This is a genomic window from Kushneria phyllosphaerae (genome assembly GCF_900312995.1).
GTDB classification, from domain to species: domain Bacteria; phylum Pseudomonadota; class Gammaproteobacteria; order Pseudomonadales; family Halomonadaceae; genus Kushneria; species Kushneria phyllosphaerae.
In genome coordinates this window covers 113,163-170,833 of sequence record NZ_ONZI01000001.1, presented here as the reverse complement: position 1 = coordinate 170,833, position 57,671 = coordinate 113,163, and the positions used below count along the sequence as shown (strand labels likewise).

Here is a 57,671-nt window from a genome sequence, read left to right as displayed (position 1 = left end):
CCCCAGTCGATAGTTCAGGCTGACATAGAGCACGCCATCACGGGCAAAGCTCTGGCCGTCATAGGCCGGTGAGGACGCGCCACCGTTGACGTAGGCGCCACCATAGAGCCAGACCACCACCGGACGACCGGTGCCATCGGTTGCGGCCGCCTGTCCATCGGTGGCGTCCTCTCGCGCACTGTCCGACGCGTCGCGCCGCGCGCCATCGGGTTGCCAGACATTGAGATAGAGACAGTCCTCATCGGGGCGCTCATCACCGGGTGAGGCGCTGCTGGACATTGGCTTTTGCATGCAGTCGCGGCCAAATCGCGTGGCTTCGCGGACACCCTGCCAGGGTTTGACGGGCTGTGGCGGGCGCCAGCGGTTCTCTCCTACCGGAGGTGCGGCAAAGGGGATGCCGCGATAGACCGAAAAACCCTGATCATGCTCGCCGCGCAGTAGGCCGCTGTCCGTGCGAACGATCGGTGCATCATTCGCCGCTGCCAGGGCGGCGGCCATCTCAACGGCCATCGCCTCATCGATCGCGACAGGCGCCGGAGAGCTCTCGGCCATGGCGAGGCCGGCCGACAGGCTCAGCACTGTCCACGTCATCAGGATGACGCCCTTTCTTCCTGCCCCTGCCCGCATGCCCTCTCCCTGTCCGCCGATCCTCTGAATGAGACTAAAGATGGACACGGTCGTTCACTCGGGCAAGGCGTATTGTGATCAGATCAGAAACATGGCAATGCCCAGCACGACACCGGTCACCAGCATGACCACCGAGGTATAGCCCATGATGTCGCGAATCTGCAGACCGGCAATGGCCAGAAGGGGCAGTGTCCAGAAGGGCTGCACCATGTTGGTCCAGGCATCGCCCCAGGCCACTGCCATGGCCACGTTGGCCGTGTTGGCATTGAGTTGCTGGGCGGCGTCGATCACGATCGGCCCCTGCATGATCCACTGGCCGCCGCCGGCCGGGATAAAAAAGTTGATGAGCCCGGCGCTTAAAAACGAATAAAACGGCAGCGTTTCGCTGCTGGCAATCGAGACCAGCGCACTGCCAATATCGGTGGCCATGCCGGTGCCGCCGATCACGCCCATCATGGCGGCGTAGAAGGGAAACTGCATGATGATGCCGTAGGCCGTGCGCGACCCGTCGGTACAAAAGGCGATGTATTCGCGGGCGTGGCGGGAAAACAAAAGCCCCAGAGCGAAAAAGCCCAGGATGACGGTATTGATGTTGACCCCGCCACCGGTAACAAAGTGATCCAGCAGCCAGAGCAGCGCAATCACGCCAAGTGTCAGCGGAATCAGTCGTGAGTATTCAAGGCGCTGGGCCGGCGTCATGTGTGAGCGAGTGGGCTCTGGCATGGCGTTCATATCATCACTTTGTTCGCTGTCCGGCAGGCTGGTCCGGGGTTCTTTGCCGCGCGGGCGCATCGATACCAGCACGGCCGGTACCACCAGCACCATGGCCGCCAGAATAGCCAGATTGCCGATCGAAAAGACCGTCTGCGATACCGGAATGATGCCCATCTCGGCTTCCAGAAAGTGCCCCGGGTTGGCAATCACGGTGGGGATCGAGCCGCCGTAGCCGCCGTGCCAGACAATAAAGCCCGAATAGGCCGCTGCCACGACCAGCGGATAGTGCACCCGGCCGCGGTGGACAATGCCCATCTCTCGGGCCACCAGCCCGCCGGCCACCAGCCCGAAGCCCCAGGAAATCCAGCTGCACAGCATTGCCACCAGTGTGGTGGCAATGATGACCTGCACCTCGGTACGCGGCAGACGGGTAAAGGCGATCAGGGCACGGCGCACCACGCGGGTATGGGCCAGGGCATAGCCACTGACCAGTACCAGAATGATCTGACAGGTGAATTCATAAATGCTGAAAAAACCGTTGCCCCAGTAATCCAGCACCTGGCGCGGCGCATGGCCGTCGCCCCACACGATGCCGAGCCCCAGCACCACAAGCGTGAGGAAAAACAGGAAAACAAAGGCATCCGGCAGATAACGCTCGGCGATGTGAGTAAACAGACGGCCAATGACACGCATGAAAGATCAGGCTCCCGAGGGTGGTCATGAATTGTTGTAATGGCTGGCGTTCATTGCAGGTTGTCATGCGTAAAGCGACAGGCGCCGTCGCGTATCGACAAGGCCCGGGTTGCTGCGAACGGTAGACGCACAGGGGCCGTCACTGACCTGGCAGAAGTGCTCATGGGCGGTGTGATACGGGGAACTTCAGCTTGAGGCGGGTTTGATGAATCCTTTGGCACGCCCAGGGATGGGATGGCTGTCAGGGGCGCATCAAAAGGGTGTTCAGGATCAGGCGCGGTGCCCCAGGCCGTTACCAGTGACCCGGGGAAATTCACTCATTAATGCGTGACGTCTGATGCAACAGGGCGCGTTCTACTCACGCGCCTGTTGGCGGGCGGCCGGCTGATAGCCCTCGACCTGTTCGATACGTGTTTGCACGCTCTCATCAATGAGGGCATCGCAGGGATAGTGACGCCTTCTGGTGCCCAAAAGCCGCCACAGCCCTGATGCCTTCTGATGCAACATGCCCGCCGGATCCCCTTGAATACGGGACAGATCGTCCTGTTCCAGCAGCAGTCCGTGTTCGGTCGCGCGCTCCAGCATCCAGCGCAGGGTAATGTCGGAGAGCCCGCGCTCACGGTACATGCCGCCCACATCACCATGGCTGCCGGCAAACCAGCGCTGCTCGATGTGTTGCCCGTCCCGGGCCTTGCTTTCATCCCACGGGGTCGGCGAAAAGGGTCGGCGCTTTTCGTCCAGCGCCAGGGCGTGATAGGCGAAGCGCACGCCCGGGCTCAGGCGTCGGTTGTGGAACTTGCGCATTGAGATCAGACAGCCCAGCGCGCCGACGGTATCCCACACACCGACCAGCCAGGGCTTGCAGGAACGGGCAAAGGTGTCGCGAAAGGTCCGCAGGCTGGTGGCGTCATCGCCTCGCAAATACCGGCGGGTGATTTCCTGCACCATGTTGTCGTGGTGCGGATAAAGAATGCCGCAGCGGTCGATCATCGATGCCAGCGAGCGCGCGGTGAAAGCGCCACGGCTGAAGCCGAACAGGAACACGCGGTCGCCAGGCTCGTATTCGTTCATCAGGAAGCGGTAGGCATCTTCCATGTTCTGCTGGATGCCGTAACCGAAGGCGGTGCCCAGCGCGCGTCCCAGCGCCCGCCCGACATCAATGCCGAAAAAGGGCGCGGCAAAGGTGCCGACGCCCGGGCTATAGAAGGCCTTTTGCTGATCGCCGTGACGTTTGATCAAGCGAAACAGGTGCACCACATTGGTGTTGACGCGACTGAACTGCTGATTGGTGCCATCACAGCACACCACAAGATTCTTGCCCATCGATGCCGCTCCGCCCTGATGCCGAAATAATGTCGGGTCTTTTAGCGTAGCGGCTGGCCGTATCGGCGCCAGTCACGGCGCAGGTCCTCAGCTCGGCGGTCGGTAGAATCTGAACTCGCGCGTCTGCGCCGTCAGTACAAAGCTTGATGCCCAGCTTGGCGTCATGCCGCGGTGATGGAAAAACAGCGCCCCGTGGGTACGATCCAACAGGCTGCCGTTAAGGGCGAGCCGGGCGATTTCGCGAGCGGCGGCGTACTCCTTCAGCTCATTGGCCTCGTCCGGCCGGCCGTCGCACCACCAGGAGAACTGACAGCTGCCGGTTTCCGAGCCTTCCTGCACTACGCCGCACAGGGTGGCAGGAAAGCGACCGCTGTGGAGGCGATTCATGATCACATTGGCCACGGCCTCCATCTCCCGCTGATTGGTGCCCTTGGCCTCCCAGTAGATGGAACGGGCCATGCAGGTCACGGCGTCATCCAGCGGCGCCTGGCCGCGCGGGTCGATCGCGCGCGCCCCTTCACGGGTCAGGCGAACGTTGGGCGGTGGCGGCTGCACGCCGCCCTCATTGGAGGCGCGCTGTTCCAGTACCTGTGCCTTTTGCTGCGCCACGGCGCGCTGGGTGGTCTCGGAAGCCTGAGCACAGGAAAGGCTCAGACCGGCAACAAGGCTTGCAATCACGATCAGGGGATAACGCATGGCCGCTCTCGTAGCGAAGGAAGCCCCTATCCTACGCATTCCCCCCACCTTCGGAAAACGCTCCCTGAGTCCAGGGCAATTGCGGCACAGCCTGTAGTACAACCTGTAGTACAACCGATAAAGCCCGTGAGGGTGCGGCCCCGAAAGCTCAATCCCCGGCGAACCATTCGGCGCCGGTCAGCTCACAGGAGACCTGCCAGAGGCGCTCGCCCTGAGCCTGGTCGCGTGCCGTGCTGGAGAGCCGGGCGCGTTTGGGCGCCCCGCGCGTTTCCCCCGGGCCATCGGGGCCAAAGTAATCGCCCGGACGAATATCGCTGGCGGTCGCGGCGTGAATCGTGGGGCGCGCGCCCTCGGTGGCGTTCTGGCTCAAAAGCGGCATGGCCAGCCGAAACAGCGTGCCCACCAGCGGGCGGCTTTTCACGCCGTGATTGAACAGTGCCGTGCGTGATAAACCCGGATGCGCCGCCAGACTGTCGAGCCCCCAAAGCTCCTGGTTGCTGTGGCGCTGCAGGGTCTGGCTGAACATCAGCATGGCCAGCTTTGACTGGCGGTAGGCCCGCCACGGGTCATAGTCACGTGCGCCCTGCAGGTCATCAAAGTCGATGTGCCCGCCCCGGTGGGCAAGGCTTGAAAGCTGCACTACCCGTGGGGCCGCCGCGTGCATCAGCTGCGGCAGCAAAAGGCTGGTCAGCAGAAAATGGCTCAGATAATTGACGCCGAACTGACGCTCGAAACCTTCCTCGGTGAGTTCGCGTCGGGGCAGGGCCATGACGCCGGCATTGTTGATCAAAAGATCCAGCGACGGTTCGCGTGCCTGCACGCGGGCGGCAAATTCCCGCACTGACGTCAGCCGGTTGAGATCAAGCAGTTCAAGGCACACGTCGGCCTTGGGGGACTCATCCCGCAGCGCCTCGACAGCCGCCTGCCCCTTCGTTTCATCACGCGCGGCCACGATGACCCGGTAGTGCTGATGCATCAGGGCGCGGGCGGTTTCAAACCCCAGTCCCGTATTGGCACCGGTCACCACGGCCAGTGGCCGTCGATCGGTGTGATCACTCATGACAATGCTCCGCAGTGGACAGGCAGGCCATCACGCCATCAGGCGTGATTCGCCTCGCTGATGGTCTGGATGACCTCAAAGCCTTCAAACTTCGGCGGCCCCAGATAGAGCCCTTCGCGACGGCTCTGGCCGGCATTGGCATGCGCGGCGCGAAAGGCCTCGGAGTGGGTCCATGCATCGAAATCCTCGCGCGAGCGCCAGATCGTGTGGGAGGCGTACAGCACGTGATCCTCTTCCTGCGGGCCGCGCAACATATGAAACTCGACAAACCCGGGCAGCCCCTGCAGATGGGTTTCACGCTCCAGCCAGAGCTTTTCGAACTCTTCAACGCGTTCGGGATTGACCCGAAAACGGTTCATGGCAATAAACACCGTGCACGCTCCTGTCATTTTTACTCGGGCGCCTTGCGCGCTCGGTCCTGTCATGACGATGGCACCTTGCTGGCGTTCGGGCAAGACTATCAGGCAAGCCAGGGCACACCGGGCTACTGCACTTTGGGAGGGTATCTGTCATGACACCAGTCATCAGTCTGTCACGGTTGGTCAAAAATCCCTGGCAACAGGGAGATGTTTACGAAGGCTCGGAAGCCGGTTTGGGGGCGCTGCTTGGCTTGAAGGCCCTGGGGATTACGTACAATGAAGTGCCTCCGGGCAAATCGGGCTGCCCCTTTCATAACCATCACGTAGAGGATGAGATTTTTGTGATTCTGGAAGGGGACGGCGAATATCGCCTTGGACAGCACCACCATGTGGTCACGGCAGGGGATGTGCTGGGTGCCCCCGCCGGTGGCGTGGACACCGCGCATCAGTTGATCAATACCGGCGATCAGTCGCTTCAGTATCTGGTGATTTCCAGCAGGGCAGCGGTCGATATCATCGAGTATCCCGACTCGGGCAAGTTCATGGCGCGTAGCGGGCCTCCCGATCAGCCTCGCGTTCGGCTGTTGGGCCGACACGATGACGCGCCTTCCTATTGGGAAGGTGAACCGGGCGCATAAGCTCACCTGCAGGGCGCATCGCCACAGGGTTCACGGCGTTTTGGGGTCGCGTCCTGTGCCCTCCGATCCGCGCAGGTCGTCGCAGGTCTGTCCTGCCTGAATGGTCCGGGTGCCCTGATGGGTCAACAGCCAGGCGTCCCGGTTACCGAGCAGTTCGAAGTGCTCGCCTTCCCGGCGCAGGGCCGTGCCTTCCGGCAGGGCCACTACCTGTATGCCCGAATTGAGCGCCAGATACTCTGTCAGGCGCTCTTCCCGGCTCTCGCCGTGGTGACCGGCGCTCTTGCCGGCAATGAAGTGCGGGTTGATCTGAAAGGGCACCAGGTCCAGCGTTTGAAAGCTCGGCGGCTCGACAATCGGCATGTCGTTGGTGGTGCACAGGGTCGGGCCTGCGAGGTTGGCACCGGCGCTCCAGCCGATATAGGCCATGCCCTCCAACACACGCTCGCGAATGACGCCCATCAGGCTCAGATCGTAAAGCCTTTTGACCAGCGCGAAGGTATTGCCACCGCCGACAATCAGCGCCTCGGCACTGCGGATCGCCGATTCGGGGTCGTCGCTGTCATGCAGGCTTTCCAGCGTGACATCGCCGAGATCAAGCGCTGTGCGGACATGATTCAGGTAGGTATCAAAGCCTTTGCTGACCCCGGCGTGGGGGATAAACAGCACGCGTGTGACCGGCGTGGAATGCGCGTTCAGGAAATCCCTGATCAGGGGGCGGGTCCAGACCAGATAGCCGCTATCACCGGCCATGGCACTGCTCAGCAGTAAAAGTCGTGACATGGGACTGTCCTGTTCGGGGCCTCATCTAAAAGGCCTTCTGTGATTGAGGCTCCAACGCTTTGAGGCGTCGAGTCAAGCCATTGCAATACTGCCAATGGCGGACATAAGCGACATTTTCTTATTTGAGAATGATTATTGTTGACTTTAACGGGGCGGCTTTTCAGAATCTCTTCGCTTTTTAATACCAATAACGGGTGCGTTAAACGCACCGGCAAGGGACATCATGAAAACATCATCGCCCGTGTTCGATGCCGGTTCTCGGCGGCGTCTGCTCGGTGCTGTCGTGGCCGCCGCCGGCGTGTATGCCACTGCCGCCCCGGTTCAGGCACAGCAGAATACTGAAGCATCGCTGGACACCATGACCGTCGAGGCGGCTGCCATACCCGACAGCGCTGCCGGCCCGGACAGCTCCATTGTGGCGCGTCGCACCATGACCGGCTCAAAAACCGATACCGAGGTGCTCGATCTTTCCAATAGCGTCTCGACCGTCACCGAAGAAGAGATGCGCACGCGCAACGTGCAGAGCCTTGAGCAGGCGATCGGCTACACGGCCGGTGTGGCGGTGGATCAATATGGCAGTGATGATCGCTATGACTACTTCATGATTCGCGGTTTTGACGGCACCTCGGCCGGTACCTATCGCGATGGCCTTTCGCGCCGCACGGTCAACTTTACCGGCGGCAAGCTTGAGCCTTACGGCCTGCAGCGCATCGATATCCTCAAGGGGTCGACCTCGACGCTCTTTGGCCTCAACGCGCCGGGGGGCATGGTCAATGCGATCACCAAACGCCCGCTCGATTACGATTTTGGCGAGGTCTACACCACGCTGGGCGATGACCACACCGAAACCGGTGCCGATTTCGGTGGCCCGATCGATCAGGCCGGCGAGTGGACCTATCGCATTACGACCAAATGGCAGGACGCCGAGCTCAGCGCCGATGAAACCCGGGATGATCGCTTCTATTTCGCCCCGGCCCTGACCTGGAAGCCCAATGATGCAACGTCACTGACATTGCTTGCCGACTACAACAAGCGTCGCGGCAATACCTCACATGCTATCCCGATAGGGTCGAACATTGATCCGGAGACCTTTCTTGGCGAGCCCGATTACAACGATCTGGACCGCTTCGAGCGCAACATCGGCTATCTGTTCGAGCATGATTTTCAAAACGGCCTGACCTTTCGCCAGAACGCCCGCTATACCCATCTGGACATGGATTACCGTCATGTCTATCTAAGCCAGCCCGACCCGCGCGAGGGACGCGACGCCTATGTGGTGGCCGGCGAGCGGGATCAGTACGTCATCGACAACCAGCTTCAATATGACCATGTCTTCAAGGGCGTCAAAAGCCGCACGCTGGCAGGTTTTGACTATAACCATGACGAGGTCGACGAGCGCTCGCGCTTTGGCAGCGCCGGTGGGATCGACATCAACAATCCGATTTACTGCGGTGCCTCGTGTGTTGATCTGACTCGACAGCCTGACTTTCATCAGAAGCAGATCGCGCGTGGCACCTATCTGCAGGAGGAGCTGACCTTCAATGATCGCTGGATCGTGACGCTGGGCGGTCGCTTTGATGAGATCAAAACGGACACGGCTGATGAGGCCTTCAGTGATAACGCCTTTACCAAACGGGCCGGACTGACCTGGAAGGCGCTGGAGAACCTGTCGCTTTACACCAACTATTCGGAATCGTTTGAGCCACCGTCACAGCGAAGCCTGATCGAGGGCAGCGCCGAGCCACAGGAGGGCAAACAGTACGAGGTTGGCCTGAAGTATCGCCCGGCCACCAATGCGCTGATCACGCTGGCAGCCTTTGATCTGACGCAGGAAAACGTCATCAAACAGGTCAGTCAGAACCTCTATCGCCAGGTGGGCGAAATCAACGTTCGGGGGCTTGAGCTGGAAGGCAAGCTGGCCCTCAACGATCGACTCAACATGACCGCGGCATATTCATACTGGGACCCCGAGATCAAGGAAGATGGCCTGACTGGCAACGAAGGCAATCGCCCGATGCTGGTGCCGCGCAACATCGCCTCGGTCTGGGCCGACTACACGATCCCCGGCGACAGCGCCCGCGGTGACCTGACCCTGGGGCTCGGCACCCGCTTTGTCGGCGACACCTGGATTGACGATGCCAACAGTGACAAAACCGCTTCCTATACGCTGGTCGATGCCATGGCCCGTTATGGCATCACCGACAACGTGGATCTGGCCGTCAACGTGACCAACCTGTTTGATCGGGACTACCTGACCTACGTCGACAACGTCAGCAATAGCGGCTTTCATGGCGATGGCCGATCCATCCTGACCACGCTGCGCTATCACTGGTAGGAGCGGCCACTGACAAGCGCAACGCCGATCAGATCTCCACGCGCAGGCCGAGCTCGATGACCCGCTGTGGCGGCACCTTGTAATACGACGTGGGCTGAATGGCGTTGCGCGACATGAAGGCAAAGAGCTTCTCGCGCCAGAGCATCATGCCCTCCACCTCGTCGGTGGGAATGATCGTTGCCCGGCCGACGTAAAAGGTGGCCTGCTCCATGTCCACCTCGATGCCGAAGTGTTCGGCGAAACGCACGGCCACCGGCACGTTGGGGGTCTGCATGAAGCCGTAGCGTACGATGACCCGATAGACCTCCTGGCCGAGATTCTCGATCTCGAGCCGCTCGGCCGCCGGAATGCGGGGGGAATCCTCGGTGCGCACGGTCAGCAGCAGCACGCGTTCATGCAGCACATGATTGAGCTGCAGATGATGCTGGAGCATCGGCAGGGTGCCGGCATCGCTGCTGGTCAGGAAAATGGCAGTGCCCTTGACGCGAATCGTGTCGCTTTTGGCCAGTTCGGCCACAAAGTCCTTGAGCGGGTCCTGTTCTTCATCCTGCTCCCTTTCATCGTGGGCGAGCCGTTTGCGCAGCAGTTCGCCGCCGCGTCGCCAGGTACCCATCAGCGTGAACATGACCACTGCGGTCAGCACCGGGAACCAGCCGCCGTGCGGCACCTTGAGCAGATTGGCGCCGAAAAACGGCAGGTCGACCATCAGGAAGGCTACGGTGATCGGCCCGGCCACCCACATTGACCACTTCCAGCGCTCACGCATGATGAAAAAGGCGAGAATCGTGGTGATCGTCATCGCAAAGGAGATGCCCACGCCGTACGCCCAGGCCAGGTTTGTCGAGGTGCGAAATCCCAGCACAAGACCAATGGTCGCCAGCATGAGCAGCCAGTTCAGCGTGGGCACATAGATCTGGCCGTACTCCTCGGATGAGGTCTGAAACAGCCGCATCGGTGGCAGCTGGCCGAGCTGAACGGCCTGGCGGGTCAGCGAAAAGGCCCCTGAAATAACCGCCTGCGAGGCGATCACGGTGGCCACCGTGGACAGTACCACCAGCGGATAAAGCGCCCAGTCCGGGGCAAGGTTATAAAACGGCTGGGCGGCGGACTGCCCCTGCGAATGGATCAGCATCGCGCCCTGGCCGTAATAGTTGAGCAGCAGCGCCGGCAGCACGAGCCCGAACCAGGCCAGCTGAATCGGGCGCCGGCCGAAATGCCCCATGTCGGCATACATCGCCTCGCCGCCGGTCACCACCAGAAAGACCGCCCCCAGCACCACAAAGCCCGTCCAGCGGTTAAGGGTGAAAAATTCCACCGCGCGCAGCGGATTGATCGCCTTGAGCACGCTCGGCTCCTGGACAATGCCGTAGACGCCAAGCAGCGCGAGGGTCACAAACCACACGATCATCACCGGGCCGAAGAAACGCCCGACCGTCTCGGTGCCGCGCGACTGGATCGCAAACAGCATGACAAGAATCGCGATGGTGATCGGGATCACATAGGGCTCGAAGATGGTAGTGGCCACGTTCAGGCCCTCGACCGCGCTGGAAACCGAGATCGCCGGGGTGAGCATGAAACTGCCATAGAGGAGTGCGGTGCCGAATACGCCGAGCTGAAGCAGCCATTTCGAATGCCGACCGGCATTCTTGCGCCACGGATTGAGCAGGGCAACCAGCGCGAGCATGCCGCCCTCGCCGTTATTGTTGGCCCGCGTGACAAACAGCATGTATTTGGTCGAGACCACCAGAATCAGCGCCCAGAAGATCAGCGACAAAATGCCCATCACGTTGGCATCGCTGGGCAACAGATTGCTTGAGCCGCGAAAACACTCGCGCAGGGCGTAGAGAGGGCTTGTGCCGATATCACCGTAGGAGACGCCCAATGCAGCCAGTCCTAGCACGAACAGACGTTTGGTGCTGAGGCTGCGTTCCTCGGCCTCGCTGCTTTCAGCCTGCTCCTCATGCGAATAGGGCTGGGCAATCTGCTCCTGTTCGCTTCTGCTCGAGGCGCGTTCCAGCGCTTCTTCCTTCTCTTCGGCATTCCGGTCTGCGTCGCGCGCTGTCTTTTTGTCAGACATCTGTCTACCACCGATGGTGTGACGTGATCGTCTTTTTTGTTATGCCGCCCTGGAAAGCCTCGACCAGCGATCACCATCGCCTATGAGCTGACGCTTGCCTGCGGCCGCTGTCTTGATCTCCACTATTTCGATAGTAGTGAGCCCGGGTTCGACTGTCGAACCCGGGCGATGCCATGCCGACCAATGGCGCAATGAACGAAGAACCGGAGAAAGACAGGTCCTTGAAGCGCCTGTGATCATGCCCTTGAGTGCCGCGTTATCGGCGAGTTGTCAGCACTACTGCCCGGTGGCGACTTCCAGCCCTTCGCGAGTCACCTCGCCGAGAAAGTCGATCTCCTCCGGGGTAATCACATAGGGCGGCATCCAGTAGATGACGTTGCCCAGCGGGCGCAGCATCGCCCCGCGGGACATGGCGTGCTGAAAGACCCTGAGCCCGCGGCGTTCACGAAAGTCATAGGGTTCGAGCGTTGCCTTGTCCTTCACCATTTCGATGGCGACCACCATGCCGGTCTGGCGGACATCGCCGACGTGTGGGTGCTCGCGCAGTGGCGCCGTCACCTGCTCGATGCGAGCCGATTTGTCGCGATTGGTGGCGATCACGTCGTCGTCTTCGAGAATGTCGAGCGTGGCCAGCGCTGCGGCACAGGCCAGCGGATTGCCGGTGTAGCTGTGCGAGTGCAAAAAGGCCCGCAGCGTCGAATAGTCGTCGTAGAAGGCTGCATAGATATCGTCGGTGGTCATGACCACCGACAGCGGCAGATACCCTCCGGTGATCGCCTTCGACAGGCACAGATAGTCCGGGCGCACGCCGGCCTGTTCGCAGGCGAACATCGTGCCGGTGCGGCCGAAGCCGACGGCGATTTCATCGAAAATCAGCTGCACGTTGTGGCGGTCGCACGCTTCGCGCAGCCAGTTCAGATACTCCGGCGGGTACATGCGCATGCCGCCGGCACACTGGATCAATGGCTCAACGATCACGGCGGCCAGTTCATCGCCATGACGTTCGAGCGCGGCCTCCATGTGGGCAAAGGCTGCCCGGGCCTGGTCGATCCACTGGTCACGCGGCAGACCGAATCCGTCCGGCGCCGGCACCTTGATCACATCCAGCAGCAGCGAGCGATAGGTGTCGGTGAAAATCGCCACATCGCCGACGGAGAGCGCGCCCAGTGTCTCGCCGTGATAGCCGTTGGTGATGGTCAGAAAGCGGCGCTTCTCCGGTCGACCCTGGTTATGCCAGTAGTGATAACTCATCTTCAGGGCCACCTCGATCGCCGAGGAGCCGTTGTCGGCATAAAAGCAGTGCCCCAGCCCTTCCGGTGCCAGTCGTCCCAGCCGTTCGGAGAGTTCGATCACCGGCTGGTGGGTAAAGCCCGACAATATGACGTGCTCAAGCGTGTCGAGCTGGGTCTTGATGCGCGCATTAATACGCTCATTGGCGTGGCCGAGGATATTGACCCACCAGGAGCTGATCGCATCCAGGTAGCGATGACCTTCGAAATCCTCAAGCCACACCCCCTTGCCCGAGCGGATGGGGGTGACCGGCAGGGTTTCGTGATCCTTCATCTGGGTGCAGGGGTGCCAGAGGCTGGCCAGGTCGCGCTGCATCCATGTGGCGTTATCGTTCATGAGATTCCAGTAGCACATTGAGATCAAGACAGGCGCCGACTCGCTCGGGCGTCGGCGCCACAAGGTAAGGCACCAGGCCCAGACAGGGGATGCCGCCACGCCGGCTCAACCACTCTTCGAGCGTGGCCAGATTGGCGGCCAGACGCGACATGTCGGCATCCACCACGTTGGCGACCCAGCCGGCGACCTTCAGGCCGTCGCGCTCGATGGCCTCCAGCGTCAGTCGGGCATGATTAATGGCGCCCAGCCGCACCCCCACCACCAGAATGACCGGCAGGTTCAGCGCCACGGCCAGGTCGGAGAGGCAGGCGTCATCACGCAGAGGGACGCGCCAGCCACCGGCGCCTTCGATCAGGGTCAGGTCGGCGTTGGCGGCCAGCAGGGTCTGCATGGGGGCCAGAAGCGAGGCCACCGACAGCTCGCGCCCGGCTTCGCTGGCCGCAATATGTGGGGCGATGGCCGGTTCAAACGCCACTGGATTGACCGCGTCATAGGGCAGGGCCGGTGTGCACTGGGCCTGAAGGGCCAGTGCATCGGCGTTGCGCAGACCGTGTGATGTGCGCTCACTGCCGGAGGCGACGGGCTTGCCGGCAGCCGTTGTCAGTCCTCGGGCACGGGCGGCGTACAGCAGGCCTGAGGTCATCAGGGTCTTGCCAGCGTCGGTATCGGTACCGGTGACGAAAAAGGCCGCAGGAGGGCGGTCAGAGGGGGAGTCGGTCATGGGATAACTCGTCGGGTTTTTGCATGAGGACCTGGGCGACCCGGTAGGTGGTGGGCAGGCCTTTCGAGGTGCGAAAGCGTTCCAGTGACTGCGCGACGCCTGCCCAGTGCCGGCGGCTCATCAGGCCATGGCGGACCGTTTTGTCCGGTGTGGCGGCACCCACCGCCTTCAGCGCCCGCAGGCTTGCCGCAGCACTGTCATGAAAGACTCGGTGATCGCTGACACTGAGCGAGTGCGTGGTGAGACGACCGGGATTGAGGTACTGATTCAGTGCCTCGAAAGTGAGAAACGTGTTGCCCTGGGGGCCGAACTCAAGCGATTTAAAGGCGGTTTTCAGCTCGTCCAGAGTGCCCTCAAGCAGGGTGGTAAAGGCGAGCCATCCGCCCGGGCGCAGCGTGCGCTCGGCTTCCCTGAGAAAACCTTCTGGTGTGGCACACCACTGAATGGCCAGGCTGGACACCACCATGTCCAGACACTCGTCTGCAAAAGGCAGCTGCTCGGCCTCGCCCGACTGCCAATACAACCGACCATGGCCGTGACGGCGGGCTGCTTCCTCAAGCATGCCGGGGGCCGGGTCAATGCCGGTGATGGTGGCTTCGGGATAGCGCGCGCGCAGCCCGCGGGTGACGTAGCCGGTGCCGCAGCCGACATCTGCCAGACGCTGAGGCATGGCCCTTGTCGGCAGGGCGCGAAGCAGATCATCGGCCACCTCGCGCTGAAGACCGGCGTGGTGGTCATAGTGAGGTGCTGCCCTTGAGAAGCTCGTCGCGATGCGGTGCTTGAGGGCCAGGGTCGCCTCAGTGCTCATGGGCATCTCCTGTCCCGCTTTGCTTGATAAAGGCCACCATGTGTCGGGCGCAGGTTTCTGGGTGTTCCAGCGGGAAGGCGTGACCGGTATCCATCAGCGTGTGAACGGCACTGTTGGCCGGCAACCGCTTCGCCACCTCGTCGCAGGCATCCACGGGCACCAAAGCATCAAGTTCGGCAAAAAGATGCAGCCTCGGGCAATGCTCAAGGGCGAGCAGCGCCTGCAGGTCGATATGGGCCAGCAGCGATAGCCCGGCCAGTGCCTGCCGGGCGGTGAGGGTTGCTGCATGCTGCTCAAGCTGGCGGATCATCCTGGAGCGCTGTGCACTGCCGCGGGCGATGAGCGCCATAAAACGCGACAGGGTCTTCTCGGGGGCGCTTGTCCAGCGGGCTCGAAAGCCGGCCAGCGTGGCCGGGAGCAGGGCACATTGCCAGTCCCTGCAAGCGATGAAACTGGCGTTACTGCCCAGCGTCATGACGCCGGGGCAGCGGGCCCCACGTCGGGCGGACAGGGCCATGGCGAGCATGCCGCCCAGTGACCAGCCGGCCAGCCAGGCATGCTCGGGCAGCCGGTCATCAAGATCATCGAGCCAGACCTTTAGGGTGTCATCGCTGGTGGCCGGCAGTGGTGGGCAGTCAATAACCCAGCCGGGCAGCTGCGCCTTGAGTTCAGCGGCCAGTGCCATCAGCGAGGAGGGTGCCATGGCCCATCCGGGCAGCAGGATCAGGGTTGGAGCGGCGGGCATCATGAGGTCACTGTCCGGCAGCAGCGCTCGAGAGTTTCGAGCAGTCGATCCAGATCGGCCTCCGTGTGGGCCGCCGACAGGGTTACGCGCAGCCGTGACTGCCCCGGGGGGACCGTGGGCGGGCGAATGGCCGTGCATAAAATGCCTTCTTCATACAGCCGCTCGGACAGTGCCATTGCTGCCTGCTCGTCGCCGACCAGCAGGGGCTGAATGGGCGTTTCGGAAGGCATCAGCGCGATATCGGGCAGCGCCAGCGTGAGCAGTTCCCGTCGAAAGCGCTGGATCAGGTGATGCAGATGGGCACGCCGTTCCGGTTCGGTCTGAACGATATCCAGGGCAGCCAGCGTGGCCGCGGCCAGCGCCGGCGAGAGGCTGGTGGTGTAGACGAAGGGCCGGGCGAATTGGATCAGCGATTCGATCAGCGCGTGGCTGCCGGCCACAAAGGCGCCCTGGGTGCCGAGTGCCTTGCCCAGCGTGCCCACCAGAATGGGCACCTGATCAAGGGCCACGTTCTGCGCCTCCAGCGTGCCGGCGCCTTTTGCGCCCAGCACGCCAAGGCCGTGGGCATCATCGATCATCAGCGGAATATCGTGACGCTCGGCCAGTCGGGCCAGTGCGTTCACATCAGCGCAGTCGCCATCCATGCTGAAGACGCCGTCACTGACCAGCAGTCGATCGGCGTCCGGCGATAGCCCGGCCAGTGCCTGAGCTGCACCGGCCAGATCACCGTGCGCGAAGCGATGAAGCCGGGCACCGGAAAGCCGGGTGCCATCCAGCAGTGAGGCGTGGTTGAGTCGGTCATGAACAACATGCCCGCCGCGCGACATCAGCGCCGAGATCACCCCCAGGTTGGCCTGGTAGCCGCTGCCAAATAACAGCGCTCGCTCACGACCGGTCCACTGGGCCAGGCGCGTCTCCAGCCGGTCATGGATCTCCTGATGGCCGTTGACCAGGTGTGAGGCGCCGCCGCCGGCCCCGTATTGGCGCGCGCCGTCACACAGGGCCTCCACCACGCGCGGGTGTGTGGCCAGTCCCAGATAGTCGTTGCTGCAAAAGGTCAGCATGGCCCGGCCATTGATCCGGGTATGCACGCCGGCATCACGCTGGCTGCGACGCTTGCGGTATCGGCCGGCGGTCTTTTGCTGCTCGAGGCGGTGCTGGAGAGCAGTCTCGAAGGGATTCATCTTGTCGGCGCCCATCTCAATGGGCGGCGGCATCGGTGGTCATGGCCTCGACCCGTGCCCGGTACATCTGTTCATCGAGGACTGCCTCGTGGGTGGCGTCATCAACATCGTGTCGCTGCTCCGGATAGAGCCCCAGACGCTCGAACAGGCGTTGGTCGTGATTGGCCTGAGGGTTCTGCGCGGTCAACAGCCGCTCGCCGTAGAAGATCGAATTGGCACCGGCGAAAAAGGCCAGCGCCTGGGTCTCATCGCTCATCAGCTCGCGGCCGGCCGCCATGCGCACGTGAGAGGCGGGCATCAGAATGCGGGCAGTGGCGATCGTTCGAATGAAGTCGATCGGGTCGAGATCCTCGACGTGCTCAAGCGGCGTGCCCTGAATGCGGATCAGCATATTGATCGGCACACTCTCCGGATGGGTGGGCAGGTTGGCCAGCTGCTGCAAGAGGCCTGCACGGTCGTTGATGCTCTCGCCCATGCCCAGAATGCCGCCGGAGCAGATCTTCATGCCGGACTGGCGGACGTGATCAAGCGTTTCAAGACGGTCAGCGTAGGTGCGGGTGGTGATGATCTCGCCGTAGTACTCCGGGGAGGTGTCCAAGTTGTGGTTGTAGTAATCAAGGCCGGCATCTTCGAGCGCTTCGGCCTGATCACGGGTCAGCATGCCCAGCGTCATGCAGGTCTCAAGGCCCATGGCGCGTACGCCGCGCACCATTTCCAGCACATACGGCATGTCTTTCGCCCGCGGGTTTTTCCAGGCCGCACCCATGCAGAAACGACTTGCCCCCACCTCTTTCGCCCGGCGCGCTTCTTCCAGCACGGCCTCGACCTGCATCAGTTTTTCGCGCTCCAGCCCGGTGTTGTAGTGGCCGGACTGCGGGCAGTACTTGCAGTCTTCCGGGCAGGCACCGGTCTTGATCGACAGCAGCGTTGAAATCTGCACGGCGTTGGGATCGAAGTGCTGGCGATGCACGCTCTGCGCCTGAAACAGCAGATCGTTGAAGGGCAGGGTGAGCAACGCCTCGATTTCGTGGCGCTGCCAGTCGTGACGATATTGCTCAGGGCGGGGAGAGCCGTGATCAGAGGTGGGCATGGCGTTGTTAACCTGAAAATTTTAGAAAGATGACGGCTACCTTGCCAGTCTCAGTGGTTAACTTCAATTTCCTTCCAGGTTGACAGTGGTGCCCTGTTATCAGCCGCTCACGGCAGTAAACGTCGTGAATGAGAAGTTTTTACGATTGAAAATAAGAATAGTTGTTATCAGCGTTGACTTTACAACGGCTGTTTCATCAAAATCGCCGGGCCATAACACCGATAAAACGGCGCGTTAGATGCGCCAGCAAGGGACACCATGAAAACACCATTCTGCGGTCGGCGCCCACGGCGTACCGGTCTTGCCGGTCGTCACGTTCTGACCCTTGTGACCACTGGCGCCTATTTGATGACGCCTGCGATCGCTCAGGCCGATGATGCCGCCATTAATACCCTGACCGTCACGGCCACCAATCTTTACGACAACGTTGGCTATACCAGGCGCCAGACCAGTGCGGGCACACGGATGAACCTGGCCCCGAAGGAGATTCCGCAGACGGTCAGCATCATGACCGAGCAGCGTATGAAGGATCAGAACCTCGAAACGATCGAGGATGTACTGTCCAATACCACCGGTGTCTCGGCTCGCCACATTGATAGTGACCGGGTCCGCTTTTCTGCCCGGGGCTTTGATATCAACAGCTATCAGTACGATGGCATCCCGACACTGAATACCGACAGCCGCTGGTACTTCGGCGAAGGGGCACAGAACACAGCGATCTATGACCGTGTCGAGGTGGTTAAAGGCGCCAATGGCCTGATGACCGGTGCCGGTAACCCGGGCGCCTCGGTCAACTTTGTACGCAAACACGCCGACAGCCGCGAGTTGACCGGCTCCGTCTCCGGCACGCTGGGCAGCTGGGACAAGCAGCGTGGCGTGGTGGATGTCACCACTCCGCTGACCGAGTCCGGCGACGTGCGTGCGCGCTTTATCGGCGGCTATGAAGACGGCGACAGCCCTCTGGACCGTTACTCCAAACGCAAAAAGTTTGGCTACGGCATCATCGATGCCGATGTCACCGAGAGCACCACCGTTTCGGTGGGCTATGACTATCAGAACACGCACACCAGCTCGCCCACCTGGGGCGGTTTTCCGCTGTGGTACAGCGACGGCGGGCGTACGAACTACACCCGCTCGTTCAGCGTGGCGCCGGACTGGTCCTATTACGACTTCGAGTCGGAAAAGGTCTTTGCCATGCTCGAGCATCGATTTGGCAATGACTGGCAGCTGCACGGCACCGCCACCCATGAAAAAACCGAGGCAGACAGCAAGCTGGCCGCACCCTATTACGAGCCTTTTTTCTCCTCTCCTGATCGCGCGACCGGGCAGGGCAGCACCTTTTATACCGGCTGGAACCGCGGTGAGCGTAAAGTCGATTCGGTCGATGTCTACGCCAACGGGCCGTTTGAGCTGATGGGGCGCCAGCATGAGCTGGTCGTCGGCGGCAGCTATGCGGACCAAAGCAATGACTACAACAACAGCTTCATTCCGGGCGCTGGCTTTGATGTGGGGGATCTCGATAACTGGAACGGCTCGGCGCCCAATACAGGCTGGAGCAGCTTTTCCCCGCTTGAGCGCGCCAGTGTTCAGCAGAAATCCGTTTACACTGCGGCCCGCTTTTCCCTGACCGACCCGCTGACCCTGATTGTGGGCGCGCGCTATACCGACTGGCGTGGCAGAACCTGGTCCACCGGGGTGGGCAATAACTCGCAGAGTGAGAGCGATGTCACGCCCTACGGCGGCCTGATTTACGACATCAACGATGTCTGGTCGGCTTATGCCAGCTACACCGAGATCTTCCAGCCGCAGAGCTACCGTCTGGAAGGTGGCAATGGCTATCTTGATCCGCTCACGGGCAAGAACTACGAGACCGGCGTCAAGGCGGCCTGGTTTGATGGCCTGGTCAACGCCTCCTTCTCGGTATTTCGACTCGAGCAGGACAACGTGGCCGATCTGGTCAGCATCCCCGGCTCCCCCATCACTACTGCAACGCCGGTGAGCGATGTGGTCAGTGAAGGTTTCGAGGCTGAAGTGACCGGTGCGGTGACGGAGAATCTCGACATGACCGCCGGCTTTACCCACTACACCGCGACCTCGGCGCAGGGTGATTTCAACCCTGACCGGCCGCGCACCCAGGCGAATCTATTCGCCAGCTACCGCGTCCCGCAGCTTGAGCCGCTGACCGTGGGTGGCGGATTCAACTGGCAGAGTCACACTTTCGAGCGTGATGTGGCCGGGCCGCAGGGCGATGAAAAGGTCGAGCAGGGCAGCTACACGCTGGTCAACCTGTTCGGGCGCTACGCTTTTACCCAGGACCTCTCGCTGCAGGTCAACGTGCGTAACCTCTTTGACAAGAAGTACTACAGCTACCTCGACGGCTACGGTGTCTACGGCGAGCCGATGAACATCACCTCTACGCTGACGTACTCGTTCTAACCCTTTAATACAACGAATACGGCCGACAGTCCTGTCGGCCGCTTTATTCGAATCGATTCATGTTGTCGTGCGACACTCAGGGCCACCGTCATATTCGTGGAGCCCTGTGATGGCCACCGGCTCGCTCGCCACCCTCGTTCGCTTTACTTATCCCTTTGAGGCCCATTTGTTCAAGGGTCTGCTTGAATCGCGTGGCCTTGCGGCCTTCATGGCCGATGAGCACCTGATCACGATGCAGTGGATGTGGGAGATCGCACTCGATGGGGTGAAGGTGCAGGTCATGGCGCATGAATTCGACGAGGCGCAGGAAGTGCTGACGGACTATCGCCAGCATCGACTGGCCATGTCTTCGTTCGATTTTGAGGCTTCGCCCCCGCGAAGCAGGGTGCACTTCTACGGCTGGCGGGCGCTGGTCATTACCTGCTGGGCGACGACCGGCGTGGTGTTTCCACTGCCGTCATCCAAGGGCAGAACATGACGGCGCTCGCATCTCCTGTAGCGTGAAGCCGATAATTTATGGCTTATATACCTCGAAAATCGACACGGGAGATAATTGGACATGACAGGCGAGACCCACGACATCACCGTTGCCCTGGCGCAGGCACCGGTCATCAGGGGCGCCGTGGCGGATAATCTCTCTGCCCACCTGCGCTACATCGAGCAGGCCGCTCGACACGGCGCCGACGTGGTGATGTTCCCCGAGTTGTCGCTGATCGGCTACGAGCCGGATCTGCTCGAGCCGCTGGCCATGTCTGACGATGCAGAAGTCTTCACAACCCTGTCCGACGCCGCCATGGCCCACCATTTGGTCGTGATCGCAGGTTGTCCGCTGATCAATGATGGCAGCAAACCCCGCATCGGCGCGGTCATCTGCTTTCCCGATGGTGAGCGCACGTTTTATGCCAAGCAGCACCTGCATGACGGTGAGGCGGTGTACTGCGCGCCGGGTCATGAGAGTTGCCTGTTCACTGTCAACGGCGTACGCCTCGCGCTGGCGGTCTGCGCTGATTTTGCCCATCCCGCTCACGCGGAAGCCGCCGCTGCCCAAAACGCGCAGGTCTATCTCGTCAGCGCGCTGATCTCTGAATCCGGTTATGACGCTGATGCCGAGCTGCTTGCCGGCATCGCCCGGCGCCATCAGTTCCCGGTGCTGCTTTCCAACCACATTTCCAATACCGGCGGCTGGCAGACCTGCGGCAAAAGCGGCAGCTGGGCCGCCCGCGGCGAGCGGGTTGCTGGGGCTGAAGGCAATGATGCTGGGCTGGTGCTCTGCACGATAAAAGACGGTGTACTGGACGGCGCTTCAGAGCAGATTATCGCGATGGAAGGCGTTGCCTAATGGGTATGCTGTCAGCCGTATAAAAAAGCCCACCAAACGGTGGGCTTTTGGGTAATACGTCCTTCTCTAGAAAAGGCGTCATATCTTTGGCCGTCAGAGCAGCACCTGAGCAACCAGCGCCGAGCCCAGATAGGTGCCGGTAAAGACCAGCAGCGAGATAATCACCAGTTTCCAGCCGGTACGGCGAAACATGACGAACTCGTGCCGGCTCAGGGCCAGCCCCGCATAACCCAGTGCCGGCGTCACAATGGCCAGAAAGTTAACGGCCGAAAGCTGCTCGACCAGCCACGCGCTGCCCGGGAAAAACGGCAGCGTCACGAGAATGCTGATCAGCGATACCCATGCCACTGCCGGCAGATAAAAGGGCATGACGCGGGTAACGGCCAACCCGGCCAGCGTCATGAGATACAGCATCACCATGCCCGGCAGCGCGCCCCAGAGCTGGCCACTGCTGACGGTGTTGCTCAACCAGCCCACCACACACACGGCGGCAAGCGTCAGCGCCGTTCGGCCCAGCTGCTGCTCGGGGCGCACGGCGTCATTTTCCTGCTCGGCGCCACTGTCCTGCTCGGTCGAGTCCTGTGAGGTGTGTCTCTTCAGGCGACGATAGAGCCATTCGGCGACCGGGAGAGCGATAAACAGCGACACATACAGCCCGGTGGCATAGGTCAAAAGGTTGCTGGCGCCGGAAAAGGCCAGCAGCTCCTCGCGCAGGGCCGGCACGGCCTCGGTCAATGCCCCGGAGCAGGCCGCCACCATGCTGGCGCTGCCCACACCGCAGGCCATGGCCAGTGCGCGCGGGTCAAACAGATCCATCGAGGCCAGAAAGCCCGCCATCAGCGCAAACCAGAGAGTGCCGAACATGGTGCCGACCACATAGACGCCCATCACGCCGATGCCCTCCGGGCCCTTGAGGCCGTAACGATCCGAGATGATCGCAATATTGGGCTCGCGCGCAATCGAATAGGTGGCCCCGATCGCCTCACGGCCCATTTTCAGCACCAGCACGGCGAAGGGCAGCGCGATCAGCATCGTCCCCAGATTGCCCAGCTCCTGAAGGATCAGCGCCGGCCCGGCACTAATAATCTGATCGGTCGCCGGCCCGATGGTGGAACCAAAACGGGCGATAAACGGCATGATCGCAATCAGGGTGATCGGCGCGGCCACAGCGCTCAACCGCGGTGGCACCAGCGTGTGAAATCGGGTAGTCAGGTGCGGGTTCAGCACGATGGCCAGCGAAAACGTATAGAACAGCGGCAGCAGTAACAGCGTGCCGACCCCGGCTGGTATTTTGATAATGCCGATCCACTCGGCCAGCAGCGAGAGGATGACGACCAGCCCGTGCAGGCGCAGAAAATCGAGCGGTGACACCCGGTTGGCAGCGTTCATGAAAGGTTCCCATTGTTTTGTGTGCAAACGGCAGGCTGCGGCCGGCCGGCGCCTATTGTATGGGTTTGGTGGTTTTATAGGGGTGTCAGGATCAATGACTGGCGGAATATGGGGATGCACAATCCCTTGCCGACATCGCTATGATGATCATGCCGGCCTCGATGCTGGCGAGCCTCAATATCTCGATGCAAGGCGTACCGGTCCGAATGTCGTTTGTGTGACGGACAGTGCGTCATCCTTCAATCATCAGGAAGACACCTCATGTCACTCACAACGCTGCTGGTTCCGACCTTTACGCACATGCTGGGCACGCTCTCGGGCTGGCTCGAGAAGGCGCAAAAGCAGATGCCGGAAGACCAGGCGCAGGCGCTGCTGTCCGCGCGTCTCGCGCCGGACATGTTTCCCTTGTCGACCCAGATTCGATTTGCCTGCGTGCAGGTTCACGAGGCCGTATGCCGGCTCAGGGGAGAGGCGTTTCCGGAGTCCATCAGGGAACTGCGTGATGAAGGCGTCGATGCCGGCGAGCGACCCGGTTCGTTTGCAGACGCTCAAACCCGGATCGAGGACGCCATGGCGCTGCTCGAGGGGCTCGACCCTGCCGCTCTGGATGTGAACGCGGACCAGCCACTGGTGCATGAGCTGCCCAACGGCATGATTCTTGATTTAACCGCCGAGCAGTATGCCCGCGACTGGGCGCTGTCCCAGTTTTATTTCCACCTCATGACTGCCTATTCGATCCTGCGCAGCGAGAAGGTAGAACTTGGCAAGGCCGACTACATCGCGCACATGTTTCCCTGTATTCGTCCGGAAACGATCCATCAACGTTGATGGGAGAGGCGCTGGTTTCAGCCTGTTCTCTCCTGCCTTGAGCCGGCGTGTCGCACTGCCACTCGGCCCATCATCGCCGCCGGCATGTACCGGCGGCGGTCATAAGACCGGACGAAACGCCTCAGATTACCTCTGCCTTTCCCTCCAGTCGAATCACCAACTCATGCGCCTGCTCATCCAGCGCGACGCGCGCCTCACCGGTGTGTTCAAGCCTTTTCCCATCAAGCGTGATCTCCGCCGTATCGCCGGCCTCAAGCCGCTCAACGCGAATCGTGACGCGGCTGCCTTCCAGCTCGACGGTGGCTGAATAGCCCGGCCAGTGGTCGGGAATGGCGGGGGCGACGATCAGCTCGCGCCCTTCGCGGCGGATGCCGAGAATGCCGTTCACGCCGGCCTGATAGAACCAGCCGGCGGAGCCGGTATACCAGGTCCAGCCGCCGTGGCCCGTATGCGGCGGCTCGGAGTAGACATCTGCGGCGATCACATAGGGCTCGACGCGGTAGCGCTCGACCGCCTCATCGGTCAGCGCGTGGTTGATCGGGTTGATCAGCGAGAAGAGCCGATGCGCCCGGTCGGCCTGACCCAGCCGGGCAAAGGCGAGAATCGACCAGGTGGCGGCGTGGGTGTACTGCCCGCCGTTTTCGCGCAGCCCCGGCGGGTAGCCCTTGATGTAGCCGGGCTCCTGAGCGCTTTTGTTAAAGGGCGGGGTGAACAGCAGCGCCAGGCCGTTGTCCTCATCGATCAGATGCTCCGAGACCGAGGCCATCGCCTGTTCGGCCCGCGTCGGGTCGGCACCGCCGGAGAGCACGGCCCAGGACTGGGCGATCGAATCGATTCGGCACTCAAGACTGTCTCTGGTGCCCATCCACTCGCCGTCATCAAAGGTGGCGCGACGATACCAGGCGCCGTCCCAGGCGTGGGTCTCGAGCGCCTCGCGCAGTGTCTCGGAGCGCTCGCGCCAGCGTGCGGCGCGCTGCGGGTCGCGGGGCGTGATGAGCGGATCAAACAGGGCCAGCGTGCGCAGCAGCATCCAGCCCAGCCAGACGCTTTCGCCCCGGCCCTCTTCACCGACCCGGTTAAAGCCGTCGTTCCAGTCGCCTGTGCCGATCAGCGGCAGCCCGTGCTCGCCGAACTGCTCGAGCGCCTGTTCGAGCGCCCGCACGCAGTGCTCATAAAGCGGGGCGGTCTCGTCGGCCGTCGCCGGCTGGGAGAAGTCGTCATGCGCGCCGGCCACCAGCGGCGGAGCCTCCAGAAAGCCGACCGATTCATCAAGCACGGCGGGGTCGCCTGCGCTTTGCACATAGCTTGCGGTGGCAAACGCCAGCCACACCCGGTCATCGGCGATTCGGGTGCGCACGCCCTGGCCGGAGTGCGGCAGCCACCAGTGCTGCACATCGCCTTCGATGAACTGACGCCCGGCGGCGCGCAGCAGGTGGTGGCGCGCCAGTTCGGGCTGGGCGAAGGTGAGCGCCATGCCGTCCTGAAGCTGGTCGCGAAAGCCGTAGGCGCCGCTGGCCTGATAAAACGCCGAGCGGGCCACCACGCGACACGCCAGCGTCTGATAGGTCAGCCAGCCGTTGACCATTACATCCATGGCGCGATCGGGCGTTGTGATCTGAAGCGCGCCGTGAAGCGTGCGCCAGTAGTCTTCCACGGCCGTCAGCTCGACGGTTAGATCCGCCTTTCGGTAGCGCGTGATCATCGCCCTGGCGCTCTCCGCATCACCGGCCAGGCCCAGCAGGGCGGCCAGGGTGACGGTCTCACCGGGTTCCAGAGTCAGCGTGCACTGCAGCACCGTGCAGGGATCCACCCCGGCGCCGGCCCGGCCACTCAAGCGCTGGCGCCCGGAGAGCGCTTGGGGCTCGGCCAGCGTTCCTGTGCCGAGAAACTCGCCGCGATCGGCGGTGAACGCGCGCTGTCGCGCGTCCAGATCAACAAAGCCGACCCGATCCGGGAAGGCCATGTTCCACGGGTTGCGCATCAACAGCGCCCCGGTCTCACCGTCGTGCTCGGAGATCAGGTAGGGCGCGTTTTTGGCGCGGGCGTTGCCCATCACCCAGCTGGCGTAATGGGTGATGATCAGTCGCTGCGGGGCCTGTGTGCGGTTGGTCAGGGTGAGCTGCGAGATCTTGACCGGGTCTTCAAGCGGCACGAACTGCACCAGCGTCATCGCAAGCGCGTCCGTGTCGTGCTCAAAGCGGCTGACGCCGAAGCCGTGGCGGACCACAAAGCGCGAGTGCTCGCGGCCGGGGCGATACGGCGCGGCGGTGACGGTATCGATGGCGCCGCTGTCGGCGTCCTGGATATAGATCACCTCGCCGGAAGGGTCTCTGACCGCATCGTTGGACCAGGGCGTGAGCTGATTGTCGCGGCTGTTGTCCGCCCAGACGTAGCTGCTGCCTTCGGCCGAGACCTGAAAACCAAAGCCCGGGTTGGCGATGACGTTGATCCAGGGCTGCGGCGTGGTGGCGCTGTCATCGAGAACGCAGACGTACTCGCGCCCCTCACTGGCAAAACCGCCGGTGCCGTTGAAAAACTCAAGCGTCTCTTTATCAAACCTGTCCAGACTCTCTCGTTCGGGATGGGCCGGGACGCGCTCGACCGGGGCGTATTCGCTTGGTGTGACATCCATCGGTGTGGCATCCGTCGGCGCCTGCTCGATGACCAGCGGTTCGTCGCCGGCTAGCAGCGTGGCCAGCTGGCGATGCAGCGGCCCCTTGTGGGCGCGCAGCACCACGCGGGCCACGGCCAGCACCAGATCCCGCGCGGCCGGGCTCAGCTGATGCCCCCGCAGGGAGATGACCGTGCCCAGCGCCGGGTCGTGGCCGTCGTGCGGTGGCGAGCAGTGGGTACGCACGGCGATGTCGATGGCGTCTTGAAGCTCCTGAAGATAGGAGTGCGAACGCTCGTTGAGAATCACCAGATCGACCCCGAGGCCTTTGGCCATCCAGTACTCGCGGGCGCGCAGCAGGGTCTCTACCCAGCCGATCTCCTCGGTGTCGGCCAGATGCAGTACCACGATCGGCAGATCACCCGAGATGCCCATCGACCAGAGATCGGACTGTTTCGAGAGCCCGCGCAGAAGCGTGGCGTCCGGGGCGCGAAAGCGTGCGTCGTGATAGAGAATCGGCGCGGCCAGGCGCTGGAAGTCGGCGGCCTCGTCCAGGGCGATATCCAGATGGCGCAGCTGCACCTGCGCCTGCGTCCAGGCCATCGTTCTGGCCCGCTCAAACGCGCCGGCGTCGTGGTGGCGGTCGATCAGCGCGACCAGGCTGTCGCGGCTGTCGGCGACCACGGTCCAGAAGTCGACGTGGGCAACGTGGCCCGGCGCGATGGAGACCACATGGCGCAGAGAGAAGATCGGGTCGAGCACCGCGCCGGTGCGCCCATCATGCATCGGCTCGGCGCCGTCAAACGCCGCGTCACACAGGGCGGCCGCCGTGGACAGTGTGCGGCCACGGCCCAGGAATCGGGCGCGATCCGTCTCGAAGCGAAACCGTCGGGGCGGGGCGTTGTCATCGGCCCGCTCGGCCTCGTGCGGCGTCTCGCGGCTGGTGTCGTCGATCCGCATAAAGTGCCCCACCCAGATCGGCGCCTCATGAGGGTCGCGATGGCGGCGGGTGGCCGTCAGCGCCTGATACTCGGGGAGGGTATCGGTCTCGACGAACATTTTGGCAAACGCCGGATGGGCATCGTCGGTGGCCGGCGTGGTCAGTACCAGCTCGGCATAAGAGGTCAGCTCGATGGTGGCCTCGCGCTCGCCGTTGTTGGTTACGCTTACCCGTCTGATCTCGGCGTTGTCCTCGCCGGAGACCCGCACCTCGAGTGTGGTGGTAAACGTCGCCGCATGGCGCACAAAGCGGGCGTGATCCTCGGCGAACTCGACCTCATGCGTGGCGCGCTCATGCCCGCCGTTGTCATCGGTTATCTCGCGTGGGCCGCCGGCAAACCAGCGCTGTCCGTTCTCCCGGTCGCGCAGGGCGATGAAGCTGCCCCAGTCATCCGTGGTCGGGTCCTCGCGCCAGCGCGTGATCGCCAGTTTCCCCCAGCGGCTGAAGCCGGCGCCGGTATCGGTCAGCATCACCGTGTAGTGACCGTTAGAGAGCAGGTGCGTGACCGGCGGTGACGAAGGCTGGCCCGTCAGGCGTCGTACCGCGGCCTCGATCGGTGGCTCCTCGACGGTAATGACCGGGTCGGTGTCGTTGGGGGAGGGCAGCGTTGCCACCTCGCGTGGCAGGCGCTCGTGGAGCAGCAGCTCGCTGGCCTGAATCATCGGCTCGGCATGAAAATGGGTGCGAAGCCGGCCGCTCAGCAACGCGTTGGCGATGGCGACCACGGTCATGCCCTGGTGGTGGGCCATGACGTTGCGCACCACCACAAAGTGGCGGTCCATCGGCAGGCGCGTCGGGGTGAAGTCGATGGCATCGAAAAAGCCGTAGCGGCCCTCGGCGCCCAATTCACGCAGGCGTGCAAAATTGTCGATCGCCGCGCGCGGCGCGACCATCGCCGCCAGTGCCGTGGCGTAGGGGGCGAGTACGAAGCTCTCGGCAAGGCCGCGCTTGAGCCCGAGCGAGGGCACGCCAAAGTTGGAGTATTGATAGTTGGCCTCAAGGTCGCGGGCGTTATAGGCCGACTCCGAAATGCCCCAGGGTTCGCCGCGCTGTCTGGCGTAGTCACGCTGACATGCCACCACCAGCCTGTTGGTCTGCTCAAGCAGGCTGTCGCGCGGCGCGCGCATCACCAGTGACGGCATCAGGTACTCAAACATCGAGCCTGACCACGACATCAGCACCACGCCGTCGGGCTGAGGGCTGACCGCACGGCCCAGTCGAAACCAGTGGCGGGTAGGCAGATCGCCCTTGGCAATGCCCACCAGACTGGCCAGTCGCGCCTCGGAGGCGAGCAGGTCGTAGCAACCCTCATCGAGGCGGTCCTCGCGCGGGGCGTAGCCGATCGACATCAGCTTGCGCTCTGAGACCAGCAAAAAGGCAAAGTCCATCTCGTGGGTCAGGGTACGAGCGCGTCGGGCCAGTTCGCGCAGGCGCGCGCCAAGAGACGGTGCGGCCTCGACATCGGCCTCGTGCTCGTCAAGGCAGCGCTCCAGACAGGCCACCCAGTACGCCGGGGTCGCGCGTCGGGTCAGGTCATCGGCGCTGTCGTCTTCCGAAACCTCCGGTTCGAGCGCCACGCCCGGATCATCGTGTTGCGCCACGGTGTCTTTCAACACGCCGGCCGCGGCATGAGGGGGCCTGGCCAGCAGCACGCGCCAGCTTGCCAGCGAGCAGCGAACGTCGGCGGTGCTGTCGCGCCGGGTCGAGACGCCCTCAAGGCGCGCGATCAGGGCCTGCAACTCGGTAAGCAGTCGGGTTTTTGTCGCCCCGGGCAGCGTCCGGTCAAGCTCGGTGTCCTCGTAAAAGAGATGCAGCGTGTCGATCAGGCCGTCGCGCGGGTTGGCCACGCAAGGCGCGATAACCCATGCCTCGCAGGCGTTGGCCAGCGCGATCAGGTGGCCGGCGAGATTGCCGCTGTCTACCGCCGAGACGTAACGCGGCTCCAGCGGAGCAAGCGTTGCGGTGTCGTACCAGTTGTAGAGATGGCCCCGGCAGCGCTCGAGTGCATCGAGCGTATCAAACGTCGCTTCCAGGCGTTCAACGGCGCCACGGGTGCTGATCCAGGCGAAATCCCGCGCGGCCACACAGGCGAGCAGATACAGCCCGATATTGGTGGGCGAGGTGCGCTCGGCAATCACCGGTTCGGGGTCGAGCTGGAAGTTGTCCGGCGGCAGCGCGTGGGAGGCCGGCGTCACGAACGTCTCGAAAAACTGCCAGGTCCGCCGAGCAATATGGCGCAGCGTGCGGGATTGCGTGGCATCGAGTTTGAGGTTGTCAGTGGTGTCGGCTGGTGCGCGACTGGTCCACAGCGCCAGCAGCGGTGCGGCAAGCCAGGCCGCCAGCAGCGGCAAAAGCATGGGCCAGCCGGGCGTTTCAAACAGCGCAAGCGTTAACACCACGCCCAGGGCGAGCAGCATGCCGCCGGCCATCTCGCGAACAAGACTTGTCATTCCGAGGTGGCGGTCTCTGACCAGCGCTGCAGCGGTGGTCCATTCGAGCAAATGCCGCCTTGAGAAATAGACGCGATAAAGCGTGCGCGCGATGGCATCGATCATCTGCCAGGCCTGATTGGCCAGCAGGGCCACGTTCAGAAGACAGCGCCCGGTTTCAAGCGCCAGGTCGCGGCTCAACGTGCGACGGTGATGGCGCCAGTCGCCATCGTAATGGCGTGGCTTGAGTGCAAAGCTGATCGGCAGCAGCGCTGGAATGACAAGTGCCGCCAGCGTCAGCGTCACGGCGAGCAGGGCGACCGGTACTCTGAAGGCAGCACAGAGCGCGAAGGCGGCGAAAAGGCTCGGTGCCAGTAGCGACCGACGCAGATTGTCGATGATCTTCCAGCAGCCTACGGCCCCAAGCGCATGCCGGTCGGCGCTTTTGCCCACCACCCAGGGCAGCAGCTGCCAGTCGCCACGGACCCAGCGATGCTGGCGGCGAGCGGCCACGTCGTAGCGCTCCGGCTCTGCCTCGACCACCTCGACGTCCGAGGCAAGGCCGGCGCGGGCGAAGATGCCCTCAAGCAGGTCATGACTGAGCAGGCTGTTTTCCGGGATGCGGCCGGCAAGTGCGCGCTCGAAGGCGTCCACGGCGTAGATGCCCTTGCCCGCAAATGAGCCCTCCTCGAAAAGATCCTGGTACAGATCCGACACCGCCGCGCTGTAGACATCCAGCCCGCCAGGTGCGGAGAACAGGCGCTGATAACGTGATCCCTCCCGACCGATGGACAGCGACGGCGTGACGCGCGGCTGCAGGATAGCGTGGCCGTGCGTCACGCGGCCGCTGTCATCAAGAACCGGTTGATTGAGGGGGTGGGCCATCTTGCCAACCAGCCGGGTAATGGTGTCGCGGGGCAGGCGGGTGTCGCTGTCGAGCGTGACCACGTACCGGACTCCCTCCGGCACTCGGGGGGCAAGGCCGTCCACGGCGATAAAGGAGGTATCGGTGGCGCCGCGCAGCAGCCGATTGAGCTCGGCAAGCTTGCCGCGCTTGCGCTCCCAGCTCATGAATTTGCCTTCCCCCGGGTTGTACTGGCGGCGCCGGTAAAGCAGCACAAAGCGTGTGCCGTCGGGGCCGGGGCCGTGGCGGCGATTGAGTACCGTCACGGCCTCAACGGCAAGATGCAGCCGGCGGGCGTCGTCCGCTAGCTCGGCGCTGTCGGCATCAAGCCCGTCGAGCAGCAGGGCAAGGGTAAGAGAGCCGCCATTGCCGGAGAGGTAGTGAACCTCCATGCGCTCGACCAGTTCGGCCACCTCATCATCACTGCCGAGCATCGCGGGGATAACGACCATCGTTTTGAGCGATGAGGGCACGCCATGCTCCAGCGCCAGCCCCGGCAAAGCCTCACCGCCCACGCCCATACCCAGCATGCGATTGACCAGCGACATGGCGATATCGTTGGCGGGCAGCACCATCAGTGCCAGCCATACCCACGCCCAGATCGACACGAGCCCTGCCGACTCCAGCCCCAGAAACGCCAGCACCAGGATCGCGGCGGTCAGCAGCCAGCAGGCACTGGCGTAGCCGGTCAGGCCCATGCCGAGCACCCACCGGCGAAGCCGCAGGGCCGGTGGGGGGCGAAAGCCCAGTTCACGCTCGAAATTCGGACGCCCCTCGTCGATCAGGTAATAACCGGGGTCACTGAAACGGGCTGCCTGTGCGTCGGACACCTCGCTCACAGGCGGGCTTGCTGCGGCATCCAGTGCCCGGTGAGCAATGGTGAGTTCATCGAAACAGACGCCACGAGCCAGCTGCTCGATCGCATTGCGATAGCGGTCACGGGTGGCGAAATCCATCTCGGCGAAGCGGCTTCGCTCCCGCAGGCAGCGATCCACCAGACTGACCTGCTCAACGAGCGCCGCCCAGTCAAAATCGGCAATGTGGCGCAGGCTGGTGATGGCATTGCGCACGCTGATGTTGGAGGCACCCTGACGATGATGGGCATGCTGGACAACCGTGGCGGTGGTGGTTTCCAGCCGCGTCATCTGCTGTTCCAGCCAGTACAGCGCCGGTGAGCGCCCCGGGTCCTGATCGCGCAGGCGCTTGGCGAGCTGGGCATAAAAGTGCTCGGCAAAGATGCCCGGGCCGTGCGTGTTCATCTCCGCCAGCGTTTGGTGACTGTCGACATCCGGGGTAAGCATCCGCTCGCAGAGCGCGTCGGCGGCATTGCGGGCATCGCGCGCGCCCACGATCTGATCGGCCAGCCGTCGGATATTTTCGACCAGCACCAGACGCAGCGAAATGGCGACCGCCCACAACTCTCCCAGCGTCAGCGGTTCAACACGCTGGTAGGCGTCGAGAAACCGGATCAGGGTCGGGGCATCGAAGCGGCTGTCGGTATGGGCCACGAAGGCCCAGGTCAGCCCGAACACCCGCGGATAGCCGGAAAACGGACCCTCGGCCAGCTTGGGCAGCTGGCGGTAATAACCCGGCGGCAGATCACGCCGGATATCACTGACGTGCTTTTCGACATGGTTGTAGTGATCCAGCAGCCATTCGGCGGCGGGGACGGTGTCGTGTCGATGGGCAGCGTCCACGCTCAGGCGGTGATGGATCGCGCCCAGTGCGGCAATATTGTCGCCAAGACGCCGATAGAGTGGCACGACCCTGGGGGGATCAGACGTAATGGCCTGCGCCAGCGCCAGACTCTCGGCATGCTGCTCAAGCCGCTCGGGGCCAAAGAGCTCATCTCGTACCGGCGCCGTGTCATCCCACGGTGGATGGGCAGAGGCACGCTGTCGGGAGAACCACTGCCAGCGCATCATCGGGACACCGCCGGGCAGGACACGATAGACATCCATGAGGCAAGCCATGGGCTAAAGGAACAGGGGGCAGGAAAACATCGATCCATCGTCGTTATCCTTCTCGTCGTTAAACGAGAATGCGGCCGGCGCAGGTGCACGGCCAGAGCCATACCACACCGTCACGGGTCCGCTGCGTTGAAAAAGGCAGCGCGGCAGATCAGTGGCATGATGAACGAGGTGAGAGGAGGCGCATCGGGAAAGAGCGCGTGGGCCGGGAACAGAAGCGGCAGGGAGAGACACGCGACAGACGCGACTTCGGACAGGTCGTCATTGGCAGTATGAATGGCGCCATGACGGTTGGCGAGTAACGTTATTTATATTCGTTGGGGATCATGCCTGCCCGGCCATCTGCATCCATTTTCAAGAGGCTGAACGACAGTGAACGAGCAAAAAGCCCGGGCCGTGTTGCTACTGGATTCCGGCATTGGCGGGCTGACGGTCGCTCGCGCCATTCGAAGCCGCCTGCCGGGGCTAACGCAGCACTATATGGCCGATCGCGCGGCCTTTCCCTATGGTGGCCTCGCATCCGGGGCGCTGATAGCGCGAGTATGTGATTTGATCACGCATGCCGTGGCGGCCTGCCCGGTCGATGCGGTGGTGATCGCCTGCAATACCGCCTCGACCGTGGTGCTGCCGGCACTCAGAGCGCGGCTGTCGATCCCTGTGGTCGGGGTGGTGCCGGCCATTCGCCCGGCCGCCGCCGCAAGCTGCAGCGGTGTCATCGGCGTGCTGGCGACACCCGGCACGGTGAAAAGCGCCCATGTGGCGACCCTGATCGAGCGTTTTGCCGGCCACTGTCGGGTCTTGACCATCGGCGCGCCGAACCTGGCCGCGCTGGCCGAGCAGTACTGGCTGATGCAAACGCTTGATGAAAACGCCCTGAATGATGAGCTCTCTGCGCTGCGTGATCCCGAATGGCGCGCACTCGACCGGCTGGTGCTGGGCTGCACCCACTATCCGCTACTGCGCGCGCCGATTCAGGCGCAGCTGGGCGGCCATGTTCAACTGATCGATTCCGGTGACGCTGTCGCCCGGCGGTTGGAGGCGGTGCTGGGTGACGCCTCGTTAAGGCAGGGCGACCGTGCTAGTGGGCGTTTTTATGTGACTGGTACGGGGCCAGAAGACACCGGGTTTGTTGCGCGAATTCGGGCCGAGGGGTTTAGTGAGATGCTGTTGAGCGACCATGAACAGGAAATACGTTCATCGACGGGCCCGGCGCTTTGAACTGTGCGACGGTCTTTGAACAGGCAGGGTATTGGTATCGACACGGATAAAAATTGAATGGGAGGCGGCATGGCAAAGACAGATCAGGTCTTTCGGAACCTGCATGACGAAGGGCCTTTGGTGCTGGCCAATGTCACCGATGCCGGCAGTGCGCGCATCGTGGAAGCCCGGGGCGGTCGGGCGGTGGCCACCAGCAGCGCGGCGCTGGCCTGGTCCTGGGGTTATCGGGACGGCCACCAGCTGCCGCTCGAGCTTTTGGAGGCCAGCGTACGGGCCATGGCCCGAGTGTTGACCGTGCCGCTGAGTGTGGACATCGAAGGCGGCTACTCCGATGATCCTGACGAGGTGGCGCGGGTGGTCGAGGCAGTAGTGGCGGCCGGCGCGGTGGGCATCAATCTGGAAGACGGGCATGCCAGCCCGGAAATTCTCTGTCGCAAGATTGCCGCCGCCCGGCGCGTGGCAGAGCGTCACGGCGTGGATCTGTTTATTAACGCTCGCACCGATGTGTATCTCAAGGCGCTGGTCCCGCCAGAACAGCGTCTGTCCGAGACCCTGACCAGAGCCGATTTTTACAGCAGTGCCGGCGCTGACGGTCTGTTTGCCGCCGGCATGATCGATGCCGAGGACATCGGTGAGCTGTGTCGCTCTACCCGACTGCCGGTCAACCTGCTCTATCGCCCCGAGCTGGCGGATATCGAGACGCTGCACACGCTGGGCGTTAAACGTCTGAGTGCCGGCTCGGCCATCGCCGAGTTCCTGTACGGCGCCAATGCCGCCGTGGCCAGCGCCTTCATGGCCACGGGCAGACTCTCGACGCAGGACCTGAGCGCGTATGGTTATAAAGACCTCAACGAGCTGATGCCACCGGTGTAGGCGCTTTAAGTCAGCTGACGAATCACGCGGGCCGGGTTACCGACGGCTACGACATTGGCGGGGATGTCTCGCGTGACAACGGCGCCGGCGCCAATGACGCTGTTCTCGCCGATGGTGACGCCGGCCAGCACGATTGCGCCGCCGCCCAGCCAGACGTTGTCATGGATAACGATGGGGGTGCCGGCTTCCAGCTTGTCCCGGCGCGATTGGGCGTCAATCGGGTGGGTCGGCGTCAGCAGCTGCACGTTGGGGCCGATCTGGACGTCCCGGCCGATGGTGATGGGCGCCACGTCCAGCGCCATCAGGCCGAAATTGGCAAACGAGCCCTCGCCAAAGCTGATGTTAAAGCCGTAATCAACAAACAGGGGCGGTCGAATGTGCGCCGTATCCCCTAACGCTTTGAAAAGTCCTTTCAGCACGGCGTGGGCGGCATCGACATCGTGTTCGTAGGTGCGAGCGAACTCGGCCATGGCGGCTTTGGCAACGGCGGCATCGTGCGCCAGTTCGGGGTCGTCGGCAACATAGAGCTCTCCGGCCAGCATCTTCTGCTTCTGTGAACGGTGCGCTGTCGAGTGGTCATCGCTCATGGTGTTCTCCCGTGGCATGTGTGACATCGAAAAAGGCCGGTACCGGCCCCGCCATTCAGGTGCCGGAAACCGGCGTCACCGGCGCCCTGCCGTCACGAAAGGCCTCAAGGTTCTGGATCACCAGCTCAACGGTGGCATCGAGTGCGCTGGGCGAAAGTCCGGCGGTATGCGGCGTCATGATGATGCGCGGTTCATCCTTGAGTGCCTGAGGCACTTCAGGCTCATGCTCGAACACATCGAGCGCAGCGCCGGCGATGCGCTTGTCTGTCACGGCGCGTGCCAGTGCGTCACTGTCCACCACGCTGCCGCGGCCGACATTGACCACGATGCTCTCAGGCTTCATGGCGCCGAGCAAAGCGTCATCGACCAGATGGTGGGTTTCCGGGCCGCCGGGCAGGGCGCTGACCAGCACATCGGCCTGTTCGGCCACGCGTTTTGGGTCGGATTCGTGCTGCCAGTCAAGGTCTGCCTTTGGCTGGCGGGCGAAGTAGACAATCGGCATGTCAAAGCCGTAGTGGGCGCGCCGGGCGATGGCTCGACCCACGTTGCCCATGCCCAAAAGCCCCAGCGTCCGGCCATGCAGCACCGGGGCACCGCGGCGAATCTCCTGCCATTGGCCGTTTCGAAGGCCAGCATCGCCTTGGGGAATGCGGCGCAGGCAGGCCAGCATCAGACCAAGTGCATGGTCGGCGACCGTTTCGGCATTGGTGCCGGGGCCGTGGGTGACCACGATGCCGCGTTCGCGGGCGGCCTGGACGTCAACGCCTTCAAAGCCCACCCCCTGGGCGCAGATCAGCCCCAGATTCGGCAGGGCGTCCATCTCCTCGGCACTGAACCCGATGGTGCCGATGGTCATGACCGCGCGGATGTCGTCCCGGCAACGGCTCAGAACGTCGCGGCGGGCCTCATCGTCCTCGGCCATGTGAAGATGAACGCCTGTGGCCTCGATGCGGGCCTGATGATGGCGTGACAGGCGAGTCACAACCAGCAGATGAATCGGCATGACAGGAGGCTCCTTGCGTCGTCGCAGTATCGGTATCCATACAGTGTAGCGGCTGATGGTCGCAGTCGTCCGGCGTGACGTGTCTCGCGGCGCAACAGGCATTGATTGGGTGCTAATGTAAGAGAGGAGGGGCCGGATTCGTTATGCGATGGGTCCAGCGCCATTTCTCGCTGTGCGGCCTGGCCTGCGTGCTTTTCGCAAGGTCGGGTAATCAGTAGCCGAAGAAAGGAGAGAGATCATGACACACAATATTCTGGTGCCTCTTGATGGTTCCCGCAGTGCACAAAAGGCGCTTGAACACGCCTGCCTGATGCAGCGGGCGGATGGCGGCACCCTGCATCTTCTCCATATTGTCGAGCCGCCCGTGGCGGTCGATCACCTGGGGGCACAGACTGGGTCGACGCCGCTGGATTACACGCCGGAAAAGGGACATGAAAAGGGCGAGTCGCTGTTGCAGTCCGCCTGGTCGCAGGTGGGCTCGCCCTCAAGCGAGGTTCATTTTCATGTCGAGGACAATCCCCCCGGCCGACCGGAAAGAACCATCGTGGCGCTGGCCGAGGCGCTGGACATCGATACCATCGTGATGGGCAGTCGCGGCCTCAGTGACCTGAAAGGTCTTGTCGTGGGCAGCGTGTCTCACAAGGTCTCTCATGTGGCCCACTGTACGGTGATCACGCTGCATGTGCCCGATGCCGAACCGGGCGACGCTCCGGTTCGCTGAAGCTGTCATGAAGAGTTCATGCGTGGTGCATCGATCAGTGCCGGGCGCCGATGCCACAGGGGCATCGGCGCGCGACGGTGCGGGTCGAACCAGACTCAGGAAACCGTGTCGGTCGAGCTCAGGGCCTCATCGGCAGGAGCGTTGTGATCGATTACGGATTCAAAGGCGCGCAGACGCTTGATGATCGACAGCAGCTCGATCACGGTCGACCAGGAGTTGACCAGATACTGAAACGACTCGCGGACCTGACCAAAGACGTTGAGGACCTGCTGCAAAAGCCCCAGTGTCAGCTTGCCGGCAACGATCGAGGGCGCCAGTACGATCAGCCCGAAGACCACATCGGCCTGCAGATAGAAGATGCGGGCAATGTTGAAATAGGCGTAGTGCCAGTAGAGACGAAAATAGTTTTGCCTGACCCGATCAAACAGTGTGGCCACGGTGGCCGGCGCTGCGCGCTCGGGATCATCCTCGCCGTAGACCAGCTCCTTGCGGTAGGCCGCCTCGACACGCTGATTGCGAAATTCGAGCCCCGGCAGCCGAATACCGACCACGGCCAGCAACACGGTGCCAAAGAGCGACCAGGCGATCGCCGCCCATACCAGAGCGTTGGGAATATCGCCCACCAGCGGCAGCTCGGTAATGTTCTGTGACATCGTCACCAGCAGCGGCATGAAGGCAATCAGCGTCATCACCGACTTGAGCAGATTCACCCCCAGGCCTTCGAGCGTGGTGGAAAAGCGCATGGTGTCCTCCTGCACACGCTGGGCGGCACCCTCGATATGGCGCAGCTGTGACCAGTGGCGCATGTAGAAGTTGTTCATCGCCCAGCGCCAGCGAAAGATGTAGTGGCTGACCACGAAATAGTTGAGTACGCCCACCGTCACGGCCACAAAGGCAATGCCTGCGAAGCTGAACATGCCGGTGTAGATGTCGGTGACCGTGACACCGCTGTCACCCTCCAGTGCTTTCTGGATCATGTCCCAGAATGGCCCGTACCAGGCATTGACGGCCACGCTGGTCTGCACCGAAAACCAAGTCATGAAGATGATCAGTGCGCTGCCCAGAATCGACCAGCGCTGCCAGCGATGGCGATCAAACAGGGCCCACGCCGCGGCAAAGACGGCTACGCACAGGGCGTAGTAGAGATAAAACCAGAGCATGGATGGCGCCCAGAAACGCGAGACATCCACGGGGAGGGCCGCCCCTTCGGCCAGTGGCGGCAGGCCGATGGCGGCGCCCCAGTCACTGGCGCCCAGCTGCCACAGGCCGGTACAGATCAGCGCCCAGATCAGAACGCTTGAGAAAAAAAGGGGAGGGTTGGGAAAAAACGACCGTAACACGATAGAGTTCCTGCGGTAGCGACAACGTTCAAACAGGCCCCGTGGGGCTGCGCATTCTTCATCGACCCCGTGGACGAGGTTGCGTTCCCCGATCGTCTTGCCGGGTGACCCCGGTGGCTTATACCACAGTGGCGCGCTCCAACATGCCATGGAATCACGGGCGGGGGTGTCAGCCCCCGGCGCACATCATGGCCCTGACCTGTGTGAGCACGTATGGAAGACGTTTGGCAATGGCGAGGCCGCTACCCGCGCGGCGTCGGATGCACTTGTCATGGTGGTAAACCGTTCGATCAGCGCCGCGCGGATGGCGCTGATCAAGGCAGAGAGGCGACTACCAGTTCAGCGTCTCGAAATCCCCTTCCTTTTGACCCTCCGGCGCCTTGTCATGCTCGGTGGCCGGGTTATTGCTGGCCCCATCGGCCGGCAGAGGGCCTGCACCGGGATCGCGAGCGATGCCATTGGTCACGGGATGATCGCGAAAATATTCATCAAAGCGCATCCGGGCATCCTCGCCGAACAGCAGCTCGCACGCTTCCATAAGCCCTGCCGACTGGCGGATGGTCTCCTGTCGCGAGACGAGACTGATCTTGGAGCGCCGCCGCAAAAAGTCCTCGAGCTTGGTGATCATCTCGCGCCGTGCGGCCTGGCGCACCTCGGCACGAATGTACTCGGTCCCCTCTATGAGAATTTCCGCCTGACGCGGGTCCTCGCGAATGTACTCGAGGATACCGATGGCGTGGGCCGCGTAGCGCCGCCACAGACGAGTAGACAGCGGCTCGGAGGCGCTGGCATCGGTATAGTCATCGAGCTTCATCAGGCGGGCCTGGTGGAAAAACTCATCGCGCACGGCATCTACCGGTTCGCCGTACCAGCGGTAGTCGGGGAAGCGGATATCGATGCCCATGGTCTTGACCAGATCAACGATCTCCTCGCCGACGTTGATGCAGTCGGTGAGCTTGCCGCCAAAGATGCTGATAAAGCCCTGATCGATGTCGGAATCGATCTCGTGCTTGCGTGACAGTTGCAGGAAGTCGCGGTCGCCGCCGCTGGTGTTCTGTACGGCCAGCGGTCGCACGCCGCAGCGCGTGGCGATGATGTCGTCGCGGTCCAGCGGCTTGTCGAGCGACAGACGCGCGTTGATGTTGTCGAGCACAAACTTGACGTCATCGTCGGTGATGGCTGCGTGGGGGTCTTCGGTGCGAGTGTCGGTCGTGCCGATGCAGGTACGGGTCCCCATGGGAATGGCGAAGAAAAGTCGCCCATCCTCGTCGAAAAAGGCCATCACGCGCTTGTGGGGCGTGATGCGATCGACGATCAGGTGGATGCCCTTGGAGAGCACGTGGCTGTGCTCGGTATGCTTGTGGGCCAGGGCGTTGGTGCGATCAGCCAGCGGGCCGCAGGCGTTGACCAGCGTCTTCGCCCTGATCGTCCACTCGCGCCCGCTCATGACATCTCGAAGGCCCACGTGCCAGAGATCCCCCCGGCGCTCGAAACCGGTCGCCTCGACGTAGTTGGCCGCCACGCAGCCGCTGTTCATGGCGGTACGCACGAAATTCCATACAAAACGAGCGTCATTGTCGTGCAAAAAGGCGTCGGAATACTCGAAACAGCCGGTCGCCGATTGGGTGTTGATCACCGGCTCTTCGCGGTTGATGGTGTTAAGGCTCGGCAGGCGTGGTACTCGGGTAAAGCAGTTGCCAAACAGCCAGTAGATCCAGGTGCCCGCCCACAGCATCAGCGGATTCCAGCGAAAGCCCTTGGTGATCGTGGTGAGAAAACGGATCTCCTGCACGGTCGAGGGGTAGTGCTTGATGAGATGGTTACGCGAGATACAGAGTTCGCGCACCAGCTTGAAATCCCGCGACTCCATGTACTTGATGCCGCCCCAGATGAGATTGGACGACCACATGCTGGTCATGCCGGCGAAGTCGCCCTGTTCCACCAGGCCGACCTTCACGCCGCGCCCGGCCAGCGCCGCCGCGCAGACCGCCCCGTTGATGCCGCCGCCAATGATCAGCGTGTCGTAGGTTTCGCCGTCGGCCAGCCTTTCGATATTGCTCTGCCTGAGTTGCATCGTCCTGCTCCGCGTCGTGAGGGAGTGGCGCGCCGTCGCGGATGAGCTCGCAGCGGCGTTGTCATGCCTTCAGTGTACTACCGCTGGCCAATGTTGCATCCGATCGGGCGATTTCCGGCGCCTGCGCGCACCATCGCCTCGGCCTGTTTGAGCGCGTACAAAAGACTCGATGGGTCGGCGCGCCCGGTGCCTGCAATATCGAAGGCAGTGCCATGATCGACACTGGTGCGCACGAACGGCAGCCCCACCGTGATGTTCACGCCGTTCTCAACCCCTAAATACTTCACCGGGATCAGGCCCTGGTCGTGATACTGCGCCACCACCGCGTCAAAGTGGCCGCGGCGGGCGTTCATGAAGACCGTATCCCCCGGCCAGGGCCCGGAAGCGTCGATGCCTTCTTCGCGGGCCCGGGCGATCGCCGGCGCAATGGTGTCCTCATCCTCCTCGCCGAACAGGCCGCCTTCCCCGGCATGCGGGTTGAGCCCGGCGACTGCGATGCGCGGGTGCTCGATGCCGTAGGCGTGACAGGCGCGCGCGGCAAGGCGAATGGCGCGCAGTTCGCGCTCGGGAGTGACGGCGTCGATGGCCTGGCGCAGCGACAGGTGAATCGACACCAGCATCACGCGCAGCTCGTCGTTGGCCAGCATCATGCCGAAATCCTGCGTGCCGGCGCGGTCGGCGAGAATCTCGGTATGTCCGGGGTAGGTAATGCCGGCCGCGGCCATGGCGGCCTTGTTGAGCGGGGCCGTCACGATGGCGCTGATGGCGCCCTCAAGCGCGAAATCGATGGCGCGACTGACGTAAGAATAGGCCGCGGCGCCGGCGCGGGCATCGACCCGGCCATAGGGCAGATCAGGCGGCAGGGATGGGCCTGCCGGCAGAACGGCCAGACGTCCTGGCGTGACGCCGTGAGTGCCCAGCTCGCTCGGGTGCTGGATGGGCACAAGCGTCAGCGCCAGTCCCAGCCGCTCTGCCATGGCGCGCAGCCGCTCGATATCGCCGATGACCAGCAGCGGCGTGTCACTCGTGCGCGGCAGGCAGGCCAGACGAGTGATAATTTCCGGACCGACGCCGGCCGGGTCGCCCATGGTGATGGCAATGGGGGCGCTGTGGGATGCGGACATGGACGGGGGCCTTTTGTAGACGTGCGCCCTGAGCACGCGGTCATGGGCGGCGATGATCGACAGTGCCATAATAGCGCTCTGCCCCGCGCGGCGTCAGGTCTGGTCTGACGCGTGGTGGCTCTACCCCTTGCTTCATTCCCGGTGGTGACCCTGATGTCTGATGTGCCAACGCATGATGCCCCGCTTGAAACGCTTTCAACGTCGCTTTCCGAGCGGCTTGAGCGCGACGGCTATCTGTTGGCGCCGGCCGGCGAGATCGCCCCGGTCTTTCATGACTGGTGCGCGGCCCACGGGCATCGCCCCCGAGACCATGACGCGCTGGCCCGCTACTGGAACGATCTGGCGCCGGATCGCTTCATGGGCGATGGCGGGCGCTACCGGCGCAGGCGTCATGCGGTGTTCAGTGCTGCGTTTGGTGCACACGCGCTGGTTCGAAAGCCTCATCAGGCCCACTTTCAGACCACGGATTTCAACCGGCTCAACGGCGGTATTGAGCGTCACTTTGAGCCGGTAGAAGATGGGGCGCTCGAAACGCATACGTTTGCCTTTCTCTGCGAACTGACGCTGGGCGTATTTGGACGCTGCGCGCCCGGGATCGACTGGCACGTCGAGATGCATCAGTTTCGAATCGAGGTGGGCGGTGACATCACTGCCGGTCTGCCCACGCCCGAAGGGCTTCACCGCGACGGCGTGGATTTCGTGGCGATGGTGATGGTGGGGCGTCACAACGTGGGTGAGGGCATTTCGCACATACATGACCTGGATCGTCGTGAGCTGGCCGCCTTCACTCTGGCCGAGCCGCTGGACATGGCGCTGGTCGACGACACCCGGGTGCTGCACGGCGTCACGCCCATCGTGGCCGAGGACGCCTCGTGCGTTGGCAGGCGGGATCTGCTGGTGCTGACCTTCAAGCGTCAACCGTCGGATCACATCTCGGGCGTGTGACGTTCCAGTGAGGCCCTGAGCTGGCGGCGACGATGCCCCGGGGGCTTTTGATGGCCGGCCAGCCAGTAGTAGGCGATCGGCACCACGCCCAAGGTCAGAAGCGTGGCGCTGGCGCAGCCGGCCAGCAGCGTGATGCCCAGCCCGAAACGACTGGCCGCCCCAGCGCCGGTGGCCATCACCAGCGGCAGGGCACCGGCCATGGTCGAGATTGAGGTCATCAGAATCGGGCGCAGGCGCGTTTGAGAGGCCTGCAAAATGGCCTCGCGCAGCGCCACTCCGTCATCGCGCAGCTGATTGGCGAACTCGACAATCAGGATGCCGTTTTTGGCTGATAGCCCGATCAGCATCAAAAGCCCGATCTGGGCATACAGATTGAGACTCTCGCTCATCAGCCACAGCGCCATGCCGGCGCCCAGCATCCCCAGCGGCACGGTCAGCATCACCACCAGCGGGCTGATGAAGTTCTCGAACTGTGCTGCCAGCACCAGCCAGGTGACCGCGATCGCTACGGTAAACACCAGCAGTAGATCGCGTCCGGCCTCGAGAAAGTCCTGTGTGGCGCCCTTGTAATCGATACGCGCCTGCTCCGGCAGGGTGGCGTCGACCGTGGCGTTCATGTGATCGAGCACCTGCGACAGGCTGTAGCCTTCGGCAACGTTGGCCGAGAAGGTGACGGCGCGAATCCGGTTATAGCGGTTGAGCGTGGGGGAGACCGCAATCTCTTCCAGATGCACGAGATTGGCCAGGCTCACCAGCGCGCCGCTGCCGGTACGTACCCGGATATCTTCCAGCGCCTGTGGCGTCAGGCGCTGCTCGCGCCGCCCCTGCAGGATCACGTCATAGGACTGGCCATCACGCTCAAACGTGGTCAGGCTGCGCTCGCCAAAAAAGGATTCAAGCGTTCGGCCTACCGTTTCGGCGCTGACGCCGAGCTGTGCGGCGCGCTCACGGTCCAGACGTACCTGAAGCTGCGGCGTGGTTTCGATCAGGTCACTATCGAGCGCTTCAAGGCCGGGATAGTCCTGCCATGCGGCCATCAGCTGATCGCGCCAGGCACCCAGTGTGGCGTAGTCCGGTCCCCCCACCACGAACTGCACCGGCGTGGCGTTGCCCGAGCTCAGCCCACGCGGCAGAAGCGTCGTCGCGCTGACTTCGGAAAACCCCTCCAGCGCTTTATTGATGCGTGCGGCCACCTGGCGGGTGCTCTGCTCGCGCGTCTGCCAGGGCGTGAAGCTGATGATCCAGCGGCCATTGTTGACCGCCCCTTCGCTGTTGCCGGGCGACGGCACGCGCAGCGAGGCGTTATCCACCAGTGCCCGGTCTCCGATAATGGGTTCTAGCCGCTGTCCCATGACCTGCATGCGCCGCGCCATCTCCTCGAAATTGACCCCTTCCTCGGCCTGCACGTTGATGCGCAGGGCGCCGCGGTCGTCATAGGGCTCGTACTCGGTGGGCAATGTCGTGATGACCGCGACGGTGACGATCACCATGGCCACAAAGCCACCGCCGACCAGTACCGGACGATGCAGCATGTCACTCAGATGGCGCTGATAGCGCGCCGTGACGCCGTCCATGAGCCGTCCGGTCGGCGAGCCCTGACGCCTTGAGTGACCGGTCAGCAGCCACGAGGCCATGACCGGCGTCAGCGTCAGCGATACCAGGGTGGAAAAGGCGATGGCGGCGGCAATCGTGACGGCGAACTCGGTAAACAGGCGCCCGGTCTGGCCGCTCATCAGCGTGATGGGCAAAAAGACCGCCATCAGCACCAGGCTGGTGGCAATAATGGCAAAGGCGACCTGACGGGCCCCGCGAAAGGCGGCCACCAGCGAGGTATCACCCTCTTCCAGGTGGCGCTGAATGTTTTCAATCATGACGATGGCGTCATCCACCACCAGCCCGACCGAGAGCACCAGTGCCAGAAGGGTCAGCATGTTGAGACTGAACCCCAGCCCCAGCAGGATCATGCCGCAGGCCAAAAGCGAAATGGGGATCACCGTGGCGGCGACGAGCGCCGCGCGCCACGAGCCCAAAAAAAGGATGATCACGCCGACCACCATGACCACCGCGATGACCAGCGTCAGCAGCACCTCCTTGAGTGCTGCCGAAATGTAGAGGGTGTCATCGGAGACGATATTGATGTGCATGCCTTCGGGCAGCTCATCGCGCAGATCCTCAAGTGTTGCACGTACATCGCGCGAGATGGACAGCGTATTGGCCGTGCTCTGGCGGCTGATGGCAATCGAGACGGTGGGCTGACCATTGACCTCAAAGCGTTCACGCCGCGTTTCCGGGCCCAGCGTGACCGTGGCCACATCGCCCAGCGTCACGGTGCGGGTGCCCTCGCCCCGGCGCAGCGGCAGGCGGCGAAAGGCATCGGCCGTGTCATAGCCTGGCAGCAGGCGCACGGTGAATTCCCGGGTGGCGGACTCGATCCGCCCGCCCGGATATTCGACGTTTTCGCTGGCCAGCGCATTGGTGATGTCGTCAACGGTAATGTCGTGGGCCGTCATGGCGTGGCGGTCCAGATCCACGCGCATGGCCGGCAGCTGCGACCCCCAAAGCCGTACGCGCGAGACGCCGCCAATGGTCGAGAACCGATCCAGCAGCGACCGGTCGGCATAGTCCGACAGCGCCATGGCGCTCATTCGGTCGGTCTGTACCGACAGGATCATGAGCGTATCGCTACCGCCCTGGTCCTTGCTGATCTCCGGGGCCTCGGCGCCGGTCGGCAGGGCGTCGGCCACCCGCGAGACCTGATCGCGCACGTCGTTGGCGGCGGTGTCCAGATCAATATCGCTGGCAAAGGTCAGCGTAACTTCGGATTCACCATCGTTACTTTCCGATTCGACGCTGACCACGCCTTCGATGCCGGCAACGACGTTTTCAATGGTCTGGGTGACGCGCGATTCCACCACCGCTGCAGAGGCGCCGGGCCAGACGATCTCGACCGACACCTCCGGCTCCTCAATGGAGGGGTATTCACGGATGGGCAGATCCAGAAAGCCGAGCACGCCAAACAGCACCAGCAGCAGGGAGACGACCACGGTGCCGACCGGTCGTGTCACGGCAAGATCGGTCAGGGTCATGGGGCGGGCGTCTCCGACGGTGCGGTGCGCTCGTTGGCCGGACGCGCTTCCAACAGAGCGTGGGTATCACGCGCGGCGGTCTCATCGAGCACCAGAGCGCGATCCTCACCGATGTCACGCAGGCCGCTGATGGCCACCGAAGCGCCCGGCTTTAGCGAGTTGTCCTCACTGGTGGTCTCGATGGCGGCCCAGCCGGGGGCACGCTCCACAACATTGATCTCGACCCGGTGGGCGCGATGACCCTCTGCCGTTTGGGTCACCACATAGACCCACTGACGATCACGCTCCCCCATGATGGCGGTTTCCGGTACGACCAGGCGTTGCCGAGCAGGCAGAAGCAGGGCGATGTCGAGCAGCATGCCCGGGCGCAGGGCCAGATCGGGATTGTCAAAGCGGGCTCTGATCATGAGCGTGCGCGTCTCTCGATCCAGACGCGGATCGATGGTGGTGACCTCGCCGGGAAAGGTCTGGCCCGGCCAGGCCACCGAGTGCGCCATGACCCTCATGCCTTCGGTGACGCGCTGCAGCTCGCGCTCGGGCAGCGAGAAGTCGACCTGTACCCGGTCAATGCTGTCCAGTGTGACCAGCGGCGTGTCAGCGCTGATCAGCTCTCCGACGCTCAAGTGACTCAGGCCCATGAGGCCGCTGACCGGCGCGGTGATGGTGCGCTCTTCCAGCGCGGCGGTGAGACGGGCCGCCTCGATTCGGGCACTTTCCAGCCGGTTGCGCTGGGCATCCGCCTGCTGGGTGGCAATCGAGCCCTGGCGCACCAGCGGTTGCAGACGATCGAGTTCGCGCTGTTCCTGCTCGGCGATCACGCGGGCGGCACGCAGCCCCTGCTGCTCGGCGCGGTCATCGAGCTGGATCAGTAGATCGCCCTTGTTGACCCGCTCGCCGCTGTCAAAGTGCAGCCCGGTGATGCGCTCGGTGACCAGCGAGGCGATCTCGATAGAGTCGGTAGCCTCGACATCGCCCACGGTATTGAGTGTGGCCCTCAGGTCGCGCTCGATGACCTCGGCAACACCGACGGCGATGGGAGAAGGGGTGCCGGCATCCTCCGGCGCCCGCTCACGCGCCAGCCACCACCAGAAGATCAGGGCCAGTGCCACGGGAATCAGCGCTGCCAGCCAGATCAGCGGGCGACGGGCATCGTGAGACTCAAGCATGGGCAGGTTTCCACAGGCGTAGGCGCCCGGCATTAATGAGGCGTGTGCCCATCAGCATACGATGATCCCGCCGGGTCGCAACGTCTTGTGTTCAAACGCGCTTAAGGCTCGTTGGGCGATACCCTGGAGGTGGCGCAGGGATGGCTTGTCATGAACCGGAAAACAGGCAGTATGACGATGGTTGCGCCAGGCTGATTCAGCGGCGCGCATTCTGCTGCATTTATTTCAGCGTTTTTGAGGGAGGTAACATCGATGTCACGCGTACTGGTACTGTATTACTCGATGTATGGCCATATCGAAACCATGGCCGAAGCGGTCGCCGAGGGCGCGCGCTCGGTGTCCGGCACCGAAGTCACCATCAAGCGGGTGCCCGAGACCATGAGTGAGGAAGCCTTCAAACAGGCCGGTGGCAAGGTGGATCAGACCGCCCCGGTGGCCGAGCCGTCCGAACTTGTCGACTATGATGCCATTATCCTTGGTACGCCGACCCGTTATGGCAACATGGCCGGGCAGATGCGCACCTTTCTGGACCAGACCGGTGGGCTATGGGCGAAAGGTGCCCTGCGCGGCAAGCTGGCCAGTGTCTTTACTTCCACCGGTACCGGCGGTGGCGAGGAGATGACCATCACCTCGAGCTGGACAACGCTGGCACACCACGGGATGGTGATCGTGCCGATCGGCTATGGGGTCGAGGAGCAGTTCGATATCTCTGAAGTGAGCGGCGGCACCCCTTACGGCGCCTCGACGCTGGCCGGCGGGGACGGTTCGCGTCAGCCCAGCGCGCGCGAGCTGAAAATTGCCCGCTTCCAAGGAGAGTACGTGGCAGGCTTTGCCAAAAAGCTGACCGCGCAGGTGCTGTAATGTAGCGATCTTCCCTGGCCAGACAACGTGATCAAAAAAACGCCCGACCAGATGATGGCCGGGCGTTTTTTATGGCGTGAGGCGGGCCATGATCATGCCCGCACTGTCAGCGCCTTATTTGTTGAGCTTGGTCATGCGCAGGTAGGGCTTTTTCTCGTCCCAGCCCTGCGGGAAGAGCTTGGCGGCTTCTTCGTTGCTCAGCGACGGCACGATGATGACGTCATCGCCCTTTTGCCAGTTCACAGGCGTTGCGACCTTTTCATTGTCGGTCAGCTGCAGGCTGTCGAGCACGCGCAGGATTTCCTGGAAGTTGCGCCCGGCGCTGGCCGGATAGGTCAGGGTCAGACGAACCTTCTTTTTGGGGTCGATGACAAAGACCGAACGGACCGTCAGGGTATCGTTGGCATTGGGATGAATCATGCCGTACTTCTCGCTTATGCTGCGATCAGCGTCGGCCAGCAGCGGGAAATTGAGCCCGCAGCCCTGAGTTTCCTCGATGTCGCCCTTCCAGGCGTGGTGGTCTTCAATCGGGTCAACCGACAGGCCAATGGCTTTGGTGTTGCGCTTGTCGAACTCGGGCTTCAGACGGGCCACTTCACCCAGCTCGGTAGTGCACACCGGTGTGAAGTCCTTGGGGTGAGAGAAGAGAATCGCCCAGCTATCGCCCAGCCACTCGTGAAAATTGATCACTCCCTCGGTGCTGTCCTGAGAGAAATCCGGTGCAGTATCGCCAAGTTGCAGCGCCATTTGTCACTCCTTTGGCCATCAATAAAAACGGGTGTCGGTAGAAGGGCCTGCGGCCAGTATCAGATCCGACGGGATGTCATGGTCAGATAATGACGACTTCAGGCCGCAGAACCAAACAACGAGTTGTCCTAACCTGGTTCCATTACAGTATAAAAAGAGGCTGTCAAAGCATCAATTGCTATAACGGATAAAGGCTCGATCCCGGTCGGGCACCAGTACGGTCTCGCCTTTGTGCAGGCCTTCGTGCTCATTGACGCGGGTCTCGTCCTCGGCGCTAAGACCCAGCACTTCGGCCACCGAGGTGTCCTCCCCCTGACGCTCCAGCACTTTCAGGCGCACATTGGCGCCCTCGTAGCGCGCTGTGATGATGTCACCGGCCTCGGGTTTTTTATGCAGGAACTGGGTCAACTCTTCATGGTCGGCGACATGATCGACGCCTTTCTGATCCCATGCGACTGCGCGTGCGTTGCTCATGACATGTCTCCTCGTTGGTCTCAAAAGTCTAGCAGTTTGCGCCTGTTGCGCTGAAGGCATTCGTCTTCAGAACGACGTTCTCTTGTCGATAGTGACCTCAGGGGTGACGAATATTGACGCATGAGGAAGCTATGGGATGGCAGCGCTGGATGATGGGCGGGGTAACACTGATGTGGCTGGCAATGCCCGCGATGGCAACTTCCGGAGCATGTCCGGCACCGGAGGCCATCGAGGGAAGACTCGAGTCTCTGGCCGCTCGGGTTGCCCTCTGGGATGAGGCCTATTATCAGCGCGGTGAGCGTCTGGTAACAGATGGGGTGCATGATCAGGCGCAGGCTCGCCTGGCGCACTGGCGCTTTTGTCTGGGTCAGCCCTTGCCTGAGGTGGTCCTGAGAGGCGGCGAACAGCGCCACGTCATTGCTCAGACAGGGCTGAACAAGCTGCCGGATCAGGCTGCGGTCGATCACTGGCTCAAGGCATTGCCACCGGGGCCGCTGTGGGTTCAGCCCAAGGTCGATGGCGTGGCGGTCACGCTGGTATATGGCAAGGGTCAGCTGATGAGAGCGACCAGTCGCGGTAACGGCCTGAGCGGTCAGGACTGGCTGGCCGGCGTTACCGGCATCGCCGCCATTCCCGAACGACTTGATGGCCCCACGCCCGAGCAGGTGGTGATTCAGGGCGAACTCTATCTCAAACGTCCCGAGCATGTTCAAGGCCGCGACGGCAGTGCCGGTGCGCGCGCCGATATTGCCGGACTGATGCAGCGTCATGACCTGAGCGCACAGGCGCGCGATCGGATCGGATTCTTTGCCTGGGCGCTGCCTGATGGCCCCGAAACTCTGGCGGCACGTAACCGGCAGCTGTCCGATTGGGGCTTTATGGATCCGCAGCGCTGGAGCCATCGGGTCAGCACCATTGAGGACGTGGCGCACTGGCGACAATACTGGTATCGACACGCCCTGCCCTTTGCCAGCGATGGCGTGGTGATCAAGCGCGACGTCCAGCCGCCGGGTCGGGTCTGGCGCGATACGCCGCCTGCACAGAGCGTGGCATGGAAATATCCCGTGGCTGATACGCTTGCCGAAGTCCGTGATGTCGAGTTTCGTATCGGTCGGACGGGACGCATCACGCCGGTGCTTGAACTTGAACCGGTCACGCTGGATGACCGCACGATTCGCCATGTCAGCGCCGGTTCTTTTGCACTCTGGCAAAAAGCCGACATTCGCCCGGGCGATCAGGTCAGAATCTCACTGGCCGGGCTGACCATTCCCCGGCTTGATGAGGTCGTGATTCGCAACGACCAGCGCGTGGCTCTGGAGATTCCCGACCCGAAAGCGTTCAACGCACTGAGCTGTCTGACACTCACACCCGGGTGTCGCGCACAGTTTCTGGCGCGCCTGACCTATCTGAGCAGCCGTGATGGGCTCGATATGTACGGCATTGGGGAGGGTACCTGGAAACGGTTAATTGACGCCGAAATGATCACTTCCTTGCTTGATTGGCGTGATCTGTCGCGCGCTACATTGCGCTCACTAAGCGGGGTCGGCGACACTCGGGCCACGCAGTGGCGCGCGGCATTCGATCAGGCAGGGCGAAAACCACTGCAGCAATGGCTGGCCGCACTGGAGCCGGCTCATGCCCGGTTTTACGGCTCTCAGCCTAAAGTCGTCTTTCGGTCAGCCGATAGTTTGAATCACATTGTATTCATGCGCTCGCTTGAAAACGCTGACTGGCAGGTGATGCCGGGGCTGAGCAGCAAAGATGCGGCCACGCTGTCGGCCTTCTGGCAGGACAGCACGGTGCAGGCGCTGCTTGATGAATGGCTCGCCGAAACAGGACCTTCGAGACAAAAGGATGATGCAAAAAATGGATGAGGTCGGTTTTTTTCATCATTCGGAGTATTGAAAAGTCGTATATCAATAGTTCTTTTCAATTTCCATGATACTAATTACTCAGTGTACTTTGCGTTACCTTCTGATACATTAAGTACTATAGAGTTACTGATTCGACGGCTTACCCGGTAATCATCCTTTGGACAGGGGATACCGATCAGGCAGGAGACATCAGCGGTTTGTTGGAGCACAGCGCCGCAGAGCAGGCGACCACCATCAGGAATATGGCTGTGCAAATTGGCTTCCATTGTAAAAACGTGTCGCACTGACGCCGCGTTGAGAGGAGATAGGACCATGGCACTGTTAATCATTGGCGGAATGGGTTACGCCCTGCTGGTCATGTTCATGCTGGGCGCGATGATGCTTTCCGGCCGGGCCTCGGATCGTGAAGCGCGTCGGCTGCAGCCGGTACCGGCCAATATATCCAGGGCTGTCGCTCGTACAGGCACGCAGCCGTCTACAGGCTTTTCGCCCATGGCTGGCCGCGACGCCGCCTGACCTTCATACCAGATCGTGAGCGGCAAAAAAGGCCGCTGCCCGAAAGCGCAGCGGCCTTTGCGTCTCTGAAGTCTCTGCCTTCCGGCGTTTTGATCTCTTATGGTTGCCGACTGGTGCATCCGGGCAGAACACGCCAATGGCACAGGACATAAAAAAACGGCCTGCATCGCTGCAGGCCGTTTTGTTGTCTACCTTACCGCTTTGGCGTGGTCTTACTTCTTGTTGCGCTTGCGGTCGGTTTCCTTGAGATGCTTCTTGCGGATGCGGATGAAGCCGGGCGTGACTTCCACCAGCTCATCGCTGTCCAGAAACTCGATGGCCTGCTCCAGCGTGAAGCGGATCGGCGGCGTCAGCACGATGTTTTCATCGTTGCCGGAAGCGCGCATGTTATCGAGCTTCTTGCCCTTGGTCGGATTGACCGACATATCATCGGAACGGTTATTGATCCCGATCAGCATGCCTTCATAGACCTCGGTGCCGTGATCGATGATCAGCTTGCCGCGATCCTGCAGGGTGTAGAGGGCATAAGCCAGCGCCTTGCCATCGACCATGGAGACCAGTACGCCGTTACGACGCTCGACGCCTGCGCCTTCCTTCAGCGGACCATAATGGTCAAAGCGGCTGGTCAGGATGCCGGTGCCGGAGGTCATGGTCAGAAACTGCGAACGGAAACCGATCAGACCGCGTGACGGAATCATGAAGTCCAGACGCACACGGCCCTTGCCGTCCGGGTTCATGTTGGTCAGCTCGCCCTTGCGATAGCCCAGTTCTTCCATGACCGAGCCCTGATGCTGCTCTTCACAGTCGATGATGACTTCTTCGTAGGGCTCCTGCTTCACGCCATCGATCTCGCGGATGATGACTTCGGGACGACCAACGGCCAGCTCATAGCCTTCACGACGCATGGATTCGATCAGCACCGACAGGTGCAGCTCGCCACGGCCGGAGACCTTGAACTTCTCGGCCGATTCACCCTGTTCAACGCGCAGGGCCACGTTGTGAATCAGTTCCTGATCCAAGCGGTCCTTGATGTTACGGCTGGTGACGTACTTGCCGTCACGGCCGGCGAACGGTGAATCGTTGACCTGGAAGGTCATCGAGACGGTCGGCTCATCGACGGTCAGCGCCGGCAGTGCTTCAACATTGGCCGGATCGCACAGCGTATCGGAGATGGCCAGATCATCGATGCCGGTAATGCAGACGATGTCGCCGGCACTGACTTCATCGGCCTGAACACGCTCAAGACCCAGGTGCGTCATGACCTGACCGATCTTGCCCTTGCGGGTGACGCCGTGACGAGAGATGACGCTGATCTGCTGGTTGGGACGTACGCGACCGCGCTTGACACGACCCAGACCGATAACGCCCACGTAGCTGTTGTAGTCCAGTGCCGAAATCTGCATCTGGAAGGGGCCATCAAGCTCAACGGCCGGCGGCTCGACGATATCGACGATGGCCTGGAACATCGGATCCATGTTGTCGGCCAGATCTTCCGGGTCCATGCCGGCGATACCGTTGAGCGCCGAGCAGTAGATGATCGGGAAGTCGAGCTGCTCGTCGGTGGCGCCCAGGTTGTCGAACAGATCAAAGATCTGATCGATGACCCAGTCAGGGCGCGCGCCCGGACGGTCGATCTTGTTGACCACGACGATCGGCTTGAGGCCCTGGGCAAAAGCCTTCTGGGTCACAAAGCGGGTCTGCGGCATCGGGCCATCAACGGCATCCACCAGCAGAAGTACGGAATCCACCATCGACATGACGCGTTCGACCTCACCACCAAAGTCGGCGTGCCCGGGGGTGTCGACGATGTTGATGTGGTAGTCGTGCCAGGTAATGGCCGTGTTCTTGGCCAGGATGGTAATACCGCGTTCCCTCTCCTGGTCGTTGGAGTCCATGATGCGCTCCTGGTTTTCCGCCTTGCGGTCCAGGGTGCCGGATTGAGCCAGCAGCTTGTCGACCAGCGTGGTCTTGCCGTGGTCAACGTGAGCAATGATGGCAATATTTCTCAGCTTCTCGATATTGCCGGAAGTAAGCGTGTCGGACATAACGCGTTTTCACCTTTGTGTACACGCGCCTGTTCTAGGGTAGGAACATGACCGTGCGTTGTTTCAACGGTCATGTCAGCAGCGTGCAATAAATTTGGCCCCGCATTGTATAGGCTAAGTCGTCGGTCGAATAGCTGGAATCGTGGCGCGGGCACTGTGAAATGCAATGAAATCGATTTGTGGTGACAGGATGACGACAGATCCTTTTCCCTTGATGCGCTATTTTGGTGCAATGAAGGCGTTTTTTGATCTCTAATGGTGCAGCATGATCGTTTGATGTCGGGTTCTCTTGTCAAATTTCGTCACCACAACAGATCCCATGCCTTCCGAGGATGTCTTTAAGCGTCTGTATTAGAAGATATTTTAAACAGAGGTGGCGTGTCATGCGCCATTTTGGCACGCTGCATGCATTATTTGGGGACACATCGGGACTTGCATGCACTGTGCTTGCGCGTGATACAACGGTGGCGAAGTGATGGCGTCCTGTTAACGGTTTTCAAGCAGTATCCTTTTATTGGAGGAGTCACATGTCAGAGAAAACGCTTGCCCTGATCGAAGAGAACGACATCAAGTGGGCAGATCTGCGCTTTACCGATACCAAGGGCAAGGAGCAGCACGTCACCATTCCCGCGCGCATGGTCGATGAAGAGTTCTTTGAAACCGGACAGATGTTCGATGGCTCCTCCATCGGCGGCTGGAAGGGCATCAACGAGTCCGACATGATCCTGATGCCTCAGGACGGTACGGGCTATATCGACCCCTTCACCGAAGATCCCACCATCGTTCTGCGCTGCGACATAATTGAGCCGGCCACCATGCAGGGCTATGAGCGTGATCCGCGCTCGATTGCCAAGCGCGCCGAAGCCTATTTGAGCAGCACCGGTCTGGGCGACACGGCCTTCTTCGGTCCCGAGCCCGAGTTCTTCATCTTTGATGAAGTGCACTTCAAGAATGACATGCATCACTCCTTTTTCCGCATCTCTTCCGAAGAGGGTGCCTGGGAGACCGATGGCAAGTTCGAAGGCGGCAACATGGGTCACCGTCCGCGCGTCAAGGGCGGCTACTTCCCGGTCCCGCCGGTCGACTCCTTCCACGACATCCGCAGCGCCATGTGTTCGACGCTCGAAGCCGTGGGTCAGAGCGTTGAAGTGCATCACCACGAAGTGGCCAATGCCGGTCAGAACGAAATCGGTGTGAAGTTCAACACGCTGGTGCAGAAGTGCGACGAAGTTCAGACCATGAAGTATGTGATCCACAACGTGGCCCATGCCTATGGCAAGACCGCGACCTTCATGCCCAAGCCGATGGCCGGTGATAACGGCTCCGGCATGCACGTTCACCAGTCCTTCTGGAAGGACGGCGAGAACATGTTCGCCGGTGATGAATACGCAGGTCTCTCTGAAACCGCGCTGTATTACATCGGTGGCGTGATCAAGCACGCGCGCGCCCTGAACGCGTTCACCAACCCGTCGACCAACTCCTACAAGCGTCTGGTTCCGGGCTTTGAAGCGCCGGTCATGCTGGCCTACAGCGCTCGCAACCGCTCTGCCTCGATCCGTATTCCCTACACCGCAAGCCCCAAGGGCAAGCGTGTCGAGACGCGATTCCCCGACCCGATGGCCAACCCGTATCTGGCCTTCTCCGCGCTGCTGATGGCCGGTATTGACGGTATTCGCAACAAGATCCATCCGGGCGAGGCGCTGGACAAGAACCTGTACGACCTGCCGGCTGAAGAAGCGCTCAACGTGCCCACGGTCGCTTCGAGCCTTGAAGAAGCCCTGCAGGCCCTCAAGGATGACCATGCCTTCCTGACTGAAGGTGGTGTGTTCACCGAAGAGATGCTCGATGCCTACATCGAACTCAAGATGGAAGATGTGACCGCGGTTCGCATGGTGCCAAGCCCCATGGAATACGATCTGTACTATAGTCTTTAAGATATAGCCTCCAGGGCCAGCGCCCCTGGCGTTTGAGGTGCGGCGCCCGCGTTCGGGCCTGCAAGGGAAAAGCCCCGTTTTAACGGGGCTTTTTATCGTCTGGTGGTTGGGTCCTTCCGGCAATAATGAGCGTTCCCTCTCCTTTTTGTGGAACCGCTGCCGTGTCGGGTCGCTCTTGTCACATGATGCTGTGGACGATCGTGGTCTGTTTGCTGCTGGCCGCCGCCACGTCGCAGGCCCGTGCAGCGGTCTATCGCCACACGGATGCACAGGGCAACATCGTCTGGAGCGATCATCCCGGTGGCACCCGGACCGCGATACGCGCTCCACGTGTGCTGTCGCCTGGCGGTGCCTCTGACGCTTCCGTGCTCCTCCCCGCTGCGCCCCTGCGCTTTACGCCCTATCAGCGCGTGCTTCTCAGGCCTCGTTCCGCGCCCGTAACCCTTGAGCAGGCGCGCCGTGGTATCCCTCTGCGTCTTGAAACCGCCCCGCGCCTGCGCACCGGCGATCGAGTACAGCTGAGCGTTGATGGCCAACGGCATCAATCGCCTCTTTTCAGCCATGTGCTGATGGCGATGGGACTCACGGCCGGCCGTCATGCGCTGGTTGCCGAAATTATTGATAGCGCAGGGACCGTTCGTCAGCGCTCAAAGGTCATGGCGCTTGAGGTGCTGGCCGTGTCAGATAACGAAGCGTCGCCACGCAAGAAATAACCCTGCTGGTCTTTTTGCACCACAATGGTGCACCATGGTTTGCGATGGGATATCGCTGGGCCACTTTCGTGCTCACAGTACGAAAGGCCTTCCCCTTGTGGTGCGACATTCGTCATATGTGGCGCGCTTTTTGCACTATCAAAGGGAAACAACGTTTATGAGGGGCTTCATGCATCAACGCCTGCTGGAACATCTCACCACGGCCGTGGTGTTGCTGGATGCACAGTTAAGCGTTCGCTGGCTTAATCCGGCTGCAGAAGCCCTGATGGGGCTGAGCCTTTCCCGGGTGCAGGGCACAACGCTTGAGTGTCTGGAAGGAGAGGACGGTCGTATCGCGACCATGCTGGCAGACGCCCTGTGCCGTCAGCATCCCTATACCCAGCGCGAAACACAGTTGGCCATGGCGGGTGGGGAGCGCATTACGGTGGATTACACCGCCACGCCGCTTTCGAAAACCGAGCTGTTGCTGGAGTTCGAGCCCCGCGATCGTCTTATGCGCATCTCGCGCGAGGAGTCACTGATTGCGCGCCAGGAAATGGTCAAGGTGCTGACCCGGGGGCTGGCCCATGAGGTCAAGAACCCGCTGGGTGGCATCCGAGGCGCCGCGCAGCTTCTGGAGCGTGACCTGCCCAATGAAAGTCTGACCGAATTTACTCACATCATCATCGAAGAAGCCGATCGCCTGCGCGATCTGGTGGATCGAATGCTGGGGCCCAATCGGCCGGTCGAACAGCAGCCCATCAACGTGCATGAGGTGGTCGAGCGGGTGCGTGCCCTGCTGCAGGCCGAGACCGACACCATCGCGCTGGTGCGGGACTATGACCCCAGTCTGCCCTTGATCATGGGCGATTTCGGTCAGCTCATTCAGGCCGTGCTGAACGTGACCCGCAATGCAGTTCAGGCGCTCAATGAAAACGCAACCGAATCACCGACGGTCATCCTGCGCACCCGGGCGCGGCGGCAGTTCACTCTGGGGGCCGAGCGTCATCGGCTGGTATGCGAGGTTTGTGTGATCGATAACGGCCCGGGCGTTCCCGAAACACTGGCAGAGTCGCTGTTTTACCCGATGATTTCCGGGCGGGCAGAAGGCAGCGGGCTGGGGCTGTCCATCGCCCAGTCGATTCTGCATCAGCATCAGGGGCTGATCGAATGTGAAAGCCGCCCCGGCCATACCGAATTTCGTCTTCTGATTCCGCTGGAAGGATTCAGCGAACCCGAACAAGACCGACAAGAGAAGGGAGACACCCATGAGTGATACGGCCCGCGTCTATATCGTGGATGATGACCGCGCCATCCGCTGGGTACTCGAGCGTACGCTCGCCCAGCCCGACATCGAAGTCTCAAGCTTTGAGCGGGCCGATCAGGCCGAGGAGGCCATCAATCGACAGCCGCCCGATGTGCTGCTCACCGACATTCGCATGCCCGGTGTCGACGGGCTGGATCTGATGGCGCGCGTACGCGAGCGTCACGCCGACATGCCGGTGATCATCATGACGGCGCACTCGGATCTCGACAGTGCCGTGGCGTCCTATCAGGGCGGTGCCTTTGAATACCTGCCCAAGCCCTTCGATGTCGACGATGCGCTGTCACTGGTGCGCCGCGCTGTGGCCCATGCCCGCGAGCGTCAGGCACCGGCCCGGGTGCCCGAAGGCATTCAGGCCGAGATCATCGGTGAAGCGCCGGCCATGCAGGAGGTGTTTCGTGCCATCGGGCGACTGTCGCACTCCCACATCACGGTGATGATCAACGGCGAGTCGGGCACCGGCAAGGAGCGGGTCGCGCGTGCCCTGCACCAGCACAGCCCGCGGGGCCATCAGTCCTTCATTGCCCTGAACATGGCGGCCATTCCGCGTGACCTGATGGAGTCCGAACTTTTCGGTCACGAAAAGGGCGCCTTTACCGGAGCGACGGCCCAGCGCCGCGGTCGCTTCGAGCAGGCCGATGGCGGCACGCTGTTTCTCGATGAAATCGGTGACATGCCGGCCGAG

43 protein-coding genes (2 of these 43 cut by a window edge) are annotated in these 57,671 nt (G+C 62.2%); 17 read left to right on the top strand and 26 right to left on the bottom strand.

All coding sequences use genetic code 11. The annotated features are described in order from the left end of the window. From KSP9073_RS00715 to hmuQ, 6 genes are all read right to left on the bottom strand, one after another. On the bottom strand, positions 1-591 hold the 5' end (the start) of the coding sequence (locus KSP9073_RS00715; RefSeq protein WP_165814115.1) for a carboxylesterase/lipase family protein. 1,146 nt of this gene lie to the left of the window's left edge; the window shows 591 of its 1,737 coding nt (coding positions 1-591); the start codon lies at positions 589-591; its stop codon lies off the left edge, out of view. A 114-nt stretch (positions 592-705) separates the two neighbouring features. Next, the gene (locus KSP9073_RS00710) at positions 706-2,034 is read right to left on the bottom strand and encodes a short-chain fatty acid transporter (protein WP_108841045.1); all 1,329 of its coding nucleotides are present in this window, start codon (positions 2,032-2,034) and stop codon (positions 706-708) included. A 354-nt stretch (positions 2,035-2,388) separates the two neighbouring features. Beyond that, on the bottom strand, positions 2,389-3,357 hold the full coding sequence (locus KSP9073_RS00705) for a T6SS phospholipase effector Tle1-like catalytic domain-containing protein (RefSeq protein ID WP_108841044.1): 969 nt from the start codon (positions 3,355-3,357) through the stop codon (positions 2,389-2,391). Positions 3,358-3,444: 87 nt separating this feature from the next. Then, positions 3,445-4,053: a cell wall hydrolase gene (locus KSP9073_RS00700; protein ID WP_108841043.1), complete on the bottom strand. Its 609-nt coding sequence runs from the start codon at positions 4,051-4,053 to the stop codon at positions 3,445-3,447. Positions 4,054-4,201: 148 nt separating this feature from the next. Then, the gene (locus KSP9073_RS00695) at positions 4,202-5,113 is read right to left on the bottom strand and encodes an oxidoreductase (RefSeq protein WP_108841042.1); all 912 of its coding nucleotides are present in this window, start codon (positions 5,111-5,113) and stop codon (positions 4,202-4,204) included. Between the two features lie 38 nt (positions 5,114-5,151). Further along, positions 5,152-5,484: a heme-degrading protein HmuQ gene (gene hmuQ / locus KSP9073_RS00690; RefSeq protein ID WP_108841041.1), complete on the bottom strand. Its 333-nt coding sequence runs from the start codon at positions 5,482-5,484 to the stop codon at positions 5,152-5,154. A 140-nt stretch (positions 5,485-5,624) separates the two neighbouring features. Here hmuQ and KSP9073_RS00685 point away from each other — a divergent pair, with 140 nt between their 5' ends. Beyond that, entirely contained in the window at positions 5,625-6,110 is a 486-nt protein-coding gene (locus KSP9073_RS00685; RefSeq protein WP_108841040.1) for a cupin domain-containing protein, read from the top strand. 30 nt (positions 6,111-6,140) lie between these two features. Here KSP9073_RS00685 and pepE read toward each other — a convergent pair whose 3' ends face one another. Further along, positions 6,141-6,890 carry a dipeptidase PepE gene (pepE, locus tag KSP9073_RS00680; RefSeq protein WP_108841039.1) on the bottom strand — a complete coding sequence of 250 codons (750 nt, stop codon included), beginning with the start codon at positions 6,888-6,890 and terminating at the stop codon, positions 6,141-6,143. 223 nt (positions 6,891-7,113) lie between these two features. Between pepE and KSP9073_RS00675 the strand changes: the two genes are divergently transcribed. Then, on the top strand, positions 7,114-9,225 hold the full coding sequence (locus KSP9073_RS00675; protein ID WP_108841038.1) for a TonB-dependent siderophore receptor: 2,112 nt from the start codon (positions 7,114-7,116) through the stop codon (positions 9,223-9,225). Positions 9,226-9,253: 28 nt separating this feature from the next. Here KSP9073_RS00675 and KSP9073_RS00670 read toward each other — a convergent pair whose 3' ends face one another. The 7 genes from KSP9073_RS00670 to bioB form a co-directional block, all read right to left on the bottom strand. Beyond that, positions 9,254-11,302 (bottom strand): potassium transporter Kup, encoded by a 2,049-nt coding sequence (locus tag KSP9073_RS00670; protein ID WP_108841037.1) that lies wholly within the window; start codon positions 11,300-11,302, stop codon positions 9,254-9,256. Between the two features lie 276 nt (positions 11,303-11,578). After that, positions 11,579-12,928: an adenosylmethionine--8-amino-7-oxononanoate transaminase gene (locus tag KSP9073_RS00665; RefSeq protein ID WP_108841036.1), complete on the bottom strand. Its 1,350-nt coding sequence runs from the start codon at positions 12,926-12,928 to the stop codon at positions 11,579-11,581. Then, positions 12,918-13,649 carry a dethiobiotin synthase gene (gene bioD, locus KSP9073_RS00660; RefSeq protein ID WP_108841035.1) on the bottom strand — a complete coding sequence of 244 codons (732 nt, stop codon included), beginning with the start codon at positions 13,647-13,649 and terminating at the stop codon, positions 12,918-12,920. Before bioD ends, KSP9073_RS00665 begins: the two co-directional genes overlap by 11 nt. Further along, the gene (gene bioC / locus KSP9073_RS00655; RefSeq protein ID WP_165814114.1) at positions 13,630-14,457 is read right to left on the bottom strand and encodes a malonyl-ACP O-methyltransferase BioC; all 828 of its coding nucleotides are present in this window, start codon (positions 14,455-14,457) and stop codon (positions 13,630-13,632) included. Before bioC ends, bioD begins: the two co-directional genes overlap by 20 nt. Continuing rightward, positions 14,447-15,205, bottom strand: a complete 759-nt coding sequence (locus KSP9073_RS00650) for an alpha/beta fold hydrolase (protein WP_108841033.1) — start codon at positions 15,203-15,205, stop codon at positions 14,447-14,449. The genes bioC and KSP9073_RS00650 overlap by 11 nt, the downstream gene beginning before the upstream one ends. After that, a complete protein-coding gene (gene bioF / locus KSP9073_RS00645; protein ID WP_243409059.1) occupies positions 15,202-16,419 on the bottom strand; it encodes an 8-amino-7-oxononanoate synthase in 1,218 nt (405 codons plus the stop codon). Before bioF ends, KSP9073_RS00650 begins: the two co-directional genes overlap by 4 nt. Then, positions 16,403-17,476 (bottom strand): biotin synthase BioB, encoded by a 1,074-nt coding sequence (bioB, locus tag KSP9073_RS00640; RefSeq protein WP_108841032.1) that lies wholly within the window; start codon positions 17,474-17,476, stop codon positions 16,403-16,405. Before bioB ends, bioF begins: the two co-directional genes overlap by 17 nt. Before the next feature lie 258 nt (positions 17,477-17,734). On the opposite strand from bioB, the gene fhuE reads away from it, so the two are divergent. The 3 genes from fhuE (at position 17,735) to KSP9073_RS00625 (ending at position 21,251) form a co-directional block, all read left to right on the top strand. Then, the gene (fhuE, locus tag KSP9073_RS00635) at positions 17,735-19,912 is read left to right on the top strand and encodes a ferric-rhodotorulic acid/ferric-coprogen receptor FhuE (protein WP_108841031.1); all 2,178 of its coding nucleotides are present in this window, start codon (positions 17,735-17,737) and stop codon (positions 19,910-19,912) included. Positions 19,913-20,021: 109 nt separating this feature from the next. Then, positions 20,022-20,390, top strand: a complete 369-nt coding sequence (locus KSP9073_RS00630; RefSeq protein ID WP_108841030.1) for a putative signal transducing protein — start codon at positions 20,022-20,024, stop codon at positions 20,388-20,390. An 81-nt stretch (positions 20,391-20,471) separates the two neighbouring features. Next, complete coding sequence (locus tag KSP9073_RS00625) at positions 20,472-21,251, top strand: carbon-nitrogen hydrolase family protein (RefSeq protein WP_108841029.1); 780 nt, start codon at positions 20,472-20,474, stop codon at positions 21,249-21,251. A 93-nt stretch (positions 21,252-21,344) separates the two neighbouring features. On the opposite strand, the gene KSP9073_RS00620 is transcribed toward KSP9073_RS00625, so the two are convergent. Further along, positions 21,345-22,640, bottom strand: coding sequence for a DUF3100 domain-containing protein (locus KSP9073_RS00620; RefSeq protein ID WP_108841028.1), 1,296 nt, complete (start codon positions 22,638-22,640; stop codon positions 21,345-21,347). A gap of 261 nt (positions 22,641-22,901) precedes the next feature. Here KSP9073_RS00620 and KSP9073_RS00615 point away from each other — a divergent pair, with 261 nt between their 5' ends. After that, on the top strand, positions 22,902-23,468 hold the full coding sequence (locus KSP9073_RS00615) for a DUF1993 domain-containing protein (protein WP_108841027.1): 567 nt from the start codon (positions 22,902-22,904) through the stop codon (positions 23,466-23,468). 121 nt (positions 23,469-23,589) lie between these two features. Here KSP9073_RS00615 and KSP9073_RS00610 read toward each other — a convergent pair whose 3' ends face one another. Next, on the bottom strand, positions 23,590-32,373 hold the full coding sequence (locus tag KSP9073_RS00610) for a GH36-type glycosyl hydrolase domain-containing protein (protein WP_243409058.1): 8,784 nt from the start codon (positions 32,371-32,373) through the stop codon (positions 23,590-23,592). 381 nt (positions 32,374-32,754) lie between these two features. Here KSP9073_RS00610 and murI point away from each other — a divergent pair, with 381 nt between their 5' ends. Beyond that, a complete protein-coding gene (gene murI, locus KSP9073_RS00605) occupies positions 32,755-33,600 on the top strand; it encodes a glutamate racemase (RefSeq protein WP_108841026.1) in 846 nt (281 codons plus the stop codon). Positions 33,601-33,669: 69 nt separating this feature from the next. Further along, the gene (locus KSP9073_RS00600) at positions 33,670-34,473 is read left to right on the top strand and encodes an isocitrate lyase/PEP mutase family protein (RefSeq protein WP_108841025.1); all 804 of its coding nucleotides are present in this window, start codon (positions 33,670-33,672) and stop codon (positions 34,471-34,473) included. A gap of 5 nt (positions 34,474-34,478) precedes the next feature. On the opposite strand, the gene KSP9073_RS17845 is transcribed toward KSP9073_RS00600, so the two are convergent. Both KSP9073_RS17845 and KSP9073_RS00590 read right to left on the bottom strand, forming a co-directional pair. Further along, positions 34,479-35,060, bottom strand: a complete 582-nt coding sequence (locus KSP9073_RS17845; protein ID WP_108841024.1) for a sugar O-acetyltransferase — start codon at positions 35,058-35,060, stop codon at positions 34,479-34,481. A gap of 55 nt (positions 35,061-35,115) precedes the next feature. Further along, positions 35,116-36,063, bottom strand: coding sequence for a 2-hydroxyacid dehydrogenase (locus tag KSP9073_RS00590; protein ID WP_108841023.1), 948 nt, complete (start codon positions 36,061-36,063; stop codon positions 35,116-35,118). A gap of 238 nt (positions 36,064-36,301) precedes the next feature. Between KSP9073_RS00590 and KSP9073_RS00585 the strand changes: the two genes are divergently transcribed. Beyond that, positions 36,302-36,784: a universal stress protein gene (locus KSP9073_RS00585; RefSeq protein WP_108841022.1), complete on the top strand. Its 483-nt coding sequence runs from the start codon at positions 36,302-36,304 to the stop codon at positions 36,782-36,784. Between the two features lie 95 nt (positions 36,785-36,879). On the opposite strand, the gene sbmA is transcribed toward KSP9073_RS00585, so the two are convergent. The 3 genes from sbmA to pdxA form a co-directional block, all read right to left on the bottom strand. Next, positions 36,880-38,124: a peptide antibiotic transporter SbmA gene (sbmA, locus tag KSP9073_RS00580; protein WP_108841021.1), complete on the bottom strand. Its 1,245-nt coding sequence runs from the start codon at positions 38,122-38,124 to the stop codon at positions 36,880-36,882. Positions 38,125-38,455: 331 nt separating this feature from the next. Beyond that, a complete protein-coding gene (locus tag KSP9073_RS00575) occupies positions 38,456-40,198 on the bottom strand; it encodes a glycerol-3-phosphate dehydrogenase/oxidase (protein WP_108841020.1) in 1,743 nt (580 codons plus the stop codon). A 77-nt stretch (positions 40,199-40,275) separates the two neighbouring features. After that, positions 40,276-41,322: a 4-hydroxythreonine-4-phosphate dehydrogenase PdxA gene (gene pdxA / locus KSP9073_RS00570; protein WP_108841966.1), complete on the bottom strand. Its 1,047-nt coding sequence runs from the start codon at positions 41,320-41,322 to the stop codon at positions 40,276-40,278. A gap of 153 nt (positions 41,323-41,475) precedes the next feature. On the opposite strand from pdxA, the gene KSP9073_RS00565 reads away from it, so the two are divergent. After that, positions 41,476-42,267 carry a 2OG-Fe dioxygenase family protein gene (locus tag KSP9073_RS00565; RefSeq protein WP_108841965.1) on the top strand — a complete coding sequence of 264 codons (792 nt, stop codon included), beginning with the start codon at positions 41,476-41,478 and terminating at the stop codon, positions 42,265-42,267. Here KSP9073_RS00565 and KSP9073_RS00560 read toward each other — a convergent pair. Together KSP9073_RS00560 and KSP9073_RS00555 are read right to left on the bottom strand one after the other, a co-directional pair. Further along, positions 42,249-45,353: an efflux RND transporter permease subunit gene (locus KSP9073_RS00560; RefSeq protein ID WP_108841019.1), complete on the bottom strand. Its 3,105-nt coding sequence runs from the start codon at positions 45,351-45,353 to the stop codon at positions 42,249-42,251. The two genes, KSP9073_RS00565 and KSP9073_RS00560, sit on opposite strands and share 19 nt — an antisense overlap. Continuing rightward, positions 45,350-46,519: an efflux RND transporter periplasmic adaptor subunit gene (locus KSP9073_RS00555; RefSeq protein ID WP_165814113.1), complete on the bottom strand. Its 1,170-nt coding sequence runs from the start codon at positions 46,517-46,519 to the stop codon at positions 45,350-45,352. The genes KSP9073_RS00560 and KSP9073_RS00555 overlap by 4 nt, the downstream gene beginning before the upstream one ends. Before the next feature lie 252 nt (positions 46,520-46,771). Here KSP9073_RS00555 and wrbA point away from each other — a divergent pair, with 252 nt between their 5' ends. Beyond that, complete coding sequence (wrbA, locus tag KSP9073_RS00550) at positions 46,772-47,380, top strand: NAD(P)H:quinone oxidoreductase (RefSeq protein WP_108841017.1); 609 nt, start codon at positions 46,772-46,774, stop codon at positions 47,378-47,380. 114 nt (positions 47,381-47,494) lie between these two features. On the opposite strand, the gene KSP9073_RS00545 is transcribed toward wrbA, so the two are convergent. Further along, positions 47,495-48,127 (bottom strand): peroxiredoxin, encoded by a 633-nt coding sequence (locus tag KSP9073_RS00545; protein ID WP_108841016.1) that lies wholly within the window; start codon positions 48,125-48,127, stop codon positions 47,495-47,497. A 171-nt stretch (positions 48,128-48,298) separates the two neighbouring features. Then, positions 48,299-48,601: a hypothetical protein gene (locus tag KSP9073_RS00540; protein WP_108841015.1), complete on the bottom strand. Its 303-nt coding sequence runs from the start codon at positions 48,599-48,601 to the stop codon at positions 48,299-48,301. A 131-nt stretch (positions 48,602-48,732) separates the two neighbouring features. On the opposite strand from KSP9073_RS00540, the gene ligB reads away from it, so the two are divergent. Further along, positions 48,733-50,475, top strand: a complete 1,743-nt coding sequence (gene ligB, locus KSP9073_RS00535; RefSeq protein ID WP_108841014.1) for an NAD-dependent DNA ligase LigB — start codon at positions 48,733-48,735, stop codon at positions 50,473-50,475. Positions 50,476-50,787: 312 nt separating this feature from the next. Further along, entirely contained in the window at positions 50,788-50,991 is a 204-nt protein-coding gene (locus KSP9073_RS00530) for a hypothetical protein (RefSeq protein ID WP_108841013.1), read from the top strand. A gap of 212 nt (positions 50,992-51,203) precedes the next feature. Here KSP9073_RS00530 and typA read toward each other — a convergent pair whose 3' ends face one another. Continuing rightward, on the bottom strand, positions 51,204-53,036 hold the full coding sequence (typA, locus tag KSP9073_RS00525; RefSeq protein ID WP_108841012.1) for a translational GTPase TypA: 1,833 nt from the start codon (positions 53,034-53,036) through the stop codon (positions 51,204-51,206). A 527-nt stretch (positions 53,037-53,563) separates the two neighbouring features. Between typA and glnA the strand changes: the two genes are divergently transcribed. The 4 genes from glnA to ntrC all read left to right on the top strand — a co-directional run. After that, positions 53,564-54,970: a glutamate--ammonia ligase gene (glnA, locus tag KSP9073_RS00520; protein ID WP_108841011.1), complete on the top strand. Its 1,407-nt coding sequence runs from the start codon at positions 53,564-53,566 to the stop codon at positions 54,968-54,970. Positions 54,971-55,152: 182 nt separating this feature from the next. Beyond that, a complete protein-coding gene (locus KSP9073_RS00515) occupies positions 55,153-55,683 on the top strand; it encodes a DUF4124 domain-containing protein (RefSeq protein WP_165814112.1) in 531 nt (176 codons plus the stop codon). Positions 55,684-55,852: 169 nt separating this feature from the next. Beyond that, the gene (gene glnL, locus KSP9073_RS00510) at positions 55,853-56,938 is read left to right on the top strand and encodes a nitrogen regulation protein NR(II) (protein WP_108841964.1); all 1,086 of its coding nucleotides are present in this window, start codon (positions 55,853-55,855) and stop codon (positions 56,936-56,938) included. After that, positions 56,931-57,671, top strand: partial view of a nitrogen regulation protein NR(I) gene (gene ntrC / locus KSP9073_RS00505; protein ID WP_108841009.1) — the 5' portion only. It continues 675 nt past the right edge of the window; 741 of the gene's 1,416 nt are visible here — the first part of the coding sequence; it begins with the start codon at positions 56,931-56,933; the stop codon falls past the right edge of the window. Before glnL ends, ntrC begins: the two co-directional genes overlap by 8 nt.

Bases quoted from the DNA above. Each gene is read 5' to 3' on its own strand.
- pepE (WP_108841039.1), bottom strand. From the start codon at position 6,890: ATGTCACGACTTTTACTGCTGAGCAGTGCCATGGCCGGTGATAGCGGC.
- KSP9073_RS00630 (WP_108841030.1), top strand. From the start codon at position 20,022: ATGGCCACCGGCTCGCTCGCCACCCTCGTTCGCTTTACTTATCCCTTT.
- typA (WP_108841012.1), bottom strand. From the start codon at position 53,036: ATGTCCGACACGCTTACTTCCGGCAATATCGAGAAGCTGAGAAATATT.
- KSP9073_RS00610 (WP_243409058.1), bottom strand. From the start codon at position 32,373: ATGGATGTCTATCGTGTCCTGCCCGGCGGTGTCCCGATGATGCGCTGG.
- KSP9073_RS17845 (WP_108841024.1), bottom strand. From the start codon at position 35,060: ATGAGCGATGACCACTCGACAGCGCACCGTTCACAGAAGCAGAAGATG.
- bioB (WP_108841032.1), bottom strand. From the start codon at position 17,476: ATGCCCACCTCTGATCACGGCTCTCCCCGCCCTGAGCAATATCGTCAC.
- KSP9073_RS00585 (WP_108841022.1), top strand. From the start codon at position 36,302: ATGACACACAATATTCTGGTGCCTCTTGATGGTTCCCGCAGTGCACAA.
- KSP9073_RS00650 (WP_108841033.1), bottom strand. From the start codon at position 15,205: ATGATGCCCGCCGCTCCAACCCTGATCCTGCTGCCCGGATGGGCCATG.
- KSP9073_RS00675 (WP_108841038.1), top strand. From the start codon at position 7,114: ATGAAAACATCATCGCCCGTGTTCGATGCCGGTTCTCGGCGGCGTCTG.
- KSP9073_RS00575 (WP_108841020.1), bottom strand. From the start codon at position 40,198: ATGCAACTCAGGCAGAGCAATATCGAAAGGCTGGCCGACGGCGAAACC.
- KSP9073_RS00620 (WP_108841028.1), bottom strand. From the start codon at position 22,640: ATGAACGCTGCCAACCGGGTGTCACCGCTCGATTTTCTGCGCCTGCAC.
- bioF (WP_243409059.1), bottom strand. From the start codon at position 16,419: ATGCCGCCGCCCATTGAGATGGGCGCCGACAAGATGAATCCCTTCGAG.
- pdxA (WP_108841966.1), bottom strand. From the start codon at position 41,322: ATGTCCGCATCCCACAGCGCCCCCATTGCCATCACCATGGGCGACCCG.
- KSP9073_RS00515 (WP_165814112.1), top strand. From the start codon at position 55,153: ATGATGCTGTGGACGATCGTGGTCTGTTTGCTGCTGGCCGCCGCCACG.
- KSP9073_RS00590 (WP_108841023.1), bottom strand. From the start codon at position 36,063: ATGCCGATTCATCTGCTGGTTGTGACTCGCCTGTCACGCCATCATCAG.
- KSP9073_RS00625 (WP_108841029.1), top strand. From the start codon at position 20,472: ATGACAGGCGAGACCCACGACATCACCGTTGCCCTGGCGCAGGCACCG.
- KSP9073_RS00615 (WP_108841027.1), top strand. From the start codon at position 22,902: ATGTCACTCACAACGCTGCTGGTTCCGACCTTTACGCACATGCTGGGC.
- fhuE (WP_108841031.1), top strand. From the start codon at position 17,735: ATGAAAACACCATTCTGCGGTCGGCGCCCACGGCGTACCGGTCTTGCC.
- glnL (WP_108841964.1), top strand. From the start codon at position 55,853: ATGCATCAACGCCTGCTGGAACATCTCACCACGGCCGTGGTGTTGCTG.
- wrbA (WP_108841017.1), top strand. From the start codon at position 46,772: ATGTCACGCGTACTGGTACTGTATTACTCGATGTATGGCCATATCGAA.
- glnA (WP_108841011.1), top strand. From the start codon at position 53,564: ATGTCAGAGAAAACGCTTGCCCTGATCGAAGAGAACGACATCAAGTGG.
- KSP9073_RS00710 (WP_108841045.1), bottom strand. From the start codon at position 2,034: ATGCGTGTCATTGGCCGTCTGTTTACTCACATCGCCGAGCGTTATCTG.
- KSP9073_RS00705 (WP_108841044.1), bottom strand. From the start codon at position 3,357: ATGGGCAAGAATCTTGTGGTGTGCTGTGATGGCACCAATCAGCAGTTC.
- bioC (WP_165814114.1), bottom strand. From the start codon at position 14,457: ATGAGCACTGAGGCGACCCTGGCCCTCAAGCACCGCATCGCGACGAGC.
- KSP9073_RS00565 (WP_108841965.1), top strand. From the start codon at position 41,476: ATGTCTGATGTGCCAACGCATGATGCCCCGCTTGAAACGCTTTCAACG.
- ligB (WP_108841014.1), top strand. From the start codon at position 48,733: ATGGGATGGCAGCGCTGGATGATGGGCGGGGTAACACTGATGTGGCTG.
- KSP9073_RS00530 (WP_108841013.1), top strand. From the start codon at position 50,788: ATGGCACTGTTAATCATTGGCGGAATGGGTTACGCCCTGCTGGTCATG.
- KSP9073_RS00695 (WP_108841042.1), bottom strand. From the start codon at position 5,113: ATGAGTGATCACACCGATCGACGGCCACTGGCCGTGGTGACCGGTGCC.
- KSP9073_RS00670 (WP_108841037.1), bottom strand. From the start codon at position 11,302: ATGTCTGACAAAAAGACAGCGCGCGACGCAGACCGGAATGCCGAAGAG.
- KSP9073_RS00600 (WP_108841025.1), top strand. From the start codon at position 33,670: ATGGCAAAGACAGATCAGGTCTTTCGGAACCTGCATGACGAAGGGCCT.
- KSP9073_RS00700 (WP_108841043.1), bottom strand. From the start codon at position 4,053: ATGCGTTATCCCCTGATCGTGATTGCAAGCCTTGTTGCCGGTCTGAGC.
- KSP9073_RS00555 (WP_165814113.1), bottom strand. From the start codon at position 46,519: ATGCTTGAGTCTCACGATGCCCGTCGCCCGCTGATCTGGCTGGCAGCG.
- KSP9073_RS00540 (WP_108841015.1), bottom strand. From the start codon at position 48,601: ATGAGCAACGCACGCGCAGTCGCATGGGATCAGAAAGGCGTCGATCAT.
- KSP9073_RS00545 (WP_108841016.1), bottom strand. From the start codon at position 48,127: ATGGCGCTGCAACTTGGCGATACTGCACCGGATTTCTCTCAGGACAGC.
- KSP9073_RS00665 (WP_108841036.1), bottom strand. From the start codon at position 12,928: ATGAACGATAACGCCACATGGATGCAGCGCGACCTGGCCAGCCTCTGG.
- KSP9073_RS00685 (WP_108841040.1), top strand. From the start codon at position 5,625: ATGACACCAGTCATCAGTCTGTCACGGTTGGTCAAAAATCCCTGGCAA.
- KSP9073_RS00560 (WP_108841019.1), bottom strand. From the start codon at position 45,353: ATGACCCTGACCGATCTTGCCGTGACACGACCGGTCGGCACCGTGGTC.
- bioD (WP_108841035.1), bottom strand. From the start codon at position 13,649: ATGACCGACTCCCCCTCTGACCGCCCTCCTGCGGCCTTTTTCGTCACC.